Consider the following 57,671-nt stretch of genomic DNA (forward strand, 5'->3'; position numbering starts at 1 on the left):
CTGATTGCGGTTGCTCAAATCGCAGGACTCCCAATTATGGATCGGTTTCTTGCAATAGGAGAGGACAAGGGGTCGACTGGGAGAATGGACATGTGGCAATACGCATTAAGTGCCTTTATCGACGCTCCTTTGTTCGGAAATGGTGCAGGAAACGCCGTTGTTCACTTGAAAATGGTCAGTGGAACGCCTTTCTCTGAGGGCAACATACATAATTATCCTCTTCAGGTTCTTTTGGATTTTGGCTTCATGGGATTCGTCTTTTTTATTGCGTTAATCTTAAATGTTATGGCTATTTTTCGGAAGGAGAGGTTCTCGAACCCCTTCGCTGCATACATCCTTTGCTGGGTAGTAGGTTCATTATTTCAATTCAGGGGTGCGGATGCGTTACTAGCCTTTTTCATTGCGGGTTATCTTCTGACAACGACCATGGAGCCGAAAGCGCGTTTTTGTGACGGCAGATCTTCGTTCGCATCACAGGAACGAATATTGGTTGGAAATGCTTCTCGAAAGCTTAGGGGTTCTGGAAAATGAAAGTGCTTCTTATCGCGGAGTATATTGCGCCGGTTAACGCAATTGCTTCGATTCGATGGACAAAAATCTCGAAGTATCTAGTACTGCATCATCAAGCTTCGATCGATCTCCTTACGAACGAGAAAAACTTTTCAGGGAAAAAACTATTGTCTGAAAACTATTCGGTAGATCCAACGCTTATGCAAGATGTGTCTAATTTTCAAAAGACTTACCTGGTTCGTGATGGGGCTAAATTAAAAATCTTTCATGGAATCCATAATTTTCTAAGATATGCAAAGAACATATCTTCAAATAAATGGGAGAAAGATAGGAAGAATCGAAAGAATAGTGAATTCGTCTCACCAAAGAATGGATCTCGCGATACACGCGGCATATTGTCATGTATTAGAAGAAGTTTAAATCAAGCGGTTGATGAATCGATCTACGGAAGAGCATGCCATGCAATAGGCGATTGCTCTCAGTACGATGTCGTTATTTCATCCTATGGACCGCGATGGACCCATAGAGTGGCGGCGGAAATAAAGAAGAAAAACCCATCGATCATATGGGTTGCCGATTACAGGGATTCTTTAGTGTATTCCGATGCGACCGACACTGAGGACAACCGTTCCTTTGCCAAAAAAACCACGCATAACGCGGATTGTGTCATATCCGTTTCTAAAGGGGTTTCCGACCTTTTGTTTCTTGACCCCTTGCAGCGTAGAGAGATAGTAACGAATGGATTTGATCCGGATGATGTGCTTTTTCGCAAAAAGAGACATCGATCAAATAAATTCGAAATCACTTATACGGGAACCTTGCACGATGAAGGCGATGCTCGAAGGGATCTGACTCCGCTATTTCGAGCTCTCGTGGACCTTGTTGATGGGGGTGCAGTTTGTTGCGATGATATCGTTGTTAGATATGCGGGAGGTACCGAGGGCATCTTTTTCAGGCAAGCTAGCTGCTTTCCCGACATACCTGTAGAATCCGTTGGCTTGGTTTCGCGTGATCGGGCTATGGAAATGCAATCAACGGCCTCATTACTGATTTTCAGTAACTGGAATACCTCTTTGCAAAAGGGAGGGATAACAGGCAAGCTTTTCGAATATCTAACTAGTGGCGTTCCCATTGTCGGTGTAAGCTCTGGCGATTCTCCCAATTCGGAAGCGAAGAAAATTATCGAGAAATCCGGTGCTGGATTTTGCTACGAAGAGGCTTCGGATTTGATGGATTATCCCAGATTAATCGATTTCGTTCGTGAATCATATACCCAATGGAAGAATCGAGGTTTGACTTCCTGCAGAGTCGATTCGAGCTATGTTTCGAAGTTCAGTTATCCGGTGATTGCCAATCAGGTGGCTGGAATATTGTGCACCCTTTCAAGAAGCAAGGAGAATACGTTATGATGGGTTTTCAAGAAGGATGGGTGAGCATCCTGTCTCGCACCCTCGTCTGCGGCACGGTCGGCCTCGGCTACGTCGGGCTGCCGCTGGCCGTGGAGAAGGCCAAGGCGGGCTTCAAGACGATTGGCTTCGACGTGCAGGCCGACAAGGTCGACATGGTCAACCGTGGCGAGAACTACATCGGCGACGTCGTGCAGGAGGACCTCGCCGCGCTCGTGGAGGCCGGCACGCTCGAGGCGACCTGCGACTTCTCGCGCGTCGCGGAGTGCGGCTTCGTCGCCATCTGCGTGCCCACCCCGCTCGACGCCCACCAGATGCCCGACACCTCCTACATGGAGGCGTCCGCCCGCGAGATAGCGCCCTACATCCGCGAGGGCTGCATGGTGGTGCTCGAGTCCACCACCTACCCCGGCACCACCGAGGAGCTGATCCTGCCCATCCTGGAGGAGGGGTCGGGCCTCAAGTGCGGCGAGGGCTTCTACCTGGGCTTCTCTCCCGAGCGCGTGGATCCTGGCAACCTCGTCTACAAGACCAAGAACACGCCCAAGGTGGTGGGCGCCGTCGGCGAGGAGGCGCTCGAGCTCATCAGCGCGGTCTACGAGGCGGTGCTCGAGGGGGGCGTGACGCGCGTGTCGAGCCCGGCCGTGGCCGAGATGGAGAAGATCCTCGAGAACACCTACCGAAACGTCAACATCGGCCTCGTCAACGAGCTCTGCATGCTCTGCGACCGCATGGGCATCGACGTGTGGGAGGTAATAGACGCCGCCAAGACGAAGCCCTACGGCTTCACGGCCTTCTACCCCGGCCCCGGTCTCGGCGGCCACTGCATACCGCTCGACCCCTACTACCTGTCGTGGAAGGCGCGCGAGTACGGCTTCCACACCTCCATGATCGAGGCGTCCATGACCGTGAACGACTCTATGCCCGAGTGGGTGGCCTCGCGCGCGGCCCGCATCCTCAACCGGGAGGGCAAGGCGATGAGGGGATCGAAGGCGCTCGTGCTGGGCGTCGCCTACAAGCAGGACATCGACGACTATCGGGAGTCGCCGGCCCTGCGCGTGATTGAGCGCCTGGAGGCGCGGGGCGCCGAGGTCTCCTACTACGACCCCTGGGTGCCGCGCTGCCAGCACAAAGAAGAGGTAAAGGAATCCATCCCGGACCTGTCGGCCGAGGCGATCGCCTCGGCCGATATTGTTCTGGTCGCCTGCGCGCACACCAACGTCGACTACGCCCTCGTGCAGAGGCACGCGAGGGCCGTGCTCGACGCCAAGAACGCCATGAAGGGCGTGTCCCCGCGAGAGAACATCGAGGTGCTGTGACGTGAAAGTGCTTACCGTTGTGGGGGCAAGGCCCCAGTTCATAAAAGCAGCCATGGTTTCACATGAAATCGAGAAGCGACACGGCATAGACGAAGTGTTGGTTCATACGGGACAGCACTTTGATCGGAACATGTCCGAGCTATTTTTTGAGCAGATGTCCATTCTTCGGCCTAAGCATAACTTGGGCATTTCAGGGGGTAGCCATACATCTATGACGGCGAGAATGATGCTCGGCCTTGAGGCGGTTATGGAAGAAGAGCGCCCAGACGCCGTTCTTGTTTACGGAGACACCAATTCAACCCTTGCCGCAGCGCTCACTGCCGTAAAAATGCAGATCCCAATCGCGCACGTCGAAGCGGGTCCTCGCTCTCATTCGCTCAGAAACGCCGAAGAGTCAAACCGCGTATGCGTCGATCATCTTAGCTCGATACTGCTTGCGGCAACAGAATCGGGGTTTCGAAACCTTAAAAAAGAAGGCCTCGAGGATAGGACCTTTCTCGTAGGTGATCCGATGTACGATGCGTTTCTGCATTACGGCGAAATCGCGGACTCCGAAGCGCTTCGTCCGGAATTGGTTTCAATCAGTGGAGGTTCGATTGATGTTCCGTCGCGTTATTGCTATCTAACATGTCATCGGGCAGAAAACATGGAAAAGGGGGCCATGTCCGAGATATTGATCGCTGCGTCTACTCTGTCTTGTCCCGTTATTTACCCTGTGCACCCCCGCGCTCTTGAACTCGCCAGAGACATCGTCATTCGTTATAGGCTAGATTCGATCATGCTCGTCGAGCCGGTCGGTTATCTTGAGAGCATTTTTCTTACCAAACACGCAATGCACGTGATCACCGACTCAGGAGGGGTGCAAAGAGAAGCCTTTTTTGCGAAAACGCCCTGTACAGTGCCTATGACGCTTCTTGCGTGGCCTGAGATTATGGTGGACGGGCGTTGCGTTCTCGTCTTTCCGGAGAGAAGCGAGATAGAGCGTGCGTTGGATAGAGCGCAAACGGTAAATGAGGACTATTTGCCGTTCGGCGACGGCAATGCGGCCAAGCGAATCGTCGATATTCTTGCCGGCCGTTCGAAAGAGGTGCTGTAACATGAAGTGCGCAATAATAGGCTGCGGGCGCATAGCGCTCAACCACGTCAAGGCCGTCCGCGCGAACGGATTCGAGCTCGCGGCGCTCTGCGACACCGCCTCCGGCAAGGCCGAGGGCCTGCTCGAGCGGGCGGAGTGGGACGGCCCGGCACCGAGGATCTACGGCGGCCACGGCGAGATGCTCGCGGCGGAGCCGGACCTGGACATCGCGGCCGTCGCCACCGAGAGCGGCGAGCACGCGCGCATCGCGCTGGACTGCATCGACGCGGGCGTCAACGCGATAATCGAGAAGCCCGTCGCGATGTCGATGGCCGACGCCGACGAGATCGTGCGGCGCGCCGAGGAGCGCGGCGTGAAGGTATCGGCCTGCCACCAGAACCGCTTCAACGTCGCCGTGCGCCACGTCCGCCGAGCCGTGGAGGAGGGCCGCTTCGGGCGCATGTCCCACGGATCGGTCCACGTGAGGTGGAACCGGGACAGGGGCTACTACGGCCAGGCCCCCTGGAGGGGCACCTGGGCCCAGGACGGCGGCTGCCTCATGAACCAGTGCATCCACGGCGTCGACCTGCTGCGCTGGATGATGGGCGGCGAGGTGGTCTCGGTCTACGCCCAGACCCGGCAGCGCTTCCACGACTACCTGGAGGCCGAGGACGTGGGCGTGGCGGTGCTCACGTTCGCGGACGGGTCGGTGGCCACCGTGGAGGGCACCTCCAACGTGTTCCCGAGAAACCTCGAGGAGACGCTGTACCTGTTCGGCGAGTCCGGCACGGCCAAGCTCGGCGGGACCTCGACCAACGAGATCGACGTTTGGGATTTTGCCGACGAGCGCGAGGGCGACGATGGGATGGCGGGGCTCAAGGAGCCCACCTCCAACGTCTACGGCAACGGCCACGCCCTGCTCTACGCCGACGTGGCCGACGCGATCGAGAACGACCGCGCGCCCTACGTGGACGCGAGGGCCGGCCGCGACGCTCTGGAGGTGGTGCTCGCCATCTACAAGAGCCAGAGGACGGGCCTTCCCGTGGAGCTGCCGCTGGAAGATTTCGCGAGCACGGACATGGAAGGGGAGTTCTAGGCATGCCTTCATGTGCTCAGATGCCTTTCACTCACAGCGCTTACAGGAACATGCTTCAGATCCTGAAAGAACGGGGGTACGGGTTCTGCGGGTACGGCGATTGGGGAGGTGTTGGGAAGCCTGTCATTTTGCGGCACGACATCGACTTCGATCCGATCGCAGCGCTCGCGATGGCCGAGCTCGAATCGAGCGAGGGCGTCCGATCGACGTATTTCGTGCTCTTGCGAACGGATTTCTACAACCCTCTAGAGCGCGGAAACGTCGAGAGGCTTCGAGAGATCGCGAGGCTCGGCCACGACATCGGGCTCCATTACGACGAAACGCAGTACGAGGACGGCGACGACGCGATCGCCGCGATCCAACGCGAGGCGGACACGCTGGGGGGCGCCCTCGGCCTGCCCATCGAATGCGTTTCCATGCACCGTCCGAGCAAGGCGTCGCTCGAAGCGCAGTGGAGCATCCCCGGCATCGTCAACAGCTATTCGAGCGAGTTCTTCCAGGGCTTCGAATACGCTTCGGACAGCCGGAGGCGGTGGCGCAAGCCCATTTTGGACATGATCGAGTCCGGGAAGTATCCGCGCCTGCATATCTTGACCCATCCGTTCTGGTACGGCGGGACGGAGGCCTCGCTCGAGGAATCTCTACGGCGGTTCATAGAAAGGGCGGGCGCCGATCGCCTGGGCAGCCTCGATCGCAACTTTACCGGGCTCGACTCCGTGCTCGGCCCTGCGGACGTCCTTTCCGCCCGCCTCGCTTCCCTGCGCAATGAGCGGTTTGGGACTGAAAGGCTCGTCTTGCGTCCCTTGCGGCTGGAGGATGCTGCCGACATGTTCGAATACACGTCGGACCCCGAGATAAGCAGATTCCTGAATTGGGCACCCCATGGCGAACCCGGGGAGGCGCGGGATTGGATAGCCTCCAAGCTCGCCCGACCGGAGCCGGACGACCTGCTGCTCGGCATAGAGCTCCGCGAGCCTCGCAAGCTCATCGGCACCGTGCGCGCCTACCGCTTCGATGCCGCCGCCTGCTCCTGCGAGGTGTCTTACGCGCTCAACTCCGCCTTCCAGGGCTGCGGCTACATGGGAGAAGCTCTGGGAAAGCTCGCCGACATCTGCTTCGACGAGGTGCGCGTGGGCAGGATTGTCGCCCGCATCGACGAGGAGAACGCCGCCTCGGCGCACGTTGCCCGCCGCCTGGGCATGAAGCGCGTCCGTGACGGGGACTTCGTGGTTCCGATCAAGGGCGAGGAGCGGATCCAGCACACCTACGTTCTCGGAAGGAGGCCGTGATGAAGACCGTCGCCATGCATCAGCCCCATTATTTCCCGTGGCTCGGCTATCTAGACAAGATGGCGAAAGCAGACGAGTTCGTCGTGCTCGACGAGGTGCAGTTCGAAGACGGCTCCCCTATGTCGAGGAACAGGTTCCTCCAGGTCGATGGAGAGGCGAAGCTCCTGTCCTTGAGCGTGGAAAAGAAGGGCTACCTTGAAAAACCGACCAGGGATGTGCGACTTTCCAATTGGCCGAAGACAAGGAAAAAGCACCGTGGCTTTATCGATTGCAACTATAGGAAAACCCCCTATTTCGACGAGGTGATGCCCCTTGTGGCGAAGGTGCTCGAAGCTGACTGCGACACCCTTCTCGATCTGGACATGGCGAGCATCGAGATGCTGCGATCCGCTTACGGCATAGAAACCCCCTTGGTGCTGCAAAGCTCGTTGCCATACGATATCGAAGCCAAGAACAACGATCTGGTCCTGGGCCTCTGCAGGGTTTGCGGGGCCGACGTGTACCTCTCGGGTCGCGGTGCGCGAGCGTACATGGACGACCGGTCGTTCGCTGAAAAGGGAATCGCCGTGCGCTATCAGGAGTTTTCCTATCCCGAGTACCCGCAATATCGGCAGAGCGGGTTCGTCCCCAATCTTTCAGCGCTCGATCCGCTCTTCCAGTGCGGAATCGACGGCGCCCGGAGGATGTTCAACGAGAACATGCGCAAGGAGATGATCCCATGACGGCTCCTTACGTGCACGAGAGCTCTTATGCTGACGAGGGCGTGGCAATCGGTGACGACACGAAGGTTTGGCACTTCTGCCACATCCAATCGGGTGCCTCCATCGGCCGAGGATGCTCTCTCGGCCAGAACGTTTACGTGGGCGCGAACGCGAAGATCGGCGACGGGGTCAAGATCCAGAACAACGTCTCGGTTTACGAAGGAGTGGAGTTGGGGGACCACGTGTTCTGCGGCCCCTCCTGCGTGTTCACGAACGATCTGACGCCGAGGGCGAAATACCCCAAGGGCGGCGATGGGTACAAGAGGACGGTCGTCCGCCGAGGCGCGTCGATCGGGGCGAACGCGACGATCGTCTGCGGCCACGAAATAGGCGCGTGGGCGATGGTCGGCTCGGGCGCCGTGGTCACCTCGGACGTCCCGCCGCATGCGCTCGTGCTGGGCGTTCCGGCGCGGCAGCGCGGATGGGCGTGCGAATGCGGAGCGGTCCTTTCGGAGGACCTGGCGTGCAGCGCCTGCGGGAGGACGTACGCGCAGAGCGACGAGGGGCTGAAAGAGGTGCAGCATGGAGTTTCGTGACCTGAACGCCCAGTATCAGGCGCTCAAGGGCGGCATCAACGCGGGCATCGCCCGCGTGCTCGAGCACGGCCGCTACATCGGCGGCCCGGAGGTCGCCGAGCTCGAGGCGCGCCTCGCCGCCTACGTCGGCGCCAGGCACTGCATAACCTGCGCCAACGGCACGGACGCCTTGCAGCTCGCGCTCATGGCGTGGGGCGTCGGGCCGGGCGACGCGGTGTTCGTCCCCGACTTCACGTTCTTCGCAAGCGGCGAAGCTCCCGCGCTGCTCGGTGCGATGCCGGTGTTCGTCGACGTGGACGAGCGTACGTTCAACCTCGATCCCGCCAAACTCGAGGAGGCGGTGCGGTTCGTCGAGGACGGGACGGACCTCGCACCCAGGGTCGTCGTGGCCGTCGACCTGTTCGGTCTGCCGGCGGACTACACGGCGATACGCGAGGTGTGCGAGCGGCACCGGATGCTCCTGCTCGAGGACGGCGCGCAGGGCTTCGGCGGGTCGATCGGGAGCCGGATGGCCTGCTCGTTCGGCGACGTCTCCACCACGAGCTTCTTCCCGGCCAAGCCGCTGGGCTGCTACGGCGACGGCGGCGCGGTGTTCACCGACAACGACGAGTGGGCGGAGCTGGTCCGCAGCTACGCCGTGCACGGAAAAGGGTCGATGAAGTACGACAACGTGCGCGTGGGCGTGAACAGCCGCCTCGACACCGTGCAGGCGGCGGTGCTGCTTGCGAAGCTCGACGCGTTCGAAGGCGAGCTGGACGCCGTGGGCGGGGCGGCGGCCCTCTACTTCGGGGCCCTCGCCGGAAGCGGCCTCGCCCTGCCGGAGGCCCCCGAGGGCTTCCGCAGCTCGTGGGCTCAGTACACCGTGCGGCTGCCCGAGGGCCTCGACCGCGACGCCCTGCAGGCCGCCCTCAAGGAGCGGGGCGTCCCGACGATGGTCTACTACCCCAAGCCCATGCACGGGCAGGGGGCGTTCGAGGGCGCGTGCCTGTGCCCCGACGGCTGCCCCGTGACGGAGCGGCTGTGCGAGACGGTGCTGAGCCTGCCGATGGGGCCGTATATGATCTCGGAAGACGTATCGGTCGTGGCGGATTCCCTCGTCACCGTTTTTGGGTAGACGATGTCGATACGCGACACATTGGCGGTGCAAGCGAAGAATCTTCTGAACAGGGGGTTCTTTCATATACTGGGCTCAACCCTTACGAACAAGCTGATCGTGTTCGCTTCGAATATCCTCATAGTGAGATTCTTGACGCAAGACGAATACGGCGTCTTCTCCTACGCCAACAGCATATATTCGATCGTTCTTCTTTTTACGGGGCTTGGACTGATAAGCGGTTTGTTGCAGTTTAGCTCAGAAAAAAGACCGGTCGAAGAGAAGTTCGAAATACAAAGGTACGTGTTGACGGTCGGGCTATTCATAGATGCGGTCATAATGATGCTTCTTGTTTTTGTCGGATATGGAGCAGGGCTTTCAATTGCAGGCTCGGGGCATTGCTTAGCAATGCTTGCTCCCTTGATTCCTCTGGATTACTTTTTCCAGTACGCAAGCAGCATACTGCGTTCAAGGAAACTCAATAAAGAATACTCCATGTTGCTGAACGTCAATACGATTGGATATACGGGGCTGAGCTGTGTCGGAGCCTTTGCGGCGGGTGTGCCGGGAGTGATCAGTGGTAGGTACGCCGCCTACGCTATCACTATTTCTGTCGCTGTAATTCTATTGAAGGGCGTCGGCTTCCCCCTTCGATCCACTAAGTTCCTCTCTTCAAAGAAAGCGGTCGACTTATGGAAGTTTTCGCTTCCGACGGGGATATCGAGCGTGTTCAACTCGGTAGTGTACCTCTTGGATGTGCTTATGGTGGGTATTATCGTAGCGAGTTCGATCGACGTGGCGTGTTACAAGGTCGCTACGATGCTCCCGGAAGGTTTTCTTTTCATTCCGCAGTGCATCGTCATATTCGCCTTGCCTTATTTTGCTGAACACCGTTTGGATTCAGTATGGTTCTCGAAACATGCTAGAGTGCTTCTTTTTGGGAGTCTTGTTCCTATGGCTGTCATTGCGGTCGTTCTCTTCATTTGGGCGCCGGACATTATCAAATTGCTATGGGGGGAGGAGTATGTTGATGCGGCTACGGCATTTCGAATAATTTCTTTGAGCCTGATTGTATCCCCGTTGCGAACCGTAAGCGTCAATCTCCTAGCTTGTCTTCATCGTGTTCGCTTCAATCTTGTTGTTTCGGTTGTATCTCTGGCTGCGAACGTCGCTCTGATCGTCCCCCTAACGTTTGCTTTCGGCATTGTTGGTGCGGCGTTGGCTACCGTTTCGACAACGGTTCTCGTATCGCTGCTTTCTTTGAGAGGCTTGCGCTCCTCTCTCAAAGAAAGCGATAAGTAATTGAAAGCTTGGTGATTGTGCGTGAATTTGTCTCTAAAACTGGGGAGTTATCGTGGGTTTTTTTGGGAACAGGTTGGATCAGCTTGGGTGATCGGCTGTCTTCACCGAATAGAAAAGGAAACCCTTGCTGCTGTCGCATCTCGATGCGGCAATGCCGTATCTTTGGAAACGGATCTACTCGATTTCTTAGAGAAACAATGCTGCTTCTTTTCAATAGTGATCGATTCTGAGGAGTCGGTTTACTTAGCTGTCGACCACCTGGGGTCCTTCCCTTTGTTCTTTTCGGTTGATCGTATTTCCGGCACTATAGTAGTGAGCGACGATGCCCCTAGTTGTTCTAAAAGCAAAATGATTGATGATTTAGGACTGCTTGAATATCAATGTACTTACGTCACCTACGGGGGAAGGACTCTTTGGGAGGATGTCCGAGAGGTTAACGAGGGGACGTATGTGAGGATTGACAAGAAAATCGGGAGTGTCGAAGAGCGCAGATATTGGGAATTCAAAAGAGCATTTCCATCTTCCTCCGCCAGTCTTGATCAAGTTGAGGATGTCGTACGGCCTGTTTTTCGGGATGTTATCAGGTTTCTTGATGGTAGGACGGCTGTGATTCCCATTACGAGCGGGTTGGATAGCAGGACGATAGCAGCATGCTTGAAAGCGGCTGATTACGAGCGAGTTCTGACTTTCTCGATAGGAGCGCGCGATAGCGAGGATGTTATGATCGGGAAGAGAGTCGCGAGCAATCTCGGTTTTCCATGGGAGCATGTTGAAATTACGGGCGAGATGTGGCGCGAAAGATTCGCTTCCGATCGATATCGGGAAGCTTTACGCTATAGCATTTTAGGAGGACGCATAAACCATATATTAATGGCATTTGCGCTCGACATTCTTAAAGGGAGGGGGGCGTTGCCGGACGATGCCGTTTTTTTGCCGGGGCATGCTGGTTCTATTATGGGAGGGGAGTTGAAATGCTCTCCTGTCTTTAAAAGAGCGATCTCGAAGGCGCGGCTCGTTGCGAATTCGTGTCTTGTCGAATGCCGAATCGACTTGCCGTCGGGCGTACGACGCAATCGACTCGAAAGCGTAATTGCTGATTTGATTGACCTTCCCGAAGGAGGGTATTCCTACAAAGATTGCGCTGCGGCTGCCGACACGATTCACACGATAGGGTATATCAATAAGTTCATTGTGAACGATGTGAGAAACTACGAATTTGCGAACTATGAATGGTATCTCCCACTGTTGGACAGGAGATGGTGTGATTTCTGGATGAATGTCTCGTTCGAGGACGCATGGCGTAAAGAATTGATCAGGCGTTTTGTAAATGAAGGGACGGCGCAATTCGGTCTTTTTTACGAAAAGGGTGGTGCGCCTGTAGTTACGCTGCGCAACATTGTTAAATCCCATGCTCATTTGATTTCCGCAGTGAGACGAATCAAGGGGTGCATATGTCGTTCTCCCGCTCGGCGAAACGCCTATTTCAGTGCCTATGGCCAATTGGAATTTAAGTCGGTCTTAAAGAAAAATAGATATGCGATGGAGCTTCCCAATGCGAAGGTAATGGATGATAGCTTGGCTGTCGTTCTGGAAGACGGTCTGCTCCAGACGTAGGTCTCCGCTCTTCTTTGTAGGTTGAAGGTCAAATGAGTCGAACAATGAAGCGCAGATGCAATCAAAGCCAAAAGAAGCTAACTTGACCATTTCGTATGACGAAGACGATGCAATGCTGAAGGTATGGAAGATGTATCGAGGATTTGGTTTGCGTCGTTGTGAGAAAGGCTTGAGGTAGTGGAAGTAAAAAAGGGTGGACTGGAGGAAGATCACCAGTCGTCAAGCCTAAAGGAAAAGATTGTTAATCGCAAGAAGCCAATTCATCTGTTTATCCTTAACGGAATTGATGCCTTTTTCGTATTCGGGTTTGTCAAAGTATTTGGGATACTCGCTTATGATCGAAAATTTCTTTCCGGAAAGCAATTCGAGCATTTTTGGTCACCAGGATGGCGTTGGGCCTTCAACGGAATGATTAGGAAATTGCTCACTGGCCACGGCCGTGGGATTCCGTGGCCTATCGGCCGATCATGCGATTGCGGTAGAAATGTTGACTTTCACATTGATGATTTGAACAATTTTAACGGAACCGCGCTTTTTCAGACTTTCGGTAACGCCCGAATCAGAGTCGGAAGAGGGGTTTGGATAGCGAGAGGATGTTCTCTCATCACCGCGAATCACGATTTAGCGGATCCCGACGTTCACGCCGAGCCGCAAAACATTGATCTTGGAGATCATTGTTGGTTGGGAGCGAACGTCGTTATCACTCCCGGTGTCGTATTGGGACCCCATACGGTTGTTGGCGCAAACGCTGTTGTGACGAAAGGTTTTCCCGAAGGGCACTGCGTTTTAGGCGGAGTTCCCGCGAAGGTTATCAAGCGTCTTGACAACACTCTCGAGAAAGAGGCAGATCGATGAGTTGCAGAAGCGGAAGACGTTGTGCTGAAAAGCCTAGAGAGCGGATTGCTCATTGTCTTTCGCTTGTCTTGAACATCGTTCTCATCGTGGGGATTTTGATTTTCGGGGCGATCAAGGTCGCTCCTAAGGTTGGGGGGGGGGGTATGATTATCGCGCCAATCACTATTACTACGATTTCACTTCTCAGTTTGATCAAGTCGTTCGAATCGACAAAGCCGATATCTGCTTTGTCGGCGATAGCTTGACGCAACTCGGGCTCTGGAGTGAGTTCTTTCCTGGTTGCACGGTTATCAATAGGGGAATTGGAAGCGATGTTTCCGAAGGGGTGCTCAATCGTCTGGATTCCGTATCGGATTGCCGCCCAGATATTGTATTCCTTATGATCGGCGTAAACGACTTGGCAACGGGCGTTCCTGAAGCCACGACGGTTGCCAATGTCAAAAAGATCGTCGAATCGCTTTTGGTTAGCCTGCCTGACACGACGATAGTGATACAGAGCGTATTGCCAGCGGAAGACGTCGACGAAGTCGCGATCCTCCGGCTTAACGAGAGCTATGAAGAGATTGCTTCCGAATACGTCTCCGTTGAATACTTGAATCTCCATCCTTTGTTTCTTGTTGATGGAGAGCGCAACGCCGATCTTTATTCAGCCGATGGGGTTCACCTTGTAGGTGCCGGATATGAAACATGGTTGAATGCGTTGCTCGATTGCCCTGCGATAGAATGAGGTTAGATGCAGTAGATGTGAAGATGCCTCGCTCCAATAATGAAAACAGAAGCATGTTTCTGGTAAGGTCATCTCTCGCAACTTGAGGTATTCTCTTAATCATGAGTATCTGCTTCTTTGCAACATGAACTAGTCCGGTATAAGAGCATCTAGAAGAAGCGAGCAAGGTTTTAAAGAATCGAATTTACGTCTTTTATAGCAGCTGCTGGCGAACTACGCGGACGTGTCCCAGAACATAATGGGGGCCGTCGTGGACGCGAACCGCACGCGCAAGGACTTCGTGGCCGACGAGGTGCTGGCGAGAGTGGCGGGCGTCAAGAGCCCGGTCGTGGGGGTCTACCGTCTCACCACGAAGACCGGCTCGGACAACTTCCGCGCCTCTTCCGTGCAGGGGATCATGAAGCGCGTGAAAGCGAAGGGCGTGTGCGTGGTCGTGTACGAGCCGACGCTCGACGCCCCCGACTTCTTCGGCAGTGAGGTCGTTCGCGACCTGACTTCGTTCAAGGAGCGCTGCGATCTCGTCGTGGCCAACCGTTGGAGCGACGAGCTGTCCGACATTGCCGGCAAGATGTACACGCGCGACTTGTTCAGACGGGATTAGATCCGGTCTTCCGACTCTCGCGACTACCTGATTTTTCGCTTGCATTATGCAATTTACATGCGTATTGCATGATCATCATGACTAGGTCTATCAGCTTTCCAAAAACCTCCTCACGACCTTGTTGAACTCCTCGGGGTTCCCCGCAGCCACGAAATGATCCCCCTCCACGAAGGCCAGCCTCGCGCCTGGAATGCTGCTCGCGATCAACCTGGTGTGCTCCTTCTTGATCATGTCCCTCGCTCCGGCCACCACCAGCGTCGGCACCCTCAGCTCGGCTAGCTCCTCCGGGGCGATGTTCGGGTCGTTCACCATGAGGCTCAGCATTTCGGCTTTGCGGTGCGCGCGGACGCTCCAGCGCGCGAAGAGCGACGCCGCCCCGTAGCCCGCCACGATGGGCAGCTGCACCGACGGCTTCACTCCGCTGCCGTCCAGGTTCGCCCCATTCAGCACGAGCTTTCCCACGCGCTCGGGGTGCGCGAGCGCGAACACCAGCGCGATGTTCCCTCCGTCCGAGAATCCCAGCAGATGCGCGCGCTCGATGCCTTGCCCGTCCATGAACGCCAGCAGGTCGTCGGCGAACTGGCGGATGGTGAAGGGCGCCTCCCCGCGCGGCGAGCGACCGTGCCCGCGCGTGTCGAGCGCGATCACCCGGAAACGCGACGCGAACGCGTCCATCTGATGCTCGAAATACGAGCCGTCCTCGCCGTTGCCGTGCAGCAGGATGAGCGGCTCGCCGGTTCCTTGCTCACGGTAGTGCAGGTCGACGTCCACGCGGACTCCTTTTCTTTCGCCGGGCGGCTCCCATTCTACTCCCTTGCAGTTGCGGAAATCTCCTGCCACGCTGCGGCGACGGGTCGGAATCGGGGCCGCGTCCCGAATCGTGGTGTATCAGGGCCATCGCCGGAGAATCGCCGGCACCCTTGCGAGGTGAATCTTAGCCTTCGTCCTCCTTCGGGTCAATGGCGCTCCCTATGATCTTGCGCGCCGCCTCGCGGGCGGCGAGCACCTCGGCCTCGCCGGGGGCCTCGCGCTCCTGGGCCTTCCAGGCGTGCGCGAGCGAGGGCCTGGAGATGACGCAGCGCGCCGACCACTCCTCGTCGGCCTCGATGAGCGCCGCTCCCACCAGGCGGATGAGCGACTCGCGCGAGGGGAACCCCTGCACGACGCGCGTCCTGCGCTTGATCTCGCGGTTGGCCCTCTCCTGGACGTTGTTGGTGCGGATCTTGGTGCGGTGCGTGGCCGGGAACGCCAGGTAGGCGAGCGCCGCCTCCTCGGCCTCCAAGAGCACGTTTCCGGCCGCCCTCGAGATCTTCAGCACCTCCTCGGTCGCCTCTTGGTAGCACGCCCGCACGAGGACGGGGCTCTTCTGCGCGAAGACGGCCTTCATGGCCTCGCGCGCCTTTCTCTGGTCGTCCTTCCTGTGGATGCGGCCCGCCACGTTGCGCATGAGGTGCGTGACGCAGCGCTGCCAGGCCGCTCCTTGGAACGTCTCGGCTATCGCCTTCGCGAGCCCTTCGTGGGCGTCCGAGACGACGAGGCGCACGCCGTCGACGCCGCGCGCCCTCAGGCCGGAGAGGAACGCCTTCCACCCGGCGTGGCTCTCCGTGTCCACGCAGTCCACGCCGACGAAGCGCTTGTGGCCCGTGTCGTCGAGCCCGATCGCGGTCACGACGGCCTGGGACGCCGAGCGCCCCTCCACGCGGCACTTCACGTAGGTGGCGTCGAGCCACAGGTAGGCGAAGCGCACCCCGTCGAAGCGCTGCCTCCTGAACGCGTCCACCTCGGCGTCCAGGCACTCGCACAGGCGCGACACCTGCGACTTCGACATCGACCTCACGCCGAGCTCGCCCGCGACGGCCTCCACCTTGCGCGTCGATATCCCCATGACGTACATCTCGGCCACCGCCGCGACGAGCGCCCGGTCCACCCTGCAGTAGCGCTCGATCAGGTCCTCGGGGAAGAACGAGCCTCGGCGCAGCTTCGGAATCTTGAGGGTGACGTCGCCCGCGGCGGTCGAGAGCCCCCGCTCCCGGTAGCCGTTGCGCGAGTTGACGCGCCCCTCGTCGCGCTCCCCGTAGGGGGCGTTGCACGCCTCGTCGGCCTTCGCCGACATCGCGGCGTTCGCCAGGAGCTCGAGCATCCTGCGCCCGAAGGCCTGCAGGTCGGTGCATTCCTCGAGGATCGCGAACGCGAGCCCCTTCACTTCGGGGTCGTTGAATAGTAGAGTGTCCATAGCGGGCATCGCCTTCCTTCGAATCTGTCTTTTGTGGTGATTGACGATTCTAGACGATGTCCGTTTTTCTCGGGCAGGCTTCGCCCGCCCTCCAGAAACGGATTGATACACCAACTTTCGGGACGCTACCGGAATCGGATTGCGGTGGACGCAAAACGGCACCCATGACAATTTCAGCAGCTTAGTCGGGCGGGAGGGGCCATGCTCGATCTTCGCCACCTGGGCTTATGCGATCTGGCTACATGCTGCGATGCATCGGAAGCGCTCCAAGATTGTCATGGGTGCCGTTTTGCGTCCAAATCGTGATTGTCCCAGCTTGGCGCGCGGCTGTGCTACACTTTCGAGCCGATACCACCTAAAAAACGACGAACGAGGAGGCACCGGTGCCCACGGCACGCGACACCACCGCCGCGGCGGAAGCCGACGGTCTGCGCATCGACGAATCCGAGCGCAAAAGCTGGACCAGCATCGCATTCATCCGCGCGGGCGGCATGTTCAGCGCGCCGACGCTCATGGTGGGCGCGGCACTGGGGCTGGGGCTCGCGCTCAGCGGCGCGGCGCTGGCCACGCTCGTGGGGTTCGGCTTCATCGTTGCGTACATGTGCTTCGTGTCCATGCAGGCCTCCGACCTGGGGTTTCCCACGGCCTCGCTCGCAGCTCCCGCGCTCGGCCGCACCGGCGCGCGCTACCTCGTGTCGCTCATCGTGGGCGTCGTCACCATCGGCTGGTTCGGCGTGCAGACGGCCGTGTGCGGCGCCTCGCTGGCGCTTATGCTGGCCGACGTGTTCGGCCTGGCCGTGCCCGTGTGGGCGTGCTCGACGGCGCTCGGCGCGCTCATGCTGGTCACGGCGATCGTGGGTTTCGACGGGCTGAAATGGGTGAGCTCCGTCGCCGCGCCGCTGCTGGTGGCCATCTGCCTGTACGGCGTGGGCGCGTCGGTGGCGCGAACCGGCAGCCTCGACGCGCTGTTGGGCTACGTGCCGCTGCCCGCCGACGCCATCGGCCTCATCGCGGGCGTCAACATGGCGGTGGGGCTGTTCGCGTTCGCGGGCGCCACGGCCGGCGACTTCGCCCGCTTCGCGCGCACGCGCAAGGACGCCGTGCTCTCGTGCATCGTCGGCGTCATCCCCGCAGCGCTCGTGGCGCTGCTGGCCGGCGCGGCGCTGGCCATCGTCACCGGTCAGGGAGACATCGCCGTCATCATGAACTCCATCGGACTGCCCGCGGTAGGCCTTATTGCGCTCGTGCTGTCGGCGTGGACGGTGAACGCGAGCAACGTGTACTCCGCCGGGCTCGGCTTCGCGGTCATGTTGGGGAAGGGTGAGGGCGGCAGCAAGCTGACCACGGCCGTCTCCGGCATCGCGGGCATCGTGCTGGCGGTGGGCGGCATCCTCGGGCAGTTCGAGGCGTTTCTCACCGTGCTGTCGGCCTGCGGCCCCGCGCTGGCCGGCGTGATGGTGGCGGACTACTGGCTGGTGCGCAAGGGCCGCCCGGCGAACGTGCGCGTGCCCGCGGGTGTGTCGGCGGCGGGCGTGGCAGGGCTTGCGTGCGGCATCGCGGTGGCGCTCGTCACGGGCGGCACGTTCGCGCTGGTGTCGGGGCTGGAAGCGCTCGACCTGCCGTTCTTCGTTGGCCCGGTGAACGGCATCGTCGTGGCGATGGCCGCCTACGTGGCAGCCTACCGCCTGACGGGCGGCGAGCGCTTCGCGGGGCCCATCGCGTTCAAGCGACCCGCGGAATCGGCTATCATGAACCAGGTCACACTCGACGCTTCGGAACGCGCACAGGAAGGACAAGCATGAGAAAGATCGGCATCCAGGAAATCGAGGACATCGCGCTGGGCGCGACGCTTCTCGGCGCTGGTGGGGGCGGCGACCCTTACATCGGAAAGCTCACGGCCATCGGCGCCGTGAAAGAATGCGGCGAAGTGGAGCTGATCGGCATCGACGAGGTGCCCGACGGCGCGTTCATCATGCCCGCCGCATCCATGGGCGCACCCACCATCCTCGCCGAGAAGGGCGTGGGCGCCAACGAGTTCGCCAAGCTGTTCGACATGGTGTCGCGCTACTACGGCAAGCCCATCTACGCCACCATGCCCATCGAAGCTGGCGGCGTGAACTCCATGCTGCCCATCGCCGCGGCCGCGCGCCTCGGCATTCCCATGGTGGACGTGGACGGCATGGGCCGCGCGTTCCCCGAGCTGCAGATGGTCACGTTCACCATCGGCGGCGCGTCGGCCACGCCCATGGCGTTCATCGACGAGAAGGGCAACTCCGGCATCCTCGATACCATCACGAACAAGTGGACCGAGGACATCGCCCGCGCCGCCACCATGACCATGGGCGGCACGCTGACGGTCGCGCTGTTCTGCATGGACGTAGACACCTGCAAGCAGTACGGCGTGCACGGCATCGTGACGCGCTCCGAGGAACTGGGCCGCGCCATCCGCACGGCGAAGGACGAGGCGGCTGCGGCCGGCCTCACGCCCGAGGAGTTCTTCTTGAAGTTCACGGGTGGCCACAAGCTGTTCAAGGGCAAGATCTCCGACGTGCTGCGCGAGACGCGCGGGGCGTTCAACTTCGGCCGCGTGGTGCTGGAGGGCATCGGCGAGGACCGCGGCAGCCAGGCGTTCGTCGATTTCCAGAACGAGAACCTCAGCTGCGTGGTGGACGGCCAGATCAAGGCCACCGTGCCCGACCTCATCTGCCTCGTGGACCCCGACACGTTCACGCCCGTTCCCACCGACGCGCTGAAGTACGGCAAGCGTGTGCTGGCCGTGGGCCTGGAGTGCTTCCACCTGTGGCGCACGCAGGCGGGTCTCGACCTCGTGGGGCCGCGCTACTTCGGCATCGATACCGACTATATCCCCGTCGAAGAGCGCAGCGCGCGGAAGGAGGCGTAAGGCCATGTACAAATTGGGCATCGACGTGGGCGGCACCAACACGGACGCCGTTTTGATCGACGAGGACCTGAACGTGGTGGCGGCGGTGAAGAACCCCACGTCGGACGATATCTACACGGGCATCATGGGCGCGGTGGACGCCGTGCTGGCCGACGGCGGCGTGGACCGCGCGCAGATCGCGCAGGCCATGCTGGGCACCACCCAGTGCACGAACGCCATCGTGGAGCGCAAGGGCCTTGCGCCCATCGCCATCCTGCGCATCGGCGCGCCGGCCACGGTTGGCATCCCGCCGATGGTGGACTGGGCCGACGACATCGCTGCGGTGTGCGTGGACGCGCTCGTCATCGAGGGCGGCTTCGAGTACGACGGCAAGCGCCTGGCGGAGTTCGACGAGGCCGCGTGCCGCGCGTTCTTCGAGGGCGTGAAGAGCCGCGTGGAGGCTGTGGCCGTGTCCAGCGTGTTCTCCACGGTGCGCAACGACGACGAGCTGCGCGCCGCGACCATCGCGCGCGAGGTGCTGGGCGAGGACGTGCATGTGTCCATTTCCAGCGAGATCGGCTCGATGGGCCTGATCGAGCGCGAGAACGCCACCATCTTGAACGCGGCGCTGTACGACGTGGCGCGCAAGTTCACCGAGGGCTTCGCGGCCAGTCTGGCCGACAAGGGCGTGACGAACGCCGAAGTGTACCTGTCGCAGAACGACGGCACGCTCATGACCATGGAACACGCGCGCCGCTATCCCATCCTCACCATCGCGTGCGGGCCGACGAACTCCATCCGCGGCGCCAGCTACCTATCGCGCCGCGACGACGCCATCGTCATCGACGTGGGCGGCACCACCACCGACCTGGGCGTTCTGTCGCACGGCTTCCCGCGCGAGAGCGGCGTGGCGGTGACCATCGGCGGCGTGCGCACGAACTTCCGCATGCCCGACGTGGTGTCCATCGGCCTGGGCGGCGGTTCCATCGTGCGCGTGGCCGATGACGGCAGCGTCACCGTGGGGCCCGATTCGGTGGGCTACGCCATCACCGAGCGCGCGCTGGTGTTCGGCGGCGATACGATGACGGCCACCGACATCGCCGTGCGCCTGGGGATGGCCTCGGTGGGGGACGCCTCGCTCGTGGCCGATATCCCGCAGGATGTGGCCGAACGCGCGATGGCGGCCATCCGCGCGCTGGTGGAGGACGCCATCGACGTGATGAAGGTGTCCAGCGACGACATCGACGTGGTGCTGGTGGGCGGCGGTGCCATCGTGCTGCCGCACGAGCTGGCCGGCACGGCCGAGGTGGACGCGCCCGAGCACGCGGGTTGCGCGAACGCCATCGGCTCGGCCATCTCGAAGGTGAGCGGCGTGTACGAGGCGCTGGTGGACTACGACGTCACGCCGCGCGACGAGGCGCTGGCGGCGGCGCGTGCGGCGGCGATCGAGGCGGCCGTTGAGGCCGGCGCCGTGCACGACACCGTGGAGATCATCGACGCCGAAGACGTGCCGCTGGCGTACTACCCGGGCCATACGAACCGCGTGAAGGTGAAAGCCGCGGGCGACCTGGCGTAGCTTCCGGGTTGCAAGAATCGCGCCTTGCCGAGCGCGGCCGTCAACGCGACGGCCGCGCTTCTTTTCCCAGTCGATCCGTTGGCGTTCGCTTGTGTTATCATACGACTAGATGATACTTTGGCAGGAAGGTTGGGGCGCGTGTTCGAGACGTTGCGGGTGAACGATACATCGGGCGTTCCCGTGTGGATCCAAATCCGCAACCACATGATCTTCCTCATCAGGTCAGGGCACTTGAGGCCGGGGGATACGCTGCCTACGGTGCGCGAGCTGGCCATTCAGCTGGGGGTAAACTACAACACCATCCATAAGGTGTATCAGGATCTGGAGACCGACGGGCTGATCTTGTCGGGACGTGGAAAACGCTCGACCATCGCGGAAATCGATCGGGAAGCGCTCAGCCTGCCCGATTCGCCTGTAGACATGGTGATCGAGGAATTGGTTCGCGTGGTACGGGAGACGGGGGTTTCCCGCGCGGACGCGATGACGCGAATCGAGGAAGCGTTCGCGAAGCTCGAGGATCGATAGGGGAGAGCCATGGGCGAGAAGAAGCCGTACTTCGACGAGTTGGACGACGTGAGCGCCGACGACGTCGTGATTGCGACCGAAGCGCAGTTCGACGAGACGACGACCAGCCGCACGGGTGCGACAGCGCTTCGGTGGGTGCTGACGCTGATCGTGTTCTTTCTGTTCGCAGGCATGGCGTGGCTTACATGGTCGCTTGCGCCTGTCGTCGTGGGCGCGTTGGCCAGCGCGGTGCTGTTCAGCTGCATGCACGTGGTGCTGGAGTGGGAGCGCTCGGTGGTCCTGCGTTTCGGCAAGTTCAACCGCGTGGCCGGCCCCGGCCTCATCTTCATGATCCCGCTGGTGGAGTACTCGGCGGCCACGGTGGACATGCGCATGCGCTCGACGGCGTTCAAGGCCGAGCACGTGCTGACGGCCGACCTGGTTCCCGTGAACGTGGACGCCGTGCTGTTCTGGACGGTGTGGGATGCCGGAAAGGCGTGCTCGGAGGTGAAGAACTACGTCCGCCTGGTGTACTGGGCGGCGCAGACCACGCTGCGCGACGTGATGGGCGCGGTGAACATCGCCCAGCTGAGCACGCGCCGCGAGCAGATCGACCGCGAGGTGGCCGACATCCTGGAGCGCAAGACGAACGAGTGGGGCATCACCGTGGTGTCGGTGGAGATCCGCGACATCGAGATCCCCGACGAGCTGCAGGAATCGCTGTCGGCCGAGGCGCGCGCCGAGCGCGAGTACAACGCGCGCGTGATACTGGCCGAGGTAGAGAAGGAGATATCGGAGATGTTCGTGGACGCCGCGCGGACCTACGGTCGCGAGGATGCGGCGCTGCAGCTGCGTGCGATGAGCTTCGTCTCCGACAGCGTGCGCGAGAAGGGCGGTCTCGTGGTCATCCCCAGCGCCCTGTCCGAGGCGTTCGAGGGGTTGGAGAACATCGCGAAGAAAGCCTAGCGCGCCTTCTGCGCATCCGTTTGCCTGAAGGGGCTCCGCCGTCGCGGAGCCCCTTTCGCGTGTGCGAGTTCGACGCATGCCGGTTGACCACGGTTCCATCTGTGCCCGGCAACGGTGCCGGGTATCTATACTCGAAAAAGAATCATAAACATGTAAGACAAGTATCACAAATTTGTATGATTTATGATACGATACGGGCGACGGGGGAGGGTCGTATCGTGCAGCGTTCCCGTCAAGGGAGGGGGCGATATTCCGTTCATTACCGTTTTGAAGGCAGAAGGCGAGCAAGCCTTTACGGTGAAAGCGGCGCGCGGCGATTTCCGCGTTGATCCGCACGAAACGAGCGAAAGAAAGGAAGGGGAATGAGAAAGAAGCTGATGGTGGTGACCGCGATGCTGATGGCGGGATCGCTGTTCGCCGCCGGTTGCGCGCAGCAAGGAGCCGCGGAAGGGGAGAGCTCTTCGACCGAGGTTCAATATCAGAACAGCATCGAGGAGGCCGAAGCGTATCTTGACGGGGTGAACGAGCGTCAGGACGAGCTGAACAAGGAGTACGCTCCCGAAATCCGCACCTTGGAAGACGGCACGAAGGTTCAGCGCACGCCGACCGAGTACCAGTGCTACCACTGGAACCGTCCGTACGAAGGCGGCACGTCGTACAACAACTACTATCTTGATGCCGACAACCGCGGTTGCGGGGCTTGCCATGAAGATCTCGGCGACGCCCTGGCCAACATGGAGTACAGCCATCCGACCGTCTGGAACGACGCCCTCGGCAGTAAGATCACGGTCGACCAGTGCATGCTCTGCCATAGCGCAGATGACGGCTACGAGATGGGCACCGTCATGCACGGCGTCCACTACGGCGAACGCAACGGCGAGAACTTCGAGGAGCGTGGCGGCAAATGCATCAGCTGCCACAACATGACGGAGAACGAGCAGGGCGCCGAGCTTTGGGACGTGGTCAAGTACGACCATCTTGACGGCATCGTCAAGGTTCCCGACGTCCAGGGCGAGTTCGTGTTCGATCAGGACACCGTTGTGGCCCCCGAGGACATGTTCACCTACGACTGGATCCATTCCCGCTACGACAGCCTGATCCACATCATGGGCAAGAACGTGCTGGATACGGAGCTTCCGAAGGACTTCGTCGACAATTTCGAGATCACCATGGACGGCCTGGTGAACAAGCCGTTCACGGCGAAGCTGGCCGACCTGATCTCCGAAGCCGAGGCGGCCGGGGTCACCGTGACGAAGCTTTCGAAGATCCACTGCGTTGACAACATGCCCGGTGGCGGCGGCATCTCGAACGTCGAGATCACGGGCATCCCGCTGACCTGGCTTATCGAGAAGGCGGGCGGCGCGAGCAAGGACATCACCGGCGTGCTGTTCGATCGTCAGGAGTTCCGCACCAACGGCGCCCAGACGCACAGCAACCGCGGCGTCCCCGAGGCTTCGTTCGAAGACGTGTACCTCGTTTACGAGATCGGCGGCAAGCCGCTCGATCCCAGCCAGGGCAGCCCCTGCATCAACTGGGTCGAGAAGTGCGACGCCCAGTCGTACGTCAAGCAGTGCGTGGGCTACAAGCTGACCGACGAGGAAAAGCCGTGGGAAGACTGGATGATGAACGGTTTCAATTCGTACGGCGAGGGCCCCTACATCAACAAGCCGAATGCGACGGTGCTCAAGGTTCCCGAGGGCATGATCATCGAGACCGGCAAGCCCTTCACCTTCGAGGGATATGCGGACGCCTACGACGAGGCGGTGGTCAAGCTGGAGTTCTCCATGGACAACGGCAAGACCTGGACGCCGTACGATCTGGGCCAGACCGATCCTAGCAAGTGGGTGTACTGGCACTACACGTGGACTCCTGAAAGCGACGGCAGCTACGTGCTGATGGTGCGGGGCACCACCGATACCGGCCTCGTGGGAACCAACATCCAAAAGGTGATGGTGACCGCCAAGAGCAATGTGGAGGGATAGAATGAGATACGCTACTGGGGCAAAGATGCTGGGTTGTACCGTGGTGGGCGCGACCCTTCTGCTGGGAGGCGCGGGCGCTCTGGGAGGGCTCGACATGGCGATGGCCCAAAGCAGCCTGCTTCCCGTCGAGACGATGCAGCGCAACGCGGTGGACTACGACAAGGTTGCGAACGTCTCGGGCGACTTCACCTTCTGCCAGGACGTGGTTACTCCGGCCGACGAGGTGTTCAACCTGTTCGGCACGGCGACCACGGCCCTGTGCGCAAAGCCGGGCTACGCCTTCGACGCGGTCACCCATGAAAGCTATTACCTCAACATCGGCGGCAACGTCGAGAAGGTGTACACGGTGGGTCTCGACGAGATCGAGCGCATGGACTCCAAGATCCAGAAGATGCGCTGCACGTGCGGCATGAGCCCCGCCCTCGCCATGGCCAGCGTCAAGGGCGTCAAGGTGTCCGACATGCTGTCCATGACCGACATCGCCCCCGAGGTGAACACCATCACGTTCAAGGACAAGGACGGCTACGGCCTGCCCATGCCCCTGTCGTACGTGCTGGAGAAGGAAGCGCTGCTGGTGTACCAGATCGACGAGCAGAAGCTGTCCGAGGGCGAGCGCCTGCAGGTGTGGATGCCCGACACCGTGGCCAAGTACTTCACCCGCGCGGTCACCGACATCGAGCTGTCCGTTTCCGACGAGGTGCCCGAGGTGCAGGGCCCGGACGACGAGTACCGCGCCAAAGTGAACATCCTCAGCACGGTCGACGGCGGCTTCAAGGTGGGCGACATGGTCTCCTTCGAGGGCTACGCCGACGATTGCGGCGTCAAGGTTGCCTCCGTTGAGTTCTCGATGGACGGAGGGGAGACGTGGACTTCGTTCGACACCTCCTCCTCGAACGCCGAGGACTGGGTGTACTGGCACTTCGACTACGTGGCCGAGACGGCGGGCACCTTCAAGCTCGACGTCCGCGCGGTCACGGAGGACGGCACGGTCTCTCCCCTCGCCTCCAGCGTGGTGTTCGACGTTGAAGCGTAGGCTCGTCGTCACTTCGATCTTGAAAGCGAGTGTTTGAAATGGGAGAACATGTGAGCGTGACGCGCCGCACGCTGTTGCAGGCGTCGGCTGCGGGAACCTGCGCGCTCGTCCTCGGCGGCGTTGCCGCTTCCGGCGGCGAGGCGCATGCCCGCGAGGCCGACCAACGGCAAGACGGCGACGGCGCGGCGTACGGCTTCCTCGTCGCCCTTGCGCGGTGTTCCGGATGCGGACGATGCGTCGAGGCGTGCAGGAAGGAAAACGATCTATCCGACGATACCCCTGACAGGAGAACGGTATCTTCGTTCAAGCGCCGAAGAGGGAGGAGCTTCTTCATCTCGACTTCGTGCATGCATTGCGAGGATCCGAGCTGCATGAAGGTATGCCCGGCCGGCGCCATCTCGAAGGACGCCCATGGGATCGTGAAGGTGAATCCGGACGTGTGCATAGGATGCAAGTACTGTTTCCAGGCGTGCCCGTACGAAGTGCCGAAGTACAACTCCGTTTCCATGGACAAATGCGATTGCTGCCAAGGGTCGGGGGTTGCAATAGGGGAGGATCCTTATTGCGTGCGCGCGTGCAAATTCGGCGCCTTGCAATTCGGGCCTTTGGATGAGCTGATGGAGCTTACGAACCATTCCGCGGTTCCCGTCGCGCAAGCGAACGGTCCCTCTTGCCTGGTGCTGGGAACGGAGAAGTAGTATGGAGCTGCAAACGATATGGAGTTGGCAACCCGCCCTGTACCTGTTCTTGGGCGGCATGGGCGCCGGCGCGTTCGTGATGGCGGCGGTGCTGTTCCTGATCGACCGGACGCGTCATCGCCTGATCGTGTGCGTGTCGATGTGGGCTGCGCTAGCCAGCCTTGCGGTGGGTCTGCTGTTGCTGCTTTCCGAGCTCGTCACGCCGCTGCGAGGCCTGATGATGTGGCAGAGTTTCGGCCACTTCACCTCGTGGATGACCTACGGCGCCTGGGGCGCGTTCGCGGCGATGGCGGTGTTCGCGGTGTCGGCGTTGTTGGCGACGCGCCCGGTGGGCGTGTGGCTGGCGAAGAAGTGGAAGTGGTTCGAGAAGCGGGGCGTCGCGCTGCGGCGGGTGCTCGCGGTGATCGGCATCGTGCTGGGCGCGTTCGTGGCGGTGTACACGGGCATGCTGCTTATGGCGGCCGGCAGCGTTCCTCTGTGGAGCACTCCGTTGCTGCCGGCGCTGTTCACGGTGTCGGCCTTCGATACGGGCGTGGCGTTGGTGGAGCTGGTGGCGCTCGCGCTGTCGAAGAAGGATGCCCTTGCTCCCAAGGCGCGCGTGCTCATGGAGCGGATCGTCGTGGTGCTTGTGCTGGTCGAGATAGCGGTGTTGGCGGCGTTCTTTGCGGTCATGCTGGGAGGCGACGTCCAGACGGCGGTGGGCGCGACGGCTGCGGCTTCTGCGGCGCTGCTGCTGACGGGTGATCTCGCAGCCTGCTTTTGGGCTCTGGTGGCAGCGTGCGGGTTGGCGATGCCGTTGGCCATGGCCGTGGCGGGGCTTGTGCTACACAAGCGCGGCAAGAAGAAGCCCGGTATGAAGCAGCATGGCGGAACGCTGATGGCGGCGTGCGCCGTGGGCGCTCTGATAGGCGGGTGCGCGCTCCGCTTCCTGATCCTCGCTGCCGGCATGCATGCCGACCTGGTTGCCGAAACGGTGATGAGCCTGATCGGATAGATGCGAGGACGGCCCTCCCTCGCCGTCTTTCGCAAGCGGGCCGGCAGCCCTTGGCTGCCGGCCCGTGTTTTCGAGGTCGCCCGCTGCTGCAAGGGGGCGGCCTGTTTGGTTTTGCGCGGGGTGTTTGCTTGTGGTAGGGTGGACGGGCGCGCATCGTTCGCGCGGACGAGGTGGAGTTTGCCGGTGAAAGGGGATGGCGGTGGCGCATCGGGTGGGGGAGCCTCTCGAGTTCGACGGGTACGTGGACGATTTCGAGCGCAATGTGTCCGCGATGCAGTTCTCGTTGGATGGCGGTGCAACCTGGACGACCTATCAGACGGCAGGCGCGGTCATCGACAAAGGCGTGAACTGGCATTTCGTGTATCGTCCGGAACGGCCCGGCCGCTATCTGCTGAAGGTGCGCGCGGTCGATGGCGACGGCACGGTATCGGATATCGTCGCGGAATACGCTTTCGAGGTAGAGTCGTGACGGACGCGAGGGCGGGCGCGCCGGGCGTCGCGTCGTTCGGCGGCATCCGCTTGCGCGCCATCGACGGGGGGCCGCTTGAGGGCGCGCGCCTGTTCCGGTCGGCTTCGCTTTCGCGCATCACCGAGCACGAGGCGGCGTTCGTCGTGGGCGGTTTGGGCGTTCGCTCTATCTACGACCTGCGTAACCGTTGGGAGGTGGCGTCCAGTCCCGAACCGCGTATCGTCGGCGCTAAAACGCTCGCATTCGAACCTTCCACCGATCGTGGACGTTCGGACGCGTCTCGCCGTCTGGTGGCCGGCGTCATCGGCGAGTACGGCCGTCCGGAAGAGCGCATGATCTGCAATTACCGGCGTTATGCGCGCGAGTTCCCCCTTATGGGAACCGTTCTGCGCACGATGGCCGCGGAACGCCTGCCTGCCCTCGTGCACTGCGAGCACGGCAAAGATCGCACGGGCGTGCTGTGCGCCGTGCTGCAACGCATAGCCGGATGCCCCGAAGACGACATAATGGCTGCGTACCTGGCCACCAACGAGGCGAACGCCGAGACGACGGCTCACGAGACGGCTCAGTTGTCGCAGGGGATGTCGGATGACGAGCGCGCGGTGCTGGCGTCGTTTTTAGAGGCGCGGCCGACGTACTTGCGTGCGTTCTTCGACGAAGTCGAGGGGTGCGTCGGCGGGTTTCCGGCATACGTGCGTGACGCGCTGCGCCTGACGCCCGTTCAAGTTGCGAGCCTCCGCGCGCTGTTGGCTCGCTGAGCGCGGGCCGTTGCGGGGCGCCGCGCTCGCACCGGTTCTGCATGAAGCAGGCGCATTCCGGAAAGCGCTCTGGCACGGATCGCATGGTATGCACGATTTCAGGGCATCTTTTCGGGAATGGTTCGAGAAACTCCTAGCTCGCCTTTTTCTGCATGCTCGGCAAATCGTTCATAGCGCGCAATCTCTGCCAACAGCTTCGTGGGGAAAGGCGGGACGATACGGAAAGCGCCAGGGCGCAATGGCGAGCCGGGCCGCCATTGCGCCCGCACCTTGGAGCCGCCTCGATGTGATGTCCGTCGTGGCGCTTGCGCTTCGGGGCAGCCGTCGGCTCGCGCTCGCTCCGCTTGCGCCGTCCGTCGCCGGTTCCCGATTGCAGGGGGTTCCGCTTTTCGGCGGCTGTGCTATACTGTCCCCGCGCTTTAGTACAGTAAAGTAGAAAAGCGGCCGAAGCGAAGGCGCCACCAGGGAAGGGAGCGCATCGGCCGGACTTGAGGATGATGGGAGATGCGATGAAGAAGAAACTCGTAGCGCTCGCGGCGGCTGTCGCCACGTTGGCGCTGTCTGCGGTGATGCTGGCCGGTTGCTCCGGCGGCGGAGATGCGCAGAGCGCCGACAGCGCGGCCACGGACGGCTCGTTCACGCTGGCGGTGGGTTTCGACCAGGGGTATCCGCCGTACGGCTACGTGGGCGACGACGGCCAGTTCACCGGCTTCGACCTGGAGCTTGCCAAGGCCGTGTGCGAGAAGATGGGCTGGGAGCTGAAGCTCGAGCCTATCGACTGGGACGCGAAGGACGCGCTCATCGGCAGCGGCACCATCAACTGCATCTGGAACGGCTTCACCATGGAGAACCGCGAGAACGACTACACGTTCTCTGAGCCGTACATGTACAACGAGCAGGTGGTGGTCGTGAAGAAGGACAGCGACGCGAAGAAGCTTGAGGATCTGGCCGGCAAGACGGTGCTGACGCAGGTCGATTCGGCGGCGCTGCACGTGCTGGAGGACGAGAAGGGTCAGAAGGCGCTGGCCGACACGTTCAAGGAGCTGCAGACCATCGGCGACTACAACAACGCGTTCATGCAGCTTGAGTCCGGCATGGTGGACGCCGTTGCGTGCGACCTGTCCATCGCCAGCTACCAGATGGCGGCCAAGCCCGACACGTACGTGAAGCTGGGCGTGCTGGCTCCCGAGAACTACGCGGTGGGCTTCAAGAAGGGCGACACCGAGCTGGCCAAGCAGGTGACCGACGCCCTCAAGGCGCTTGACGAGGACGGCACCGTCAAGCAGCTGTGCGACAAGTACGCCGACCAGGGCATCACCTACGACAACTGGGTGCTGTAAGGTTCCGCCGGCCTGACGGCCGGCGGACCTGCTCGACGCTGCGGGCCGTTCGCGCACCGAATCTTCGCGCGATCCCGGAAGCTCGCGTACCGCAGTACGCTTCGCCTCCGCGATCCCCCGAATCTTCGGCACGGGAACGGCCCTCGCTGACGTTACTGAACCTGTTATGTTTGAGAAAGGCCGAACATGGAATTCGCGACCATGATGGAGCTTCTGCTCTCGGGCTTGGCGTTCACGTTGCAGATATTCGTCACCACGCTCATCGGCTCGCTGCCGTTGGGCGTGCTGGTGGCGTTCGGGCGCATGAGCCGGTTCAAGCCGGTCGCGCTCGTTACGCGCTTCTACATCTCGGTGATGCGCGGCACGCCCCTCATGCTGCAGCTCATGGCGCTCATGTTCGGCCCGTACTACCTGTTCGGCCTGCAGATGGGCAACGATTGGAAGTACTGGGCGTGCTCCATCGGCTTCATCATCAACTATGCGGCCTACTTCGGCGAGATCTACCGCGGCGGCATCCAGTCTATCCCGCGCGGGCAGTACGAGGCGGCCGAGGTGCTGGGCTACTCGCGGTTCCAGACGTTCATGAAGATCGTGCTGCCCCAGGTGGTAAAGCGCATCCTGCCCGCCATGAGCAACGAGATCATCACGCTGGTGAAGGACACCTCGCTCGCGTTCGTGCTGGGCATCATGGAGATGTTCAGCCAGGCGAAGGCCATCGCCGCCTCGCAGGTGAGCATGCTTCCCTACGTCATCGCGGGCGTGATCTACTGGGTGTTCAACTTTATCGTGGAAATCATCCTCACCCGCGTCGAGAAGCGGCTGAACTACTACCATGATTGATAGGTTCCGCTGTTCTGGCGAACAGCGGAACGGCTCGACGCTGCAGAAAGCCTCGCTGACTTTGGCAAACCTGGAAGGAGCACATGTCATGACCAACGAACAACCCGTCGTGCTGCTCGAGCATGCGCAGAAAAGCTTCGGCGGGACGCCGGTGCTCAAGGACATCTCGCTCAAGGTGCAGCCGGGCGAGGTGGTGGCCGTCATCGGGCCGTCGGGCGGCGGCAAGTCGACGCTGCTGCGCTGCATGACGCTGCTGGAGACGCTCGACGCGGGGCGCTTGGCCTACGGCGACCTTGTGGTTGCCGAAAGCGACGGCGCGGGCGCGGCGGCCTATGCGCCAAAGGCCGTGCTCAAGGAAGCGAAGACCCGCTTCGGCCTGGTGTTCCAGAACTTCAACCTGTTCCCGCACTACTCGGTGCTGAAGAACATCACCGACGCGCCCCTCCACGTGCAGAAGCGCCCGAAGGACGAGGTGCTGGCGGCGGCGCGCGGCCTGCTGGCGAAGATGGGCCTCGCGGGCAAAGAAGACATGGTGCCCTGCGAGCTGTCGGGCGGCCAGCAGCAGCGCGTGGCCATCGCCCGCGCGCTCGCGCTCGACCCCGACGTGCTGTTCTTCGACGAGCCCACGAGCGCGCTCGACCCCGAGCTGACGAAGGACGTGCTGAAGGTCATCCGCGATCTGGCGGCCGAGAACATGACGATGGTCATCGTGACGCACGAGATGAACTTCGCGCGCGACGTGGCCGACCATATCGTGTTCATGGACGGCGGCGTTATCGTGGAGGAAGGCCCGGCCGAGCAGCTGATCAACAACCCCCAGCACCAGCGCACCCAGGCGTTCCTAGCGAAGTTCGAGGGGGAGTAGGGGTAGCTCCGCTCAGGATGACATCGCCCAGCCTGCTTCCGAACTGGGATCGCGGTATCCGGTCGTCGGCTTCTTCGATTCGGGATGCGGCGCTATACTGGAAGCTGCAACCTATCCGGAAAGCGAGGCGACGATGGCTATCGACAAGGTGAAGGCGTTTCTGCGCGAGCGGGGCATGGAGGAGCGCGTGCTGGAGTTCGAGACGTCGAGCGCCACCGTCGAGCTTGCCGCGCAGGCCGTGGGCTGCGAGCCGGCGCGCATCGCGAAGACGCTGTCGTTCCACGTGGGCGACCGCGTCGCGCTCGTGGTGGCCGCGGGAGATGCGCGCATCGACAACCCCAAGTACAAGGCGCGGTTCGGTTGCAAGGCGAAGATGCTCGCCGCCGACGAGGCCGAGCCGCTGATAGGCCACGGCGTGGGCGGCGTGTGCCCGTTCGCGCTCAACGAAGGTGTGGACGTGTTCCTCGACGAATCACTGCGGCGCTTCGACACCGTGTATCCGGCGGCGGGCAACGCCGCGAGCGCCGTGCGCCTGACGCCCGACGAGCTGGAACGCTGCGCCGCGCCCTGCACCTGGGTCGACGTCTGCAAGGTCGTCTGATGGAGGCGGGGGAGCGCCGTTCCGGCGAGATGACGTTCTACGTCGTGCGTCACGGGCAGACGCTGTTCAACGTCATGGGCAAGGTGCAGGGCTGGTGCGACACGCCGCTCACGGACGAGGGCGTGCGCGCCGCGCAGTCGCTGGGCCGCGGGCTGGCCGAAGTGGACTTCTCCGCGGCGTACTCGAGCGACAGCGGCCGTGCCGTGCATACGCTCGACGAGCTGCTGCGCGCGCGGGGGAGCAAGGTGCCGTTCGGTCCCTACGATGACATGCGTTTGCGCGAATGGTGCTACGGCGACCTCGAGGGCGAGCCGGGAGAGCTGCTGCACGCCACGCTCGACGCGGGGTTCGGCGCGCCGCTGTCGTTCGAGGAGCACAATCGGCGGCTGCCCGAGGTGGCCGACGTGCTGGCGGATGCGGATTGCTCCGGCCGCGCCGAGCGCTTCGATGCCATCGAGCGGCGCCTGCGCGGGTTCTTCCGCGAGGCCGGCGATGATGGGCTGAAGCGCGGCGGCGGCAACGTGCTGGTGGTGACGCATTCGTTCGTCGTGCGCACGCTCGTGTACCTCATCGACCCGGAGCGCGTGAACGATCCGGTGAAGATACCGAACGCCAGCGTCACGCGCATTTCCTACGACGGGTCGGATTTCCGTCTGGGCGAGATAGGCTCCACCGCCTGGCAACGGCCGTGAAGCGGAAGCGGCCGGAGCAAGCCTGCCCCGGCCGCTTCTGAAAGGAACTACCAGCGATCCCAGCTGATGCGGCAGACAGGCGCGGTGCCGCCCATGCCGCCGTGTTCGCGCTGGCCGTGCTGATGGTGGTCGTGCCTCCGAGCCTGATCGTCCTCGCGTCCGCGAGGATGCCCGTCTTCGTGACCGGCCCCGTGATCGTGCGCATGGCCGCATCCGCAGGCCTGCGTCCCGGCTTGACCCTGCTTCCGGCCGTGCGGATGCTCCTCGTGCGAGCCCTCTTCGGTTCCCTCGTGGTCGAGCGGATGCTTGCGCGCGCCCATCAGCCACTCGCCGGCCAGCAGCTGCATGCCCATGGGCATGAGCCGCACCGAGATCGAACCCACTTTGTTGTACCAGCCCGTCACGGCGCAGCGCTCGCCGCGCATGAGCGCGCGGTACACGCGGATGGCCGTCTCGTCGGTATCCATGGAGAAGTACTTCCACGCGGGCGCGTCCTCGATGCCGGCGTTCTTCGGGAAGTTCGTGCGCGTGGCGCCGGGGCAGACGGTGGTCACCGACACGCCGGTGTGCTTGAGCTCGCGCGCCAGCGCGGTTGAGAACGACAGCACGAACACCTTCGCCGCGCCGTACAGCGCGTTGTAGGGGCACGGCGTTTTCGCCATCATCGAGCTCATGTTGAGGATGCGGCCGTGGCCGCGCTCCAGCATGGGATGCAGGAACACGCTGGTCAGCTCGGCGAGGCTGGTGACGCTGACCTGGATCATCGAGCGGATGTCGGCGATGGGCAGGTCGGAGAACTGGCCGGCGGGGCTGTAGCCCGCGTCGTTGACGAGGATCTCGATCTCCTTGCCCGCCTCCTGGACGCGCTTGAAGATGGTGCGCGCAGCGTCGGGGTCGGAGAGGTCGCAGGCGATGGGAAGCACATCGATGTCGAGCCTGCGCAGCTCGTCGGCTTGCTTTTCCAGAGCCTCCTTGTCGCGTGCGACGGTGACCAGATCGAAGTCGTCGCTGGCGAACAGCAGGCAGAGGGCCTCTCCGATGCCGCTCGTCGCGCCGGTGACCAATGCGGTTTGTGCCATGATGGCGCTCCTTTCGTGCCGGACGCGCTGCGCCCGAGTGGTTTTTCCCGCTATGATAGGAGCGAGAAGCGGGTGCCGTTCGGGCGGCTGCACGGCCGTTGGAAAGGTGCGACTTGCACGCAATCGGGCTGAAATGGCGAGGAGGACGCTTACGAATCGAGTCGCGCCTCCTCGAGGGCGCCCTCCTCCCGCTTCAGGTCGGGCGCGGCGTCGTCGAGGTTGCGCATGCCGCGCGCGACCAGGGCGAAGGCCGTGATGGCCATCCAGCAGCCTACGAGCACGACGGCGGCCACCGAGGTGCCCAGTGCGCTGACGCCTACCGAGGTGGCGAACACGGCAACGGGCGCCGCCGCCAGCAGAAGCGAGTTCTGCGTGCCCAGCGCGCTGCCGCGCGACGCTTCGGGAATGCGATCGAGCATGAAGAAGCCCAGCAGCGCCGACGCGGGTCCGGCGCTCACGCCCAGCACGAGCGCGCCCAGCAGCATGAACGGATAGGGAGGCAACGCGCCCAGAATAGCCACGCCCAACAGCATGCCGAACATCGACAGCACGTACCATGTCCGACGCGACAGACGCGGAGCGAACACGGCATAGGCGAGCGAGCTTGCCAGCAGGCCCAGCGACATGGTCGACAGCACGTAGCCCAGCAGCTCGGGACGGCCGCTGTCCGTGAAGAACACGGGCAGGACGAGGCCCTGGAACGATCCCATGACCATGACGATGCCGAACGTGAGCAGGGTGGAGACCGTCAGCACGCCGTCGGTGCGGAACAGCACGCGGATGCCGGTGCGCAGCGCGCCAACGGCCGATGGCACGACGCCCCGCTGCGCGGTCGCGTCGCCTTCGTTCGCAGGGGCACCCGATCGCACCGCGCCCACGCGGCGCGGGATGGTGGCGGTGGCAAGCGCTGCCGAGAACGAGAGGGCGGCCGTGAACCACAGCGACGGCACGCCGCCGACCAGGCCGATGGACAGCGCCGCCAACGCGGGCCCTACGATGGTGACCAGCGAATCGAGCGACTGCGACAACCCCATGAACCGTTGGAGGTCCACGTCGTCGTGTTTGGTGACGGCTGGCAGCAGCGCGTCGCGCGCGGTCATGCCGGGGATGTCGCCCACGGCTCCCAGCAGGCCCAGTGCGACGAACCACCAGAAGTTCAGCCCCCATACCATGTCCACCACGGGGATGAGCGCGACGCTGGCGGCGGATACGAGGTCGGAGGCGATGGATATGGTGCGGCGGTTGAAGCGGTCGAGCGCCGCACCGCCCACGATGCCGATGGCCATCTGGGGGACGGCGCAGATGAGCGCCAGCGTGCCGGCGGCCAGCGCATCGCCGGTGGTAGCCAGCAAGATGAGCGGAAGCGCGACGGCTGCGATGGAGTTTCCCAGCAGGGAAAGCGCGTTCGATACGAGGAAACGGATGGAGGTGCGGCCGAACATGAGGGGGATCCTTTCTGGCGAGTTCCTTCGACTGCGCGCCTGCGGCGCTTCGCTCAGGATGACAATCGTTGCTAGAAAGGAGTAAAAACTACGACGCTGCGTCGGGGTCAAGCGTCCTGTGACGAAGATATGGAGGGGATTCGCTCAAGGATGCGCGCCTTCAGCTCTTCCATGATGCGATCTTCGGCAACAATCTCTGTGGGCGAAAGGTCTTTGCGGAGGAGCTCTTGTATAGGGCTCCATGCGGTTGAATTCTCGAAGTCGGCCTCATCCTCCCAGTTGACCGGCTCGAAGCAGTCCATAACGGGGTCAAGCAGTTCAAGCGACTCCTTGACAAGGCGATCTATGTCCTCCGTCGTTGCATCGGGGCGCAGTTCGTCGTAACGCGCTTGGAGAGCCCGTATCTTATCGATGAGTCCCTTCTCGCTGAGTGCTGCAGTCACTCGCTCGAGCTCGGCGACCTCCCCTTCGTCATAGAGGTGCCCCATGATGAGCATCGCCTGGCGCTCCCCGTCATTAAAGTGTTCTGCAGCAAATAGCGCCTTGGCCGCGCGGGCGAACCGCACCGGCAAGTCGGGGTCCAACTGCTCGCGCTTCAGCAGGGCGATGGTGCGGCGTTGCTCCTGCAGACGCTCGATCTGCAGCGCCAGTTCGCGGTCGAGCTCATCGAGCGCCTCGTCGGCGTTCGGGCCGGCTGCTTCGGCCAGATGAGCGTCCATTTCGTCGAGCACCTCCGAAATGCGCGACAGCGAGAACCCTAGCGACGACAGCCGCTTGATGCGCAGCAGGCGCACGAGGTCCCCTGCGCCGTAGTCGCGGTAGCCGTTCTCGCCGCGCGGCGGCTCGGGCAGCAGGTCGATGGCGTGATAATGGCGCAGCGTGCGCACCGACACCCCCGCCAGCTTCGCTATCTCGCTCGACTTCACCAGGAACTCTCCTTCGCTCGCGCCTACCGCGCCCGGCGGACCATCAGGCGCTCTTCGATGGGGAAGGCGTCGATGCTGCGGCGCTCCACCGTCTCGAAGCCGAAGTGGCCGTACAGCTGCTCGAGCCGTTCGGTGTAGCAATCGAGGTAGCAGGCCAGCCCGTGCTCGTCGGCGTATTCCAGAAACGGCGTGAACAGACGGCGGAATGCTCCGCTGCCGCGCTTCTCGGGATCCACGCCGGCCGAGATGAAGTAGATGAAATCCTCGTCGGCCGCCGCACGCTCGAGCGGCCAGCTCGTGGAGGAGATGGGGTCCATCGCCTCGATGCGCGGTCCCAGCACGTCGATCTCTTCGTCGGTGAGCACCTCGGCCAGAAGCGCGCCCGATTCCTCCTCGAGCTCGGTCCAGTCGACGTCGCCCAGCTCGCTGCGCAGGTAGACGTTCGCGGCCCCCGCTCGGTCGGGCAGCGCGTACACGCACTGGTACGGTGCGGTGACCTCGTAGTCCGACCGGATGACGGCGCGCGTGATCTCCAGCTTGCGATCGCGTCCGATGCCCAGCTCGTCGAGCGCTTCGAGCCAGGTGACGTACCACATCTCCTCGAGGAAGCACGTGCCCACCATGCGGGCGAGCGCATCGAGCTCCTCGGTTCGGTCGGGTTGAACGGTGACGAGTCCGGGCAGGTTCATAGGGCATCCTTTTGCGATTCGGTTTCGGTTCGTCTTCGATTCTCGCACGACCCGCAAGCCTTGTCGAGCGCTTCGGCGATTCGGGTTACAACTGAGGGCAAGGCGCGGCCGTACTGCAATCCGGTCGCGCCGGTTTGTCTTCGCCGCATCGCGCTGGCGCTGCCGCGACGACGGGCTGCCCGTTCAGTTCGCTTTCGAAGGAGGCTTTTCGATGACCGTCAAGGATTTTCTCGATACCAACGATTTCACGAAGGACCAGCTGCTCGACATGATCGAGCTGTCGCGCGTGCTCAAGCGCTGCGTGAAGGCCGGGTACTACCCCGAGCTGCTGAAACATAAGACGCTGGGCATGATCTTCCAGCAGGTGTCCACCCGCACGCGCCTGTCGTTCGAGGGCGCCATGGCCGACCTCGGCGGCACGGGCCAGTTCTACGCGCCCGGCACCATCCAGCTGGGCGGTCACGAGACCATCGAGGACTCGGCCCGCGTCATGAGCCGCCTGCTGGACGTTCTCGAAGCGCGCGTCGACCGCCACGAGGACCTCGTCGAGCTGGCGAAGTACGCGACGATCCCCGTGATCAACGGCATGTCCGACTACAACCATCCCACCCAGGAGATGGGCGACCTCCTCACCATGATCGAGCATCTGCCCGAGGGCAAGCGCATCGAGAACTGCAAGATGGTGTTCGTGGGCGATGCCACCCAGGTGTGCGTGTCGGAGATGTTCATCACCTCGAAGATGGGCATGACCTTCGTGCAGTACGGCCCCGAGGGCCATCAGATTCGCGAGGACCTGCTGGAGATCGGTCGTAAGAACTGCGAGGTGTCGGGCGGCAGCGTCAGCGTCACCGACAACCGCGAGGAGGCCATGAAGGACGCCGACTTCGTGTACACCGACGTGTGGTACGGCCTGTACGACAAGGAGCTGTCGAAGGACGAGCGCATGGCCATCTTCTACCCGACGTACCAGGTCACCGAGGAGCTTATGGCCATGGCTGCCCCGGACGCCAAGTTCATGCACTGCCTGCCCGCCTCGCGCGGCGAGGAAGTGACCGACGCGGTGATCGACGGCTCGCAGTCCATCTGCTGGGACGAGGCCGAGAACCGCAAGCACTCCATCCGCGGCTTGCTGGCGTACTTCTGCAAGCAGGCCGAAACCGACCAGACCGAAGCCGGAGAAGCCCACGACCAGCTGAACTACCTGCTGGAAGGCCTCGGCAAGCAAGCGATCAAGTAAGGGTCCGACTGATTTGAAAGAGGCTCCTTATGGCAAAGAATAAGAAATTCCGGTTGGTCGATGCGATCCTGTCGGTCATCACCGTCGTGTTCGTGGCCGAGGCGGCGGCTCCTGCGGCCGCCATCGGCAACTCGCAGTTCTTCTGGTGGATCTTCCTCATCATCGCGTTTCTGCTGCCGTACGGCTTGGTGGTCAGCGAGCTGGGCACCACCTACGACGACGAGGGCGGCCTGTACGACTGGGTTCGCCGCGCGTTCGGCGACAAGTGGGGCAGCCGCGTGAGCTGGTACTACTGGATCAACTTCCCGCTGTGGATGGCGTCGCTCGCTTTCCTGTTCCCCGAGACCATCTCGATGATCACCGGCATGGAAATAGGGCTGGTGCCCTCGCTGGCCATCGAGCTGGCGTTCATCTGGATCGTCGTGTTCCTCAGCTTCTCGAAGGTGTCGGACTCGGCGTGGATCCTCAACCTGGCCGCCGTGCTCAAGGTGGGCATCGCGCTGGTGGTGGGCGGCCTCGGCATTTGGTACGCCGTGAACTTCGGCTTCGCGAACGACATGGCGCCCGAGACGTTCCTGCCGGCGCTCGACTCGAACAGCCTGACGTACTTGTCCATCATCCTGTTCAACTTCATGGGCTTCGAGGTCATCACCACGTACGTGGGCTCGATGGAGAACCCGAACAAGCAGATTCCCCGCGCCATCATCGCGGGCGGCATCGCCATCGCGGCGCTGTACCTGTTCAGCTCGTTCGGCATCGGCGCCGCCATCCCGGCCATGGACATCTCGCTGGACTCCGGCATCATGGACGCCGTGGGCATCATGGCGGGCGTGGGCAGCGTGCTGTTCATCGTGGTGGGCATCGTGTTCCTCATCACGTTGTTCGGCAACATGGTCAGCTGGTCGTTCGGCGTGAACTTCGTGGCCGAGCACGCGGCGCGCAAGAAGAACATGCCGAAGGTGTTCGCGCACGAGAGCAAGAAGAACCAGATGCCCACCGGTGCCGCCATCGTCAACGGCGTGGTGGCCAGCGTGCTGGTGCTGCTGTCGCCCGTGATGGAGCTGGCGGGCTTCGACAGCTTCTTCTGGATCTTCTTCTCCATGAACATCGTGTTCCTACTGATCAGCTACATTCCCATGTTCCCCGCGTTTTTGAAGCTGCGCAAAATCGACCCTGCGGCGAACCGCGTGTTCAAGGTGCCGGGCGGCCACGGCGTGGCGCTGGTGGTGGCGTGGGTGCCGGTGATCCTGCTGGTGCTGGCCATCATCGCCACCATCGTGCCGCTGAACGGCTCGCCCGACGAGATGGGCAAGATTCCCATGCTCATCGGCGTGATCGCGTTCGTCATCCTGGGCGAGATCGTGCGCATCTGGTCGGCGCGCGGGCGCAAGGACGATTACGGCGGCATGGGCTCGAGCGGCGATCCGTTCGAGTTCGACGTGGCGCACGGCTACGAGGAGATGCCCGAATCCGAGAAGATCGCCGTGGAAGAGGACCTGCTCATCGGCCGCGAACCGCGCGATCTGGTGTAAAGCGACCCCTGTCATCCTGAGCGGAGCGTAGCCGATGTCATCCTGAGCGTAGGCGGCGAAGCCGCCGGAGTCGAAGGATCCCGTGCGGCGCCAGCCGTAAACCTTCCTGCTGCCGCCAAACGGGATCCTTCGACTGCGCGCTGACGCGCTTCGCTCAGGATGACAACCCGGATGGCGCTTCAGCTCGGTTTTCATCAAGGATGACAACCAACCCCGAAAGGACGTACCTATGGATACGATTTACGAGAACGAATCGACCCCGAAGAAAGACGGCTACCGCATGCCCGGCGAATTCGAGCCGCAGGAGTGCATCTGGATGCTGTGGCCGCATCGTCCCGACAACTGGCGCGACGGCGCGAAGCCCGCGCAGAAGGCGTACGCCGACGTGGCGCGCGGCATCGCCCAGTTCGAGCCGGTCATCGTGGGCGTGAACCCCGAGGACTACGCCGCCGCGCACTACGTGCTGGCGGGCGAGGAGAACATCCTGGTTGTGGAGATGACTAGCGACGACTCGTGGATCCGCGACTGCGGCCCCACGTTCGTGGTGAACGACGACGGCGACGTGCGCGCGGTGCACTGGCACTTCAACGCATGGGGCGGGCTGGTGGACGGCCTGTACTTCCCGTGGGACCAGGACGCGCTCGTGGGCCTGAAGGTGGCCGACCTCGCCGGCGTGGACCGCTACCGCCCGGACTCGTTCGTGCTGGAGGGCGGCTCCATCCACGTGGACGGCGAAGGCACCGTGATGACCACGGAGATGTGCCTCTTGTCCGAGGGGCGCAACCCCGAGCTCTCGAAGGAGCAAATCGAGAACTACCTGTGCGAGTACCTGGGCGTCGACAAGGTGATCTGGATCAAGGACGGCATAGACCCCGAGGAGACGAACGGGCACATCGACGACGTGGCCTGCTTCGTGCGCCCGGGCGAGGTGGCCTGCATCTGGACCGACGACGAGGACAACCCGTTCTACGAAGCCGCGCACGCCGCCTACGAGACGCTGTCGAACGCCACCGACGCCAAGGGGCGGGCGCTCAAGGTGCACAAGCTGACCATGCCGAAGGAGCCGGTCTACATGACGCAGGAGGAAGTGGACGCCATCGACGTGGTGGAGGGCACCATCCCGCGCACCACCGAGGACGTGTGCATCGCCTCGTACATGAACTTCCTCATCGGCAACGATTTCGTGCTGGTGCCCCAGTACGACGACGAATACGACGAGATGGCGTTGCAGCAGGTGCAGCAGATGTTCCCCGAACGCGAAGTCGTGGGCGTGCCCACGCGCGAAGTGGTGTACGGCGGCGGCAACATCCACTGCATCACCCAGCAGCAGCCGGCTGGCGTGTAAAGTCCGAAGCCCCAATCAGAAAGGATTTCCCATGTCCTATCAGAAAGGACCCGGCCAGACCGTGGTCATCGCCCTCGGCGGCAACGCCTTGGGCAACACGCCGCAAGAGCAGCTCGAGCTGGTGAAGAACACCGCCTCGCACATCGTCGACATGGTGGGCGAGGGCGTGAACGTCGTCGTGTCCCATGGCAACGGGCCGCAGGTCGGCATGATCCAAAACGCGTTCGACTACGCGAACGCCCATGACGGCAAGACGCCGGCCATGCCGCTGCCCGAGTGCGGCGCCATGAGCCAGGGATACATCGGCTACCAGCTGTCCCAGGCCATCCTGAACGAGCTCAAGCGTCGCGACATCATGCGCTCGTCGGTGGCGCTCATTACCCAGACGGTGGTCGACGCGAACGACCCCGCGTTCCAGGATCCCACGAAGCCCGTGGGCGCGTTTCTTACTGAAGACGAGGCCGTGCGTCTTGCGAACGAGACGGGCGCCACGTTCAAGGAGGACGCCGGCCGCGGCTGGCGCCAGGTGGTGGCTTCTCCCGCGCCGGTGCGCATCGTGGAGTTCGATGCCATCAAGGATCTCGTGGACGACGGCTACCTCGTGGTGTCCACAGGAGGCGGCGGCGTGCCCGTCGTCGAGGAGGACGGCGGGTATCGCGGCGTGCCGGCCGTCATCGACAAAGACCGCTCCAGCGCCAAGCTGGCGGCCGACTTCAAGGCCGACATGCTGGTCATCCTCACCGCGGTGCCGAAGGTGGCCATCAACTTCAACACGCCGGACCAGCAGGACCTCGACGTGCTGACCGTGGCCGAGGCCGCGCAGTATATCGAGGAAGGCCAGTTCGCTCCCGGCTCCATGCTGCCGAAGGTGGAGGCCTGCATCGCGTACCTGCAAGCCTACCCCGAGGGCAAGGCCATCATCACCAGCCTCGAGAACGCCGCCGAAGCCATCGAGGGCGAGTCCGGCACCCTGATCGTGGCGTAAGCGCCGAAAGCGTGCGGCCCGTCGACGCGCGGGCCACGCGCTTCTCCATCGTGAAGGCGCGAGTCGAAATTCTGGCACAAAATAACGGGTAGGGGAGCGATTCGGCGCTGTTTCGCATGTACGATAGGGGTGAAAAACAAGAAACCTCAGGTCGAAATCGTCCACAATCCGAACCAAATTCCCCTACCCGTAAATTTGTGCCAAAAACAGGCACCCCACGTTCAAGCCGCAACCCAACAAACCGATGCTAATCGTGACAAGCGGGAGCGGCTCAACATGGGCGTAAGCTCTCGTCAGGAGGTGCTCGACATTGTGTACGATGCGGGCGCCGAAGGCGAGACGACGCCCGCATCGTGAGAGGTTCTTACTCCGCTTCGAGCAGCGGTTCGGATTCGGGTGCGGGTTTTGTTTGCGCTGCCCCCGCCCGCCTCAGCTTCCCGCATTCCCGCGCGGCCAGCGCCACGGCCAGGGCGGCGGCCATGAGATCGGCGGGGGGCTGCGACCACCAGACGCCGGTCAGGCCCTCGACGGCCGCCAGCACCACGATCATGGGGATGGCGAACAGCAGGTAGCGGCACACTCCCAGCAGAATGGAGATGCGCTCCTGTCCCACGGCCTGGAAGTACGCCGAGGCCACCTGCGCCAGGAACCCGAACGGCGCGCACGCCAGCAGCGGCAGGAAGTGCGAGGCGGTCAGCTCGATCAGCTGGGGATCGTCGCCGATGAAGAAAGCCGAAATGGGCTCAGCGAACGCGATGACCAGCCCGCACACGACGGCCAGCACGGCAAGCGTTCCGCCCAGGCTGACCTTCACCAGCTCGCTCAGGCGGTCGAAGCGGCGCGCGCCGCAGTTGAAGCTGGCGATGGGCTGCAGGCCGTAGGTTGCGCTGAGGCACAGGATGTCCAGGAGGTAGACGACGTAGCCGTTGATCACGGCGAACGCGGCGAGGTCGGCATCGCCGCCCAGCGATCCCAGATAGTTGTTGATCGCGATGGTGTACACGAGGCTGGCTGCCTGCACCAGGAACAGCGGCAAGCCCTGCCAGAGGATCGCGCGGCATATCGCAGGATCCAGCTTCATGCCTCCGAACGTCAGCTTGAAGGTGGACTGCTTGTTGAGCTGGAAGTACAGAATGGCGAGGAACCACAGCCCCGTGCTCATGCCGTAGTACGCGCCCGCGGCGGCGAAGCCCAGGTCGAGCACGTACACGCACAGATACAGCCATAGCAGCGACGTGGCGGAGGCGATGACGGCAAGCGCCGAGGCCAGCGAAGGCTTCTCGTCGGTGCGCAACAGCGAGCACAGCAGCTGTCCCAGCGTGCAGAACGGGTAGAAGCACATGAGCAGGCGGATGAACGCCGTCACGTCGTCGTGGATGTCGGGCGTGGCGCCCAGCATCGTGGCTATCTGCGGCGCGAACAGGGCGATGGCCGCGGAAAGCGCCACCAGCAGGTAGGCGGCCAGCCAGAACCCCTGGTTGAACACCTTCTGCGCGCCCGCCGTGTCGCCGCTGCCCAGGCGCTGGCCGGCTGCGGCGGCGGTACCCATGCCCAGCGCCCCGCCCAGCGCCAAGTTCAGCAGCTCCAGCGGAAGGATGACGGTGACGGCGGCCAGGCCGAGCGGCCCCAGGCCGTTGCCGATGATGAGGCCCTCCAGCACCACCATCACCATCTGCGCCAGCATACCGGCGAACGTGATGGCGGCGTAGCGGGCGAACAGCGGCTTGATGGGAGCGGTGCGCAGCTCGCGTTCGGTGGGTTCGGGTTCGATGAGCAGCTCGTCCATTGCCGTCGGCCTCCTTGAGCCTGGTGGCGGTTTTCGTCGTGACGACCTTATCGCGAAGCCGACGCGAGCGGGGGATTATACCGGTCGCGTTTCGAGGGAGCGCGGGATTATATGGGATTAGCGCGCCACGTGAGGCGTTTGGGGACAAAAATCCGCGACGTGCGGACCCTGGTTTTCGTCGCCGTCCTTCACGGATCTAAACGGTTCGAAAAGTGCCTGGTCAGGATCATGGGTTTGTTGCAGCGCGCGGCTAAGGGCTCCGATGGGCGTCCCGAAGGTGTTTGCCAATGGTCTCGAAATCCGCACGTCGGGGGTTTTTGTCCGCAACGGGCCGATTCTGCTGCGGTTCGCCGCGCAGTGGGTTCATGCGCGGCGAACCGATAGCGGCGCGTTGGCTGGGAACAGATGCCTCAGGATGGCGAAAAAAGATGGATGAGTCATTGACCCTGTCCCTTTGTCTCACTCTTTCCAGAAGTCGCGCGTGAGATCCTGGCGGCTTGCGTGGTCGGTCTTCTTCAAGATGTTGTGCACGTGCGCCTTCACGGTTCCCAGCGCCAGCTGCAGCTCGCTCGCGATGTTCTGATTGTCCTTGCCCTGCAGCACGAGGGCGAGGATCTCCCGCTCGCGTGCGGTCATGCCGTGGCGTTCGCAGTACGCGGGCAGCAGGTCGTCGATCTGCCGTCGCACCTCGGGGTTCTCGGATGCGGGCGGCTCCTTGAACCGCAGCCGCAACGTGGCTCCGGCTTCGCGCAGGCTGAAGAACGCGAACGCCAGCATGAGGAAGTTCTCGGAGAAGTTGCGCTCGGATATGTAGAGGGGCAGCATAGAGACCGACGTGGGGTCCCACACTAGCATCATGAACGTGTCTTCCAGGATGATGCACATGGTCAGCACCAACGTGATCAGGAACAAAGGCTCGTGACGGCGCAGTCTCGTCTTCTCGATCTCGCTTTTGGTGGTGCGGTAGCGCATGAGCACGTAGCCGAGGCACCACAGCAGGAACACCTGGCGCATGCTGTAGAACAGCCATTGCTTGTACTGCCCTTCGGGCAGGGCGACGATCACGACGGTGCTGAGCACGACGAAGCCCACGGCTGGAGCGATGCGCATCGACATCCGTTTCTCGCCGAGGAAATCCAAGGCGATCAGCCACAGGGCTTCCAAGATGCCGAGGGCGAAGAATATCCTCAGGGCCGGCTGGTCGATGGCGTAGAACACTTCGAGGGGGAACTCGGTGTTCTGTCCGAGGTATTCGTTCTGGAAAATGAGCGCCAGATCGAGGAAGTAGAACAGGAAGAACGCCACCATGTACAGATGGCTTCGTTTACGGCAGACGAAGTACGCGGAAAGGGAGATCGTTCCCGCCGCGATACAGACGAGCATGACGAGGATCGTGTAGAAGTAGAAGGCGATCTCCAAGGTTTAGTCCCCCTCGCTTTCCCGTTTGCGGGTCGGCCGTTCTTCATGCGGCCATTCTACCTCGTGGGTTTAGCGAGTCGTATCGGGGTTGTAGAGCTTTTGTAAACTGAGACTATAGTGCCTGTTCAGAGGATGGGTTACGGGGGATTATTTCGGTTATAGATTTCTTTTCGTGAAAATAATCTTCATTATTCCTTCACAACGCGGGGTGCCGGTCGCATAGTGGGCGCCAAGAGATGCGGCTGCCGACGGCATGTCGCGGACCACCGATTCCATAGGAGGAACCATGGCAGTGAAGGACTACATCGACACCAACGACTTCACCAAGGAAGAGCTGCTCGACATGATCGAGCTGGCGCAGTCCATGAAGGCTATGATCAAGGAGGGCGGCCGCTACCCGCTGATCCTCAAGAACCAGACGCTCGGCATGATCTTCCAGCAGGTGTCCACCCGCACCCGCATCTCCTTCGAGACGGCCATGACCGACCTGGGCGGCCATGCGCAGTTCTTCGGCCCGGGCACCATCCAGCTCGGCGGCCACGAGACCCTCGAGGACACCGCCCGCGTCATGGGCTCGCTCGTCGACATCCTCATGGCCCGCGTGAACCGCCATCCCGACGTGGTGAACCTGGCGAAGCACTCCGCCGCGCCGGTCATCAACGGCATGTCCGACTTCAACCATCCCACGCAGGAGCTGGGCGACCTCTTGACCATGATCGAGAACCTGCCCGAGGGCAAGAAGATCGAGGACTGCAAGCTCGCCTTCATCGGCGACGCCACGCAGGTGTGCGTCTCCCTCATGTTCATCGCCTCGAAGATGGGCATGGACTTCGTGCACTTCGGCCCCAAGGGCAAGCAGGTGACCGACGGCGGCCTCGTGGTCGACTCCGACGTGGACATCATGGCCATCGCCGAGGAGAACTGCAAGGTGTCCGGCGGCACCGTCACCGTGTCCGACGACATCGAGTGCATCAAGGGCGCCGACTTCGTCTACACCGACGTGTGGTACGGCCTGTACGACGAGGAAGAGGGCGGCGAGAGCTACATGGACGTCTTCTATCCCAAGTACCAGGTGACCATGGAGATGATGGACTTCGCCGGCCCGGACTCCAAGTTCATGCACTGCCTGCCGGCCACCCGCGGCGAGGAAGTGACCGACGAGGTCATGGACCATCCCGAGCGCAGCCTGTGCTGGGTCGAGGCCGAGAACCGCAAGCACTCCATCCGTGCCATCCTGGCCTACCTCTGCCCGAAGACGAAGGAGGATGCCGACGCCGCCGACGCCGCCGAGGCTCGCATGAACGCGGTGCTCAACAAGATCGCCTAGTTGGGGATTGCGCATCCTGGAGGGGGACGGCCTTCTCCAGGATGCCTGCACTGATCGAACGCTCCACCGGGCCGGGCCCGCGACGTTAGCTGACGCGGCCCGGTGGGGCTGAACCCCTGAAAGGGGACAACCAATGGGTAATAAAGTCAAGAAGTTCTCATTCATCAGCGTTATTCTGTCCGTGATCTGCGTGGTGTTCGTGGCCGAGGCCGCCGCCCCCGCTGCCGCCATCGGCAACCAGCAGTTCTTCTGGTGGATCTTCCTCATCATCACGTTTCTGCTTCCCTACGGCATGGTCGTCGCCGAGCTGGGAACCACCTACGATTCCGACGGCGGCCTGTACGACTGGATCCGCGAGGCGTTCGGCGACCGCTGGGGCAGCCGCGTGGCGTGGTACTACTGGATCAACTTCCCGCTGTGGATCGCCTCTCTGGCCACGCTGTTCCCCGACATCCTGGGGATGGTGTTCGGCGTGGAGTTCGAGCTGGCTCCCGTGCTGCTCATCGAGCTGGCGTTCGTGTGGATCGTCGTGTTCATGAGCTTCTCGAAGGTGTCGGACTCCGCTTGGATCCTCAACGGAGGCGCCGTCCTCAAGGTGCTCATCGCGGTGTCCGTGGGCGGCCTCGGCATCTGGTACGCCGTGAACAACGGCTTCGCCAGCGACATGTCGCCGGCCACGTTCATGCCCGACCTCACCAACACCAACGCGCTGACGTACTTGTCCATCATCCTGTTCAACTTCATGGGCTTCGAGGTCATCTGCACCTTCGCCGGCGCCATGAAGAACCCCTCGAAGGACATCCCCAAGGCCATCGTGCTGGGCGGCCTGGCCATCGGCGCCATCTACCTGTTCTGCTCGTTCGGCATCGGCGCGGCCATCCCGGCCGACCAGATCGACCCGGACTTCGGCATGATCTACGCCGTGATGACCATGGTGGGCGAGGCGTCTCCCATCTTCATGCTCATCTGCATCATCTTCCTGGTCACCCTGTTCGCGAACATGGCCTCCTGGTCGTTCGGCGTGAACTTCGTGGCCGACTACGCCGCCAAGCACGGCAACATGCCAAAGGTGTTCTCGCATGAGAACGCGAAGACCGAGATGCCCACCGGCGCGGCTATCGTGAACGGCGTGGTGGCTTCGCTGGCCCTCATGCTGCAGCTGATCCCGATTCCGGCCATCTCCGAGGGCATCTTCTGGATGCTGTTCTCGATGAACGTCGTGTTCCTGCTGATCAGCTACATTCCGATGTTCCCGGCGTTTTTGAAGATGCGCAAGGTGGACCCGAACCGCAAGCGCGTGTTCACGTTCCCCTTCAAGGGCAAGCTCATGTACGTGATGCTGGCCATTCCCGCCATCGAGCTGGTGCTGGCCATTATCGCCACCATCGTGCCGCTGAACGGCTCGGAGGAAGAGCTTTCGAAGATCCCCATGCTCATCGGCGTCATCGTGTTCGTGGTGCTGGGCGAAGTGGTGCGCATCTGGTCGAAGCGCGGCCGCACGGAAGAGTACAAGGGCCTGACGCCCGCCTTGGCCGCCGAGCGCTTGGCTGAGGAAGCCGCCGAAGAGGCCGCCGACGAGGCCGAGGCCCCCGAGGCGAAGGGCGACGCGGAACCCGAAGCGGTGCCGGTCGCGTAAGCAAGAACCAAGCTGGCGCCGCGCAGGTCGTCATCCCGGCTGTCATCCTGAGCGGAGTCGCGACGCGAAGCTAGTCCTTTAGGGAAGGATCCGGCGCGGCGCCAGCAGAGTAACAAACAACGCTTGAAGCAAGTACTGCAAACCAAAACAGAAAGGTGTGCATTATGAAGACGATTCACGAGAGCGTTTCCACCCCGAAGGCCGACGGCTACCGCATGCCCGGCGAGTTCGAGCCGCAGACCCGCATCTGGATGGCGTGGCCGCACCGCACCGACACGTGGGCCTGGGGCGCGAAGCCGGCTCAGAAGCAGTACGCCGACGTGGCGCGCGCTATCGCCGAGTTCGAGCCCGTCACCATGTGCGTGAACCAGGTGGACTACGCCAACGCCAAGGCCGTGTTCGAGGACGACGAGAACGTCACCGTCGTCGAGATGACCACCGACGACGCGTGGGTGCGCGACACCGGCGCCACCTGGGTGGTCAACGACGAGGGCGACAAGCGCGCCGTGCATTGGCACTTCAACGCCTACGGCGGCTTCGAGAACGGCCTGTACTTCCCGTGGGACAAAGACGAGCAGATCGCCCTCAAGATGGCCGAGATGAGCGGCTGCCGTCGCTATCGCCCCGAAAGCTTCATCCTCGAGGGCGGCTCCATCCACGTGGACGGCGAGGGCACGGTCATCACCACCGACATGTGCCTGCTCGATCCCGGCCGCAACGCGTCCGTGACCGACTACGAGCCCTGGTCCGAGGAGCTGCGCGCGTACTGCGACGAGCAGCTGAAGAAGTACCTGGGCGTGGAGAAGGTCATCTGGGTCAAGGACGGCATCGACCCCGAGGAGACGAACGGCCACATCGACGATGTCGCCCAGATCGTCGCTCCCGGCAAGGTGCTGTGCATCTGGTCCGACGACCCGGACTACCCGTTCTACAACGAGTGTCATGCCGCTTACGAGACGCTGTCCAACGCCGTGGACGCCAAGGGCCGCAAGCTCGAGGTGACCAAGCTCTGCATGCCCGTGAAGCCGCTGTACATGGACCAGGCGTCCTGCGACTCCATCGACACCGAGGAGTACGCCGAGCCGCGCGTGGCCGATGAGCCGCTGATCGCGTCGTACATGAACTTCCTCATCGTCAACGGCGGCGTCATCGTGCCGCAGTACGGCGACGAGAACGACGCGCTGGCCGTCCAGCAGATCCAGGCTGCGTTCGACGAGGCGTGGGGCGAGGGCGCGTACAAGGCCGTGGGCGTGAAGACCGACCAGGTGGTCTTCGGCGGCGGCAACATCCACTGCATCACCCAGCAGGAGCCGGCCGGCAAGTAGGCTGTTCCGGCGACCTCGCGGCCGGCGGGGCGGATCGTCCCGCCGGTGCCGCGAGCGTTCTGCGATTGATTATCCTCTGCCTGACAGTCTCCGGCCGTGGCAACCCCGGCTTTTTCATCAAGGCATTTTCCAGAAGGCCCCATCCGTCCTCCGGCCAACCGGTGCGCACCGGCGGAGGTCGGCGGGCCACGGAGCGGTCCTTTCGCCAGGGGCCGCTCCGCTTTTTCCTCACCTCCCGTCCCTGCGGCGCGCGTTGGGCGCGCCCGAGAGAAAGAGAGCATCGCATGCCTTATCAGAAGGGTGAAGGTAAGTCCGTCGTCATCGCGCTGGGCGGCAACGCCCTGGGCAACACGCCCCAGGAGCAGCTCCAGCTGGTGAAGGACACCGCCAAGAACATCGTCGACATGGTCGAGGAGGGCACCAACGTCATCGTGTCCCACGGCAACGGCCCGCAGGTCGGCATGATCAACAACGCGTTCGCGTACGCGTCCGCCAACGACGGCAAGACGCCCGAGATGCCGTTCCCCGAGGCCGGCGCCATGAGCCAGGGCTACATCGGCTACCAGCTGTCCCAGGCCATCCTGAACGACATGAAGCTGCGCGGCATCGACCGCTTGACGGCCTGCGTCGTGACGCAGACCGTGGTAGACCCGGCCGACCCGGCGTTCCAGAACCCCACCAAGCCCGTCGGCGCCTTCCTCTCCGAGGAGGAGGCCAAGGCCAAGGCCGCCGAGACCGGCTGGACCTTCAAGGAGGACGCGGGCCGCGGCTGGCGCCAGGTCGTCGCCTCCCCGAAGCCGGTGCGCATCGTGGAGTTCGACGCGGTGAAGGACCTCATGGACGCTGGCTACATCGTGGTGTCCACGGGCGGCGGCGGGGTGCCGGTGTTCGAGAAGGAGGGCCTGTACGAGGGCGTCCCGGCGGTCATCGACAAGGACCGCTCCTCGGCCAAGTTGGCCGCCGACTTCGGCGCCGACATGCTGGTCATCCTCACGGCCGTCGAGAAGGTCTGCATCAACTTCGGCAAGCCGGAGCAGGAGGAGATCTCCACGATGACGGTCGCCGAGGCCGAGGAGTACATCGCCCAGGGCCAGTTCGCCCCCGGCTCCATGCTCCCCAAGGTCGAGGCCTGCATCGAGTACGTCCGCGCCTACCCTGAGGGCAAGGCCCTCATCACCAGCCTCGAGTGCGCCGCCGCGGGCCTCGAGGGCAAGACGGGCACGGTCATCACGGCGTAAAGCGCCTCCGAAGCCCGAAGGGCCCGCTGCCGCATGTTCGGCAGCGGGCCCTTCCCTTTTGCGCGGCCGCCTCGTGCCCTGCGCCCGTGCGTCCGAAGCCCAGCCGGCCCGCCGCGACCCCCCCCCGGCGTCGCATCGCACCGGCTCGCCGCGCTCCCCGGCCCGCCGAATCCCTCCGGCCCGCCGCGTCCCCGCTGACCCGCCGCCCCTCCGGGCCGCCGTGTCCCGCCGGGCCGCTTTCTTGTCCGTGTTTCACTACCCGCTGCCGGCGGCCAATGCGCAAAATTCGCGCCGGATTGCACAAAAAGTGGCGACGTTCGATGGTGAAAGGGCCGTTCGAGCGGGACGGAGGGCTTCGCATCTCGGACGGGTTCCGGGCTCGAGTTTCCCACCTGCGGTTTTGTCGAGATCCCTCGATCGGCGCTCCCTCGGCTTTCTTCAAGGAATCAAACGTCGCGGTTTTTTGTGCGAATCACAGCCTGGAAGATGCATCGAAAGTCAGTCGTACCCTATTGGGAGGCCGAGCTGTCTGCGGAGTTTCAGCTTCCTCGAGTGGTAGTTTGCCACGCGCACCTGCGATCGTTTTCCGAGATGCTTGCGGATCCTGTCCGCGATCGCATCGGTGGCGACTAGGCTGTCCAGCTCGTCATTGGTGACGGAGACGACGGTCCAGCCCATGGAAGCGAGGGCGTTCGTCCTTCGGGAGTCCTCGATGCGCTTTTCTTCCCCGGAGTGCGATTCCCGGCTTTGGTATTCGACATCGAGCTTCGCTTCCGGCCAGCATAGATCGCACCGGAAACACGATTTGCCCGTAAGCGCTCGTGCAGCCGGGTTGGCTTTCACCTCGTAGTTCATGCGGGGAATGCCCAGCCCGTATCCGCCGTACATCATGGGCAGGCCGAGGAGAATGGCTTTCTTGGTCTCGCGCGGGGAGGCCGAGTTGTCGGCAAGGTAGCGCAAGGTTTTCGCGGCTTTGGTTGCGCCGCGAAGCGACGGGTTTCGTGTGGCGAAGTCTGCAAGGGCGTGAATCGATGACAGGGGTTCGACCTGGTAGGCGGATGATGTGCCGGTTCGTCTGGTTTGATAGGAGCCGCACAGTTCGTAGCCGAGTTCGAGCAGTGCGATCATGCTGGTCTCTTGAGCTGCTATATGCACGAAGGCGAGGGGTGCAGCGCTTACGTATGCGCCGTTGCCAAGTCGGTGAAGCGGGCGTCCCTGCACGATCGTTTTGCATGCGCGCACCGTGAAAGCGCTTGTAGATCGGCATTGGGATACGCGAGACACCAGAAGATGCACAGGTTGTTCGAGCATCATGGATGGGTGCAACGTTTCGAGCGATTCGAGGGCCTGCCGAAAGGCGCACATGCTGGGCGCTCGATCCGGCATCGTGTGCGCTCCGCTGCGCAAAAGGGTTCGCTCTCGCGGGTCGGTCGTGCGCAGGATCTGCAAAGCGGTTTCGTATCCGAAGCATATCGAGGGTGAAGCCACCGCGCCTCCTCATTGCCCTTGGGTTGAGAGGATCTTACGGGCGTGGTAGGGGAAACGAGGGCACGGTTTCCGCAATGGGCCGCCTCGTGAGGAGGGGCGCTCGCACTGGCTCTTTGTTGCCGATATTCTAGCACGCGAGAGGCGGTGCGGGAATGCGAGTGCAGCAAGATGCAAGCGACCGACGGCCAGGCCGACAGCCGGTTCCATCTCGTCGTCACGATCGGGTGCGCGCCTATTCGGCCGCATCGGCGTTTAGCGCATCCCCCTCTTCCTCGATGGCCTGCACCTCGATCACTTCCATGATGAGGCGACCGAAATCGGGCGCGGTGGCCGAGGTGATGACGGGCCCGCCGATCTTCTTCTCGGCTGCTTTGCGCGCGATGCCCGCCACCTCGCCGCCTGAGCGTGCGACCTCGCGATGCTCGGGGAGGCTTTCAGGGTCGGTCGCTCGCTCGACCTCGGCCGTGGTGGCTTCCGCCAGCGTGCTCAAAGCTAGCTCTAGGTCGCTCATGTTGTCGCGCAGGCTTTCGTTGGCGAGGCCTTTGAAGGTTTTATACTCGCGGGCGGTCATGTCCGACCAGGCGCGATATATGTCGTTGGTCAGGATGGCGTATTCGGAATTGGTTTTCACGCCGCGTTCTCGCCATTCGAACGTCAGGTTCTTCCTCACGCGAATGGAGAACAGGCGCTGGCTGATCCAGTCCTCGGTGTAGCCTTTGCGGCGGTAGTACTCGATGGCGCGTTCGATGGCGAGCTCGGGGTCGAACATTTCGTCGATGCGCTCTTTGCCGACCTGTGCGAGCCACAGCTTGAACGGCTCGGCCTTGGGCGAGGGGATGGACCGGACGAGGCGCAGTACCTGCTCGGTGGTGCCGGCGTCGGTGCGGTAGAACTATTGTCTTCCGCAGACTGCGTTTTCAGTTGGCTGCATTCTGCAACCAACCGACTGCCTTCCTCTTCGAGGCGATGCTTGAGCGCTCTCCGATAGGTGCGAGCTTCGGGGCTTTCCGTCAACATCGCCATCGCGTCCACGATGGAAAAGTTCCCGACTTATGCGCTGCTCTGCCATGAAAAAGGCCGAAAAAGGCAATGTCCGTGACTTACGTGCGCTCCGAAAGGCTCCAACCTTCTCTTTTTTGCGGCTCTCGCAATTCAAAAGATTCTGTGACCAGGTATTTCCCTGATCACGTTCACGATGAGGCGCGCAGAAGTCTAAGACTTGCTTGGCGGAAGTGCGCATAAGTAGGGGACATTGCCGTTTTCGGCCTTTTCCATGGCAGAGCGCGTTTCACTGCATGTTTTGCCGTTTGGGCTTGGAGCGAAAAGAGGGTGCGTGCGGTTGCGGCTCTCGAAATGCGGGTTCCCGCGTTTGCCTTGCGGTACAATACCCTCTATGAGCGAACCGGCATCCATAGTGATCATCGAGGACGACGCCGACATCAACGAGGTGGTGGCGGTGCATTTGCGCCGCAACGGGTTCGCTTGCACGCAGGCCTTCTCGGGCAGCGAGGGGCGGCTGCTGCTTTCCGGCTCCGAGCCGTTCGACCTCGTGATCACCGATCTCATGCTGCCGGGCATGGCGGGCGAGGACGTGGTGCGCCTCGTGCGCGCCCGCGGCGACATGCCCGTCATCGTGATGTCGGCGCGCACGACCGCCGCCGACAAGGTGGCGCTGCTGAAGCTGGGCGCCGACGATTACCTGACCAAGCCCTTCGACCTCGACGAGCTGCTGGCTCGCGTGCAGGTGCAGCTGCGCCACGCCGACGTTCGCCGCGCATCCGCGTCCGGCGCGCCTTCCGACGAGCGCCTCCCCGAGCCCGCCGCCGCAGCCGCGATGCGCTACAAAGACTGGACGCTCGACGTCGACGCCCGCACGCTTTCGGTGCAGGGCGAGCCCGTGCGCCTCACGCGCCTGGAGTTCAACATCCTCGAAGCTCTCGTGCGACGTCCGCGCAAGGTGTTCACGAAGCGCGAGCTGTTCGAGATCGCATGGAACGAGGAAAGCGCGGTCGAGGAGAAGGCCATCAACGTGCACGTCAGCAACATCCGCAGCAAGCTGCGCGCCGCGCATTCGGCCGGCGAGATAGAAACGGTATGGGGCATCGGCTTCAAGCTGGCCGAATGAGCGGTTCGCTTGTCTTCGCGCGCGTTCTTACAACTTTCTTAACGTTTTCGGGAAGGTTCCCTAACGCCTTCTCCGTATCGTGGATGGCAGAGCGTTCACGGCAGGAGTAGGCGGGCTTGCTGCAGCGAGCCGCATAACCTTGAAGGTTCTGAGGGTTTGAGCTAAGAGGCCTGATGCGCCTGTGCGAAAACTCTCAGCTTCTGAAAGGCTAAGCGGACGTTGCGGCAAGCCGTCAGGAAGGAGAATCGCGTGCTGGCAATTGAAACGCGTGGCCTGAGCAAGGCGTATCGCGGGCGCAACGTCGTCGACGGGCTGGACATGCACGTCGCCCGCGGCGATATCTACGGCTTCGTCGGCCGAAACGGCGCAGGAAAATCGACCACGATGAAGATGATCTGCGGGATGATCCGTCCCACGGCGGGTGAGGTGCGTCTGTTCGACCGCCTGGCCGCCGACCCGTCGGGCAGCGCTGAGTACAGCGAGGCCGTCCGCATCGGCGCGTTGGTGGAAAGCCCTGGACTGTACCCCAACATGACCGCGTTCGATAATATGCGCTGCAAGGCTATCGCGCTGGGCATCGTGGACGATGTGGGGGAAATCGAGCAGCTGCTGAGCGTCGTGGGGCTGGGTACTGCGGGCGGGAAGCGAACGGAGAACTACTCTATGGGCATGAAGCAGCGCCTCGGATTGGCGCTGGCGATGCTAGGCTCGCCCGACGTGCTGCTGCTGGACGAGCCGATGAACGGGCTCGATCCCGAGGGCGTGCGCGAGATGCGCAACCTCATCATCCGCTTGAACGAGCAGCGTGGCGTCACCGTGGTGGTGAGCTCGCATGTGCTGGACCAGCTGGGGCGCATCGCCACGCGCTACGGCGTGATCGACGCGGGTCGGATGGTATGCGAGATGACGGCGGACGAAGTGACCCAGGCGTGCGGCGATTACCTGGTCGTGCGCACGGCTGAGCCGGAGCGCACGCTGGCGCTGCTGGCCGAGGCATATCCTGATATCGCCTGCACGGTGTTGCCGGACGGGACGCTGCGCTTGCGGGGCGTGTCGGAGGAGCGCGCAGCGCTCGACGCGACCGTGTTCGGCACGTTCCTGGCTGCGAACAATATCCCGGTGTACGAACTGCGTGTCCACGAGCGTGATTTGGAAGACTACTTCCTCGAACTCATGGGAGGGGATGCTGCTCATGTTTAAGTACCTGCGCATGGATGCATATCGCCTGATCAAGACCAAGACGCTGTATGTAGCGCTCGGTATTATCCTCGCGGCGGTGGCGTTTTCGGTGTATATGATGAGCACGGCGGCCATGCCTGACCTTAGCGCGACGGGCGGGGAAGGCCCCTCGTCGATGGCGATCCAAAACGGCAAGGAGCTTGGAAGCTTCACGCAGACCCAGTCCGGTCTGTGGATCTGGACGACGGTCCTCCTCGTCTCCGTGGTGGTCGCCCAGTTCTTTGCGCTTGATTTCTCAAGCGGTTTCGTGAAGAGCCTGCCCCTGTCGCGACGGGATCGCTTGGACTACTACGGCGGGAAGATCGTGTTCGTCGTCATGCTCTCGACGGCGTTCTCGGTGTTCGGTATCGCTGTGTTCGAAATCCTTCTCAAGGCGGCAGGGTTCGCGTACGCCCATGCGGATTCGGTCCCGGAAATCGCCGTCTGGTACGGGTTGCTGCTGCTTGTCCTTTGGACGTATGGAATGCTGGCCGCGACGGCAACCTGGTTGACGCGGAGTAGGGGTGTGGGCATTGTCGTCACACTGCTCGCGAGCACTTCCGTTGCATGGGAGCCCCTCGCTCGCGCAGCGGAATGGCTTCCGTACGGCAGCTGTGCGCTGCTGGTTCAGGGCGGTCAGGCGCTGCTGGCGTCGCCGGGCGACATAGGCCATATCCTCGTCTCGTGCGGCACGGTGCTGGTGGCGTGCGTGGCGGTGGCGCTGGGCGTGTGCGCTCGAAAGGACGTGTAGGAACATGAACGGGTTCGTGCTGGCCGGTGTCGCGATTGCGGCGTTCGCCGCGGGGGCGGCGCTCGTCTCCTTCCGATACGAGCGGGAGCTGCGGCGCATGGCGCGATTCCTCGACCAGCGCGAACCTACCGGCAATGCCCGCATGACGGCGTTCGTGCGCACGCGCGGCGTGCTGGGCATCGCGCGCGGCGTGAATGCGGAGTTGGACGAGCTGCAAAACGAGCGCATCGCTTCCCAGCAGGCGCGCCAGGCGTTCCAAGCGGGGCTCACGTGCCTGTCGCACGACATCCGCACGCCGCTGGCCGGGGCGCAGGGCTACCTGCAGCTGGTGGAGGACGAGGCCGATCCCGCGGCGAAGGAGCGCTACTTGAGCGCCGCCGCCCATCGGCTGGACGACGTGCGGGTGCTGCTGGACGACCTGTTCTCGTTCGCCCAGGTGCACGATCCGTCGTTCGAGGTGGCGTACGAGCCGGTGCGTCCGGCCGACGTGCTGGGAGACGTGCTGGCCGGGCTGTACCCGCAGTTCCGCGAGCGGGGCTGGGAGCCGCGCGTGCTGCTGGACGACGAGGCGGTCGTGCAGGCCGATGCCGAGGCGCTCGCGCGCATCTTCCGCAACTTGACGGCGAACGCGCTTCGCCACGGCGCGGCGGCGCCCGTCATCGAGCAGCGCGGCGGGCGCGTGACGTTCGAGAACCGCGTGGATGATCCGGATGCGATCGACGTCGACCGCCTGTTCGAGCGCTTCTACCAAGGAGGCGGCGCTCGATCGAGCGCGGGGGCAGGTTTGGGCTTGGCCATCGTCTCCCAGCTGGCCGCCTCCATGGGGGCCACCGCCGCCGCCTCTCTCGAGGGAGGCGTCCTCCGCGTGACCGTAGAACTGCAGTAGCCGGCGTATCGGGCGCCCCGGCGACACCGGCTCAGCCGGTTCGCTTGAAGCTGTCGATGCAGGCATCCAGCACGTCGCGCACGACGCGCGGCGCACCGGGACGGACGTGGGCTCCGTAGGCGAGGGGCGGCCACTCCATGGGGCGCGCTTCCAGCGGCGGGCATATTTTCGAGATGTTGGAATGGTTGAAGAACGATACGGCGTCGCCTCGAAGGCAGTCCATGGTGAGCTTCTCCCTGAAAATGGATTCCTTCACCACGTTGTCTCGCGCGAAAAAGGATTCGAACTCGTGCAGCTCGGGAACGTCGCGATAGCCCGCTCCTGCGTACACCGTGATGTTTTCGAGCAGGTCGGTGGATATCGTCTCGCGCTTCGCCAAGGGGCTGTCGGGGGAGAACACGCAGTAGTATTTCTCGCGCGACAGCGGCGTGAACGAGGCTCCCATCTGCCGTAGCGCAAGCGAGTCCGCAGAGAAGAAAAGATCGAACAGCCCCTGCGCGAACCCTTCTGCCGCGTTGCCGTACGAGGTTTCCACGAAGTCGATTTTGAGGCGGGGATGCGTTTGCGCCATCTGCCGGACCGCTTCCATCATGAAGGGGTGGACCTGCCACCAGACTCCGA

General features: G+C 62.5%; 54 protein-coding genes (2 of these 54 only partly in view). 43 read left to right on the plus strand and 11 right to left on the minus strand.

All coding sequences use genetic code 11. From position 1 onward, the window contains the following. The 14 genes from ELEN_RS03190 to ELEN_RS03245 form a co-directional block, all read left to right on the plus strand. Positions 1-531, plus strand: partial view of an O-antigen ligase family protein gene (locus ELEN_RS03190; protein ID WP_229079642.1) — the final stretch only. The gene continues 666 nt to the left of window position 1, outside the view; the window shows 531 of its 1,197 coding nt (coding positions 667-1,197); the start codon falls outside the window, past its left edge; the stop codon is at positions 529-531. After that, positions 528-1,919 (plus strand): glycosyltransferase family protein, encoded by a 1,392-nt coding sequence (locus ELEN_RS15860; RefSeq protein ID WP_009306536.1) that lies wholly within the window; start codon positions 528-530, stop codon positions 1,917-1,919. Before ELEN_RS03190 ends, ELEN_RS15860 begins: the two co-directional genes overlap by 4 nt. Beyond that, positions 1,916-3,235: a nucleotide sugar dehydrogenase gene (locus tag ELEN_RS03195; RefSeq protein ID WP_009306534.1), complete on the plus strand. Its 1,320-nt coding sequence runs from the start codon at positions 1,916-1,918 to the stop codon at positions 3,233-3,235. Before ELEN_RS15860 ends, ELEN_RS03195 begins: the two co-directional genes overlap by 4 nt. 1 nt (position 3,236) lies before the next feature. Then, complete coding sequence (wecB, locus tag ELEN_RS03200) at positions 3,237-4,331, plus strand: non-hydrolyzing UDP-N-acetylglucosamine 2-epimerase (RefSeq protein WP_015760070.1); 1,095 nt, start codon at positions 3,237-3,239, stop codon at positions 4,329-4,331. A gap of 1 nt (position 4,332) precedes the next feature. After that, complete coding sequence (locus ELEN_RS03205) at positions 4,333-5,406, plus strand: Gfo/Idh/MocA family protein (protein ID WP_009306530.1); 1,074 nt, start codon at positions 4,333-4,335, stop codon at positions 5,404-5,406. Between the two features lie 128 nt (positions 5,407-5,534). Beyond that, complete coding sequence (locus ELEN_RS03210) at positions 5,535-6,695, plus strand: GNAT family N-acetyltransferase (protein ID WP_009306527.1); 1,161 nt, start codon at positions 5,535-5,537, stop codon at positions 6,693-6,695. Further along, positions 6,695-7,417: a WbqC family protein gene (locus ELEN_RS03215; protein ID WP_009306526.1), complete on the plus strand. Its 723-nt coding sequence runs from the start codon at positions 6,695-6,697 to the stop codon at positions 7,415-7,417. Before ELEN_RS03210 ends, ELEN_RS03215 begins: the two co-directional genes overlap by 1 nt. Continuing rightward, positions 7,414-7,992 (plus strand): acyltransferase, encoded by a 579-nt coding sequence (locus ELEN_RS03220; protein ID WP_009306525.1) that lies wholly within the window; start codon positions 7,414-7,416, stop codon positions 7,990-7,992. Before ELEN_RS03215 ends, ELEN_RS03220 begins: the two co-directional genes overlap by 4 nt. Beyond that, positions 7,979-9,106, plus strand: a complete 1,128-nt coding sequence (locus ELEN_RS03225; protein ID WP_009306524.1) for a DegT/DnrJ/EryC1/StrS family aminotransferase — start codon at positions 7,979-7,981, stop codon at positions 9,104-9,106. The genes ELEN_RS03220 and ELEN_RS03225 overlap by 14 nt, the downstream gene beginning before the upstream one ends. A 3-nt stretch (positions 9,107-9,109) precedes the next feature. Next, on the plus strand, positions 9,110-10,387 hold the full coding sequence (locus ELEN_RS03230; RefSeq protein ID WP_009306523.1) for an oligosaccharide flippase family protein: 1,278 nt from the start codon (positions 9,110-9,112) through the stop codon (positions 10,385-10,387). A gap of 21 nt (positions 10,388-10,408) precedes the next feature. Then, positions 10,409-12,001, plus strand: coding sequence for an asparagine synthase-related protein (locus tag ELEN_RS03235; RefSeq protein WP_233946797.1), 1,593 nt, complete (start codon positions 10,409-10,411; stop codon positions 11,999-12,001). A 177-nt stretch (positions 12,002-12,178) separates the two neighbouring features. After that, entirely contained in the window at positions 12,179-12,856 is a 678-nt protein-coding gene (locus ELEN_RS15865) for an acyltransferase (protein WP_015760073.1), read from the plus strand. 241 nt (positions 12,857-13,097) lie between these two features. After that, a complete protein-coding gene (locus ELEN_RS15875) occupies positions 13,098-13,583 on the plus strand; it encodes a GDSL-type esterase/lipase family protein (protein WP_009609517.1) in 486 nt (161 codons plus the stop codon). 250 nt (positions 13,584-13,833) lie between these two features. After that, positions 13,834-14,184, plus strand: a complete 351-nt coding sequence (locus ELEN_RS03245; protein ID WP_041691601.1) for a UDP binding domain-containing protein — start codon at positions 13,834-13,836, stop codon at positions 14,182-14,184. Positions 14,185-14,274: 90 nt separating this feature from the next. On the opposite strand, the gene ELEN_RS03250 is transcribed toward ELEN_RS03245, so the two are convergent. Together ELEN_RS03250 and ELEN_RS03255 are read right to left on the minus strand one after the other, a co-directional pair. After that, positions 14,275-14,955 carry an alpha/beta fold hydrolase gene (locus ELEN_RS03250; RefSeq protein WP_009306519.1) on the minus strand — a complete coding sequence of 227 codons (681 nt, stop codon included), beginning with the start codon at positions 14,953-14,955 and terminating at the stop codon, positions 14,275-14,277. 163 nt (positions 14,956-15,118) lie between these two features. Further along, positions 15,119-16,417 carry an IS256 family transposase gene (locus ELEN_RS03255; RefSeq protein WP_227101377.1) on the minus strand — a complete coding sequence of 433 codons (1,299 nt, stop codon included), beginning with the start codon at positions 16,415-16,417 and terminating at the stop codon, positions 15,119-15,121. A gap of 383 nt (positions 16,418-16,800) precedes the next feature. Here ELEN_RS03255 and ELEN_RS03260 point away from each other — a divergent pair, with 383 nt between their 5' ends. From ELEN_RS03260 to ELEN_RS03335, 16 genes are all read left to right on the plus strand, one after another. Next, positions 16,801-18,219, plus strand: a complete 1,419-nt coding sequence (locus ELEN_RS03260) for a cytosine permease (protein ID WP_015760074.1) — start codon at positions 16,801-16,803, stop codon at positions 18,217-18,219. Further along, positions 18,216-19,319, plus strand: a complete 1,104-nt coding sequence (locus ELEN_RS03265; protein WP_009306517.1) for a DUF917 domain-containing protein — start codon at positions 18,216-18,218, stop codon at positions 19,317-19,319. Before ELEN_RS03260 ends, ELEN_RS03265 begins: the two co-directional genes overlap by 4 nt. A 4-nt stretch (positions 19,320-19,323) precedes the next feature. After that, positions 19,324-20,874 (plus strand): hydantoinase/oxoprolinase N-terminal domain-containing protein, encoded by a 1,551-nt coding sequence (locus tag ELEN_RS03270; RefSeq protein ID WP_015760075.1) that lies wholly within the window; start codon positions 19,324-19,326, stop codon positions 20,872-20,874. A gap of 138 nt (positions 20,875-21,012) precedes the next feature. Beyond that, positions 21,013-21,399: a GntR family transcriptional regulator gene (locus ELEN_RS03275; RefSeq protein WP_015760076.1), complete on the plus strand. Its 387-nt coding sequence runs from the start codon at positions 21,013-21,015 to the stop codon at positions 21,397-21,399. Positions 21,400-21,408: 9 nt separating this feature from the next. Beyond that, a complete protein-coding gene (locus tag ELEN_RS03280) occupies positions 21,409-22,344 on the plus strand; it encodes a slipin family protein (RefSeq protein ID WP_015760077.1) in 936 nt (311 codons plus the stop codon). Between the two features lie 362 nt (positions 22,345-22,706). Further along, positions 22,707-24,326, plus strand: a complete 1,620-nt coding sequence (locus tag ELEN_RS03285) for a molybdopterin-dependent oxidoreductase (protein WP_009609514.1) — start codon at positions 22,707-22,709, stop codon at positions 24,324-24,326. A gap of 25 nt (positions 24,327-24,351) precedes the next feature. Further along, positions 24,352-25,359: a molybdopterin-dependent oxidoreductase gene (locus ELEN_RS03290; RefSeq protein ID WP_227111523.1), complete on the plus strand. Its 1,008-nt coding sequence runs from the start codon at positions 24,352-24,354 to the stop codon at positions 25,357-25,359. 38 nt (positions 25,360-25,397) lie between these two features. After that, positions 25,398-26,057, plus strand: a complete 660-nt coding sequence (locus ELEN_RS03295) for a 4Fe-4S dicluster domain-containing protein (RefSeq protein WP_041691602.1) — start codon at positions 25,398-25,400, stop codon at positions 26,055-26,057. 1 nt (position 26,058) lies between these two features. Further along, positions 26,059-27,051, plus strand: a complete 993-nt coding sequence (gene nrfD, locus ELEN_RS03300; protein ID WP_015760079.1) for an NrfD/PsrC family molybdoenzyme membrane anchor subunit — start codon at positions 26,059-26,061, stop codon at positions 27,049-27,051. A gap of 193 nt (positions 27,052-27,244) precedes the next feature. Beyond that, a complete protein-coding gene (locus tag ELEN_RS16485; RefSeq protein WP_035577904.1) occupies positions 27,245-27,520 on the plus strand; it encodes a hypothetical protein in 276 nt (91 codons plus the stop codon). Continuing rightward, positions 27,517-28,278: a tyrosine-protein phosphatase gene (locus ELEN_RS03310; protein ID WP_015760080.1), complete on the plus strand. Its 762-nt coding sequence runs from the start codon at positions 27,517-27,519 to the stop codon at positions 28,276-28,278. Before ELEN_RS16485 ends, ELEN_RS03310 begins: the two co-directional genes overlap by 4 nt. 509 nt (positions 28,279-28,787) lie before the next feature. Beyond that, positions 28,788-29,618 (plus strand): transporter substrate-binding domain-containing protein, encoded by an 831-nt coding sequence (locus ELEN_RS03315; RefSeq protein ID WP_015760081.1) that lies wholly within the window; start codon positions 28,788-28,790, stop codon positions 29,616-29,618. 186 nt (positions 29,619-29,804) lie between these two features. Then, positions 29,805-30,458 (plus strand): amino acid ABC transporter permease, encoded by a 654-nt coding sequence (locus tag ELEN_RS03320; RefSeq protein WP_009306506.1) that lies wholly within the window; start codon positions 29,805-29,807, stop codon positions 30,456-30,458. An 88-nt stretch (positions 30,459-30,546) separates the two neighbouring features. Further along, positions 30,547-31,323: an amino acid ABC transporter ATP-binding protein gene (locus ELEN_RS03325; protein ID WP_009306505.1), complete on the plus strand. Its 777-nt coding sequence runs from the start codon at positions 30,547-30,549 to the stop codon at positions 31,321-31,323. 133 nt (positions 31,324-31,456) lie between these two features. Then, positions 31,457-31,924, plus strand: coding sequence for a YbaK/EbsC family protein (locus ELEN_RS03330; RefSeq protein WP_009607847.1), 468 nt, complete (start codon positions 31,457-31,459; stop codon positions 31,922-31,924). After that, on the plus strand, positions 31,924-32,616 hold the full coding sequence (locus tag ELEN_RS03335) for a histidine phosphatase family protein (protein WP_015760082.1): 693 nt from the start codon (positions 31,924-31,926) through the stop codon (positions 32,614-32,616). Before ELEN_RS03330 ends, ELEN_RS03335 begins: the two co-directional genes overlap by 1 nt. 47 nt (positions 32,617-32,663) lie before the next feature. On the opposite strand, the gene ELEN_RS03340 is transcribed toward ELEN_RS03335, so the two are convergent. The 4 genes from ELEN_RS03340 to ELEN_RS03355 all read right to left on the minus strand — a co-directional run bounded on the left by ELEN_RS03340 (position 32,664) and on the right by ELEN_RS03355 (position 36,752). After that, positions 32,664-33,695 (minus strand): SDR family NAD(P)-dependent oxidoreductase, encoded by a 1,032-nt coding sequence (locus ELEN_RS03340; RefSeq protein WP_009306502.1) that lies wholly within the window; start codon positions 33,693-33,695, stop codon positions 32,664-32,666. Positions 33,696-33,844: 149 nt separating this feature from the next. Next, complete coding sequence (locus tag ELEN_RS03345; protein WP_009306501.1) at positions 33,845-35,137, minus strand: MFS transporter; 1,293 nt, start codon at positions 35,135-35,137, stop codon at positions 33,845-33,847. Between the two features lie 107 nt (positions 35,138-35,244). Beyond that, positions 35,245-36,063: a MerR family transcriptional regulator gene (locus ELEN_RS03350; RefSeq protein ID WP_015760083.1), complete on the minus strand. Its 819-nt coding sequence runs from the start codon at positions 36,061-36,063 to the stop codon at positions 35,245-35,247. Positions 36,064-36,086: 23 nt separating this feature from the next. Then, positions 36,087-36,752 carry a hypothetical protein gene (locus ELEN_RS03355; protein WP_015760084.1) on the minus strand — a complete coding sequence of 222 codons (666 nt, stop codon included), beginning with the start codon at positions 36,750-36,752 and terminating at the stop codon, positions 36,087-36,089. A 211-nt stretch (positions 36,753-36,963) separates the two neighbouring features. Between ELEN_RS03355 and ptcA (ELEN_RS03360) the strand changes: the two genes are divergently transcribed. The 5 genes from ptcA (ELEN_RS03360) (at position 36,964) to ELEN_RS16125 (ending at position 42,208) form a co-directional block, all read left to right on the plus strand. Next, a complete protein-coding gene (gene ptcA, locus ELEN_RS03360) occupies positions 36,964-37,989 on the plus strand; it encodes a putrescine carbamoyltransferase (RefSeq protein WP_015760085.1) in 1,026 nt (341 codons plus the stop codon). Positions 37,990-38,018: 29 nt separating this feature from the next. Beyond that, positions 38,019-39,521: an APC family permease gene (locus tag ELEN_RS03365; protein ID WP_015760086.1), complete on the plus strand. Its 1,503-nt coding sequence runs from the start codon at positions 38,019-38,021 to the stop codon at positions 39,519-39,521. 229 nt (positions 39,522-39,750) lie between these two features. Further along, the gene (gene aguA / locus ELEN_RS03370) at positions 39,751-40,866 is read left to right on the plus strand and encodes an agmatine deiminase (RefSeq protein WP_015760087.1); all 1,116 of its coding nucleotides are present in this window, start codon (positions 39,751-39,753) and stop codon (positions 40,864-40,866) included. A gap of 31 nt (positions 40,867-40,897) precedes the next feature. Beyond that, complete coding sequence (gene arcC / locus ELEN_RS03375; RefSeq protein ID WP_015760088.1) at positions 40,898-41,851, plus strand: carbamate kinase; 954 nt, start codon at positions 40,898-40,900, stop codon at positions 41,849-41,851. 129 nt (positions 41,852-41,980) lie between these two features. Then, entirely contained in the window at positions 41,981-42,208 is a 228-nt protein-coding gene (locus ELEN_RS16125) for a hypothetical protein (RefSeq protein ID WP_143924731.1), read from the plus strand. A 7-nt stretch (positions 42,209-42,215) separates the two neighbouring features. On the opposite strand, the gene ELEN_RS03380 is transcribed toward ELEN_RS16125, so the two are convergent. Continuing rightward, positions 42,216-43,637: an MATE family efflux transporter gene (locus ELEN_RS03380; protein WP_015760089.1), complete on the minus strand. Its 1,422-nt coding sequence runs from the start codon at positions 43,635-43,637 to the stop codon at positions 42,216-42,218. A 459-nt stretch (positions 43,638-44,096) separates the two neighbouring features. After that, positions 44,097-45,056, minus strand: a complete 960-nt coding sequence (locus tag ELEN_RS03385) for a helix-turn-helix domain-containing protein (protein WP_009306490.1) — start codon at positions 45,054-45,056, stop codon at positions 44,097-44,099. A gap of 286 nt (positions 45,057-45,342) precedes the next feature. Between ELEN_RS03385 and ptcA (ELEN_RS03390) the strand changes: the two genes are divergently transcribed. From ptcA (ELEN_RS03390) to arcC (ELEN_RS03405), 4 genes are all read left to right on the plus strand, one after another. After that, the gene (ptcA, locus tag ELEN_RS03390) at positions 45,343-46,383 is read left to right on the plus strand and encodes a putrescine carbamoyltransferase (RefSeq protein WP_009306489.1); all 1,041 of its coding nucleotides are present in this window, start codon (positions 45,343-45,345) and stop codon (positions 46,381-46,383) included. A gap of 133 nt (positions 46,384-46,516) precedes the next feature. Then, the gene (locus ELEN_RS03395) at positions 46,517-48,019 is read left to right on the plus strand and encodes an APC family permease (RefSeq protein ID WP_009306488.1); all 1,503 of its coding nucleotides are present in this window, start codon (positions 46,517-46,519) and stop codon (positions 48,017-48,019) included. A 164-nt stretch (positions 48,020-48,183) separates the two neighbouring features. Continuing rightward, complete coding sequence (aguA, locus tag ELEN_RS03400; RefSeq protein ID WP_009306487.1) at positions 48,184-49,344, plus strand: agmatine deiminase; 1,161 nt, start codon at positions 48,184-48,186, stop codon at positions 49,342-49,344. Positions 49,345-49,628: 284 nt separating this feature from the next. Next, positions 49,629-50,582: a carbamate kinase gene (arcC, locus tag ELEN_RS03405; RefSeq protein WP_015760090.1), complete on the plus strand. Its 954-nt coding sequence runs from the start codon at positions 49,629-49,631 to the stop codon at positions 50,580-50,582. Between the two features lie 498 nt (positions 50,583-51,080). Here arcC (ELEN_RS03405) and ELEN_RS16490 read toward each other — a convergent pair whose 3' ends face one another. After that, the gene (locus ELEN_RS16490; RefSeq protein ID WP_015760091.1) at positions 51,081-51,710 is read right to left on the minus strand and encodes an endonuclease domain-containing protein; all 630 of its coding nucleotides are present in this window, start codon (positions 51,708-51,710) and stop codon (positions 51,081-51,083) included. A 592-nt stretch (positions 51,711-52,302) separates the two neighbouring features. Then, a complete protein-coding gene (locus ELEN_RS03415) occupies positions 52,303-52,839 on the minus strand; it encodes a hypothetical protein (RefSeq protein ID WP_035585906.1) in 537 nt (178 codons plus the stop codon). Between the two features lie 624 nt (positions 52,840-53,463). On the opposite strand from ELEN_RS03415, the gene ELEN_RS03420 reads away from it, so the two are divergent. The 4 genes from ELEN_RS03420 to ELEN_RS03435 all read left to right on the plus strand — a co-directional run bounded on the left by ELEN_RS03420 (position 53,464) and on the right by ELEN_RS03435 (position 57,050). Beyond that, the gene (locus ELEN_RS03420) at positions 53,464-54,195 is read left to right on the plus strand and encodes a response regulator transcription factor (protein WP_015760092.1); all 732 of its coding nucleotides are present in this window, start codon (positions 53,464-53,466) and stop codon (positions 54,193-54,195) included. A gap of 249 nt (positions 54,196-54,444) precedes the next feature. Beyond that, the gene (locus tag ELEN_RS03425; protein WP_015760093.1) at positions 54,445-55,395 is read left to right on the plus strand and encodes an ATP-binding cassette domain-containing protein; all 951 of its coding nucleotides are present in this window, start codon (positions 54,445-54,447) and stop codon (positions 55,393-55,395) included. Further along, positions 55,388-56,164, plus strand: coding sequence for an ABC transporter permease (locus ELEN_RS03430; protein WP_009607865.1), 777 nt, complete (start codon positions 55,388-55,390; stop codon positions 56,162-56,164). The genes ELEN_RS03425 and ELEN_RS03430 overlap by 8 nt, the downstream gene beginning before the upstream one ends. 4 nt (positions 56,165-56,168) lie before the next feature. Next, complete coding sequence (locus tag ELEN_RS03435; RefSeq protein WP_015760094.1) at positions 56,169-57,050, plus strand: sensor histidine kinase; 882 nt, start codon at positions 56,169-56,171, stop codon at positions 57,048-57,050. A 31-nt stretch (positions 57,051-57,081) separates the two neighbouring features. On the opposite strand, the gene ELEN_RS03440 is transcribed toward ELEN_RS03435, so the two are convergent. Continuing rightward, positions 57,082-57,671: the 3' portion of a LysR family transcriptional regulator gene (locus ELEN_RS03440; protein WP_015760095.1), read on the minus strand. It continues 286 nt past the right edge of the window; 590 of the gene's 876 nt are visible here — the last part of the coding sequence; the start codon falls outside the window, past its right edge; its stop codon occupies positions 57,082-57,084.

The organism is Eggerthella lenta DSM 2243, assembly GCF_000024265.1.
Lineage (GTDB): Bacteria > Actinomycetota > Coriobacteriia > Coriobacteriales > Eggerthellaceae > Eggerthella > Eggerthella lenta.

What these genes read in the sequence shown, in the direction of transcription:
- ELEN_RS15860 (WP_009306536.1), top strand. Translation starts at nt 528, where the DNA reads ATGAAAGTGCTTCTTATCGCGGAGTATATTGCGCCGGTTAACGCAATT.
- ELEN_RS03195 (WP_009306534.1), top strand. Translation starts at nt 1,916, where the DNA reads ATGATGGGTTTTCAAGAAGGATGGGTGAGCATCCTGTCTCGCACCCTC.
- ELEN_RS03205 (WP_009306530.1), top strand. Translation starts at nt 4,333, where the DNA reads ATGAAGTGCGCAATAATAGGCTGCGGGCGCATAGCGCTCAACCACGTC.
- ELEN_RS03215 (WP_009306526.1), top strand. Translation starts at nt 6,695, where the DNA reads ATGAAGACCGTCGCCATGCATCAGCCCCATTATTTCCCGTGGCTCGGC.
- ELEN_RS03220 (WP_009306525.1), top strand. Translation starts at nt 7,414, where the DNA reads ATGACGGCTCCTTACGTGCACGAGAGCTCTTATGCTGACGAGGGCGTG.
- ELEN_RS03225 (WP_009306524.1), top strand. Translation starts at nt 7,979, where the DNA reads ATGGAGTTTCGTGACCTGAACGCCCAGTATCAGGCGCTCAAGGGCGGC.
- ELEN_RS03230 (WP_009306523.1), top strand. Translation starts at nt 9,110, where the DNA reads ATGTCGATACGCGACACATTGGCGGTGCAAGCGAAGAATCTTCTGAAC.
- ELEN_RS03255 (WP_227101377.1), bottom strand. Translation starts at nt 16,417, where the DNA reads ATGGACACTCTACTATTCAACGACCCCGAAGTGAAGGGGCTCGCGTTC.
- ELEN_RS03265 (WP_009306517.1), top strand. Translation starts at nt 18,216, where the DNA reads ATGAGAAAGATCGGCATCCAGGAAATCGAGGACATCGCGCTGGGCGCG.
- ELEN_RS03270 (WP_015760075.1), top strand. Translation starts at nt 19,324, where the DNA reads ATGTACAAATTGGGCATCGACGTGGGCGGCACCAACACGGACGCCGTT.
- ELEN_RS03280 (WP_015760077.1), top strand. Translation starts at nt 21,409, where the DNA reads ATGGGCGAGAAGAAGCCGTACTTCGACGAGTTGGACGACGTGAGCGCC.
- ELEN_RS03285 (WP_009609514.1), top strand. Translation starts at nt 22,707, where the DNA reads ATGAGAAAGAAGCTGATGGTGGTGACCGCGATGCTGATGGCGGGATCG.
- ELEN_RS03290 (WP_227111523.1), top strand. Translation starts at nt 24,352, where the DNA reads ATGCTGGGTTGTACCGTGGTGGGCGCGACCCTTCTGCTGGGAGGCGCG.
- ELEN_RS03295 (WP_041691602.1), top strand. Translation starts at nt 25,398, where the DNA reads ATGGGAGAACATGTGAGCGTGACGCGCCGCACGCTGTTGCAGGCGTCG.
- nrfD (WP_015760079.1), top strand. Translation starts at nt 26,059, where the DNA reads ATGGAGCTGCAAACGATATGGAGTTGGCAACCCGCCCTGTACCTGTTC.
- ELEN_RS16485 (WP_035577904.1), top strand. Translation starts at nt 27,245, where the DNA reads ATGGCGGTGGCGCATCGGGTGGGGGAGCCTCTCGAGTTCGACGGGTAC.
- ELEN_RS03315 (WP_015760081.1), top strand. Translation starts at nt 28,788, where the DNA reads ATGAAGAAGAAACTCGTAGCGCTCGCGGCGGCTGTCGCCACGTTGGCG.
- ELEN_RS03320 (WP_009306506.1), top strand. Translation starts at nt 29,805, where the DNA reads ATGGAATTCGCGACCATGATGGAGCTTCTGCTCTCGGGCTTGGCGTTC.
- ELEN_RS03325 (WP_009306505.1), top strand. Translation starts at nt 30,547, where the DNA reads ATGACCAACGAACAACCCGTCGTGCTGCTCGAGCATGCGCAGAAAAGC.
- ELEN_RS03330 (WP_009607847.1), top strand. Translation starts at nt 31,457, where the DNA reads ATGGCTATCGACAAGGTGAAGGCGTTTCTGCGCGAGCGGGGCATGGAG.
- ELEN_RS03335 (WP_015760082.1), top strand. Translation starts at nt 31,924, where the DNA reads ATGGAGGCGGGGGAGCGCCGTTCCGGCGAGATGACGTTCTACGTCGTG.
- ELEN_RS03340 (WP_009306502.1), bottom strand. Translation starts at nt 33,695, where the DNA reads ATGGCACAAACCGCATTGGTCACCGGCGCGACGAGCGGCATCGGAGAG.
- ELEN_RS03345 (WP_009306501.1), bottom strand. Translation starts at nt 35,137, where the DNA reads ATGTTCGGCCGCACCTCCATCCGTTTCCTCGTATCGAACGCGCTTTCC.
- ELEN_RS03355 (WP_015760084.1), bottom strand. Translation starts at nt 36,752, where the DNA reads ATGAACCTGCCCGGACTCGTCACCGTTCAACCCGACCGAACCGAGGAG.
- ptcA (WP_015760085.1), top strand. Translation starts at nt 36,964, where the DNA reads ATGACCGTCAAGGATTTTCTCGATACCAACGATTTCACGAAGGACCAG.
- ELEN_RS03365 (WP_015760086.1), top strand. Translation starts at nt 38,019, where the DNA reads ATGGCAAAGAATAAGAAATTCCGGTTGGTCGATGCGATCCTGTCGGTC.
- aguA (WP_015760087.1), top strand. Translation starts at nt 39,751, where the DNA reads ATGGATACGATTTACGAGAACGAATCGACCCCGAAGAAAGACGGCTAC.
- arcC (WP_015760088.1), top strand. Translation starts at nt 40,898, where the DNA reads ATGTCCTATCAGAAAGGACCCGGCCAGACCGTGGTCATCGCCCTCGGC.
- ELEN_RS03380 (WP_015760089.1), bottom strand. Translation starts at nt 43,637, where the DNA reads ATGGACGAGCTGCTCATCGAACCCGAACCCACCGAACGCGAGCTGCGC.
- ptcA (WP_009306489.1), top strand. Translation starts at nt 45,343, where the DNA reads ATGGCAGTGAAGGACTACATCGACACCAACGACTTCACCAAGGAAGAG.
- ELEN_RS03395 (WP_009306488.1), top strand. Translation starts at nt 46,517, where the DNA reads ATGGGTAATAAAGTCAAGAAGTTCTCATTCATCAGCGTTATTCTGTCC.
- aguA (WP_009306487.1), top strand. Translation starts at nt 48,184, where the DNA reads ATGAAGACGATTCACGAGAGCGTTTCCACCCCGAAGGCCGACGGCTAC.
- arcC (WP_015760090.1), top strand. Translation starts at nt 49,629, where the DNA reads ATGCCTTATCAGAAGGGTGAAGGTAAGTCCGTCGTCATCGCGCTGGGC.
- ELEN_RS16490 (WP_015760091.1), bottom strand. Translation starts at nt 51,710, where the DNA reads ATGATCGCACTGCTCGAACTCGGCTACGAACTGTGCGGCTCCTATCAA.
- ELEN_RS03415 (WP_035585906.1), bottom strand. Translation starts at nt 52,839, where the DNA reads ATGTTCGACCCCGAGCTCGCCATCGAACGCGCCATCGAGTACTACCGC.
- ELEN_RS03420 (WP_015760092.1), top strand. Translation starts at nt 53,464, where the DNA reads ATGAGCGAACCGGCATCCATAGTGATCATCGAGGACGACGCCGACATC.
- ELEN_RS03430 (WP_009607865.1), top strand. Translation starts at nt 55,388, where the DNA reads ATGTTTAAGTACCTGCGCATGGATGCATATCGCCTGATCAAGACCAAG.
- ELEN_RS03435 (WP_015760094.1), top strand. Translation starts at nt 56,169, where the DNA reads ATGAACGGGTTCGTGCTGGCCGGTGTCGCGATTGCGGCGTTCGCCGCG.